Source organism: Puerhibacterium puerhi (assembly GCF_009846865.1).
GTDB classification, from domain to species: Bacteria; Actinomycetota; Actinomycetes; order Actinomycetales; family Cellulomonadaceae; genus Puerhibacterium; species Puerhibacterium puerhi.
The window spans coordinates 107,591-164,222 of the sequence record NZ_WUWN01000004.1 but is presented as its reverse complement, the minus strand read 5'-3'; the positions used below and the strand labels follow the sequence as shown (position 1 = coordinate 164,222).

The 56,632-nt window shown below is 74.6% G+C and carries 51 protein-coding genes (1 of these 51 only partly in view); 30 read left to right on the top strand and 21 right to left on the bottom strand.

Annotation, left to right across the window (positions count from 1 at the left end):
* Positions 1-73: 73 nt before the first annotated feature.
* Together GSF02_RS04425 and GSF02_RS04420 are read right to left on the bottom strand one after the other, a co-directional pair.
* On the bottom strand, positions 74-2,374 hold the full coding sequence (locus GSF02_RS04425; RefSeq protein ID WP_159793122.1) for a DUF6049 family protein: 2,301 nt from the start codon (positions 2,372-2,374) through the stop codon (positions 74-76).
* A 4-nt stretch (positions 2,375-2,378) separates the two neighbouring features.
* Positions 2,379-3,005, bottom strand: a complete 627-nt coding sequence (locus GSF02_RS04420; protein WP_159793120.1) for an NUDIX hydrolase — start codon at positions 3,003-3,005, stop codon at positions 2,379-2,381.
* Positions 3,006-3,481: 476 nt separating this feature from the next.
* Between GSF02_RS04420 and GSF02_RS04415 the strand changes: the two genes are divergently transcribed.
* Both GSF02_RS04415 and GSF02_RS04410 read left to right on the top strand, forming a co-directional pair.
* Positions 3,482-4,954 carry a CCA tRNA nucleotidyltransferase gene (locus GSF02_RS04415; RefSeq protein WP_159793118.1) on the top strand — a complete coding sequence of 491 codons (1,473 nt, stop codon included), beginning with the start codon at positions 3,482-3,484 and terminating at the stop codon, positions 4,952-4,954.
* 163 nt (positions 4,955-5,117) lie between these two features.
* Positions 5,118-6,119 carry a type IV toxin-antitoxin system AbiEi family antitoxin domain-containing protein gene (locus GSF02_RS04410; RefSeq protein WP_159793116.1) on the top strand — a complete coding sequence of 334 codons (1,002 nt, stop codon included), beginning with the start codon at positions 5,118-5,120 and terminating at the stop codon, positions 6,117-6,119.
* Between the two features lie 140 nt (positions 6,120-6,259).
* Here the strand turns inward: GSF02_RS04410 and GSF02_RS04405 are convergent, their stop codons facing one another.
* The 4 genes from GSF02_RS04405 to GSF02_RS04390 all read right to left on the bottom strand — a co-directional run bounded on the left by GSF02_RS04405 (position 6,260) and on the right by GSF02_RS04390 (position 11,378).
* Entirely contained in the window at positions 6,260-7,786 is a 1,527-nt protein-coding gene (locus GSF02_RS04405) for an MDR family MFS transporter (protein ID WP_159793114.1), read from the bottom strand.
* A gap of 257 nt (positions 7,787-8,043) precedes the next feature.
* Entirely contained in the window at positions 8,044-9,354 is a 1,311-nt protein-coding gene (locus GSF02_RS04400; protein ID WP_159793112.1) for an MFS transporter, read from the bottom strand.
* A gap of 282 nt (positions 9,355-9,636) precedes the next feature.
* Positions 9,637-10,728, bottom strand: a complete 1,092-nt coding sequence (locus GSF02_RS04395) for an inositol-3-phosphate synthase (RefSeq protein WP_159793110.1) — start codon at positions 10,726-10,728, stop codon at positions 9,637-9,639.
* On the bottom strand, positions 10,725-11,378 hold the full coding sequence (locus tag GSF02_RS04390) for a PadR family transcriptional regulator (RefSeq protein WP_159793108.1): 654 nt from the start codon (positions 11,376-11,378) through the stop codon (positions 10,725-10,727). The genes GSF02_RS04395 and GSF02_RS04390 overlap by 4 nt, the downstream gene beginning before the upstream one ends.
* Before the next feature lie 350 nt (positions 11,379-11,728).
* Here GSF02_RS04390 and GSF02_RS04385 point away from each other — a divergent pair, with 350 nt between their 5' ends.
* The 5 genes from GSF02_RS04385 to rplI all read left to right on the top strand — a co-directional run bounded on the left by GSF02_RS04385 (position 11,729) and on the right by rplI (position 16,247).
* Positions 11,729-14,176 (top strand): penicillin-binding protein, encoded by a 2,448-nt coding sequence (locus tag GSF02_RS04385; protein ID WP_159793106.1) that lies wholly within the window; start codon positions 11,729-11,731, stop codon positions 14,174-14,176.
* Between the two features lie 291 nt (positions 14,177-14,467).
* Positions 14,468-14,758: a 30S ribosomal protein S6 gene (gene rpsF, locus GSF02_RS04380; protein ID WP_159793104.1), complete on the top strand. Its 291-nt coding sequence runs from the start codon at positions 14,468-14,470 to the stop codon at positions 14,756-14,758.
* Positions 14,759-14,860: 102 nt separating this feature from the next.
* A complete protein-coding gene (locus GSF02_RS04375) occupies positions 14,861-15,439 on the top strand; it encodes a single-stranded DNA-binding protein (RefSeq protein WP_159793102.1) in 579 nt (192 codons plus the stop codon).
* A 100-nt stretch (positions 15,440-15,539) separates the two neighbouring features.
* Positions 15,540-15,776 carry a 30S ribosomal protein S18 gene (gene rpsR / locus GSF02_RS04370; protein WP_013840065.1) on the top strand — a complete coding sequence of 79 codons (237 nt, stop codon included), beginning with the start codon at positions 15,540-15,542 and terminating at the stop codon, positions 15,774-15,776.
* A 21-nt stretch (positions 15,777-15,797) separates the two neighbouring features.
* A complete protein-coding gene (gene rplI, locus GSF02_RS04365; RefSeq protein WP_159793100.1) occupies positions 15,798-16,247 on the top strand; it encodes a 50S ribosomal protein L9 in 450 nt (149 codons plus the stop codon).
* A 145-nt stretch (positions 16,248-16,392) separates the two neighbouring features.
* On the opposite strand, the gene GSF02_RS04360 is transcribed toward rplI, so the two are convergent.
* The 3 genes from GSF02_RS04360 to GSF02_RS04350 all read right to left on the bottom strand — a co-directional run bounded on the left by GSF02_RS04360 (position 16,393) and on the right by GSF02_RS04350 (position 20,684).
* The gene (locus tag GSF02_RS04360; protein ID WP_159793098.1) at positions 16,393-18,027 is read right to left on the bottom strand and encodes an MFS transporter; all 1,635 of its coding nucleotides are present in this window, start codon (positions 18,025-18,027) and stop codon (positions 16,393-16,395) included.
* Positions 18,028-18,128: 101 nt separating this feature from the next.
* The gene (locus tag GSF02_RS04355; RefSeq protein ID WP_159793096.1) at positions 18,129-19,217 is read right to left on the bottom strand and encodes a chitinase; all 1,089 of its coding nucleotides are present in this window, start codon (positions 19,215-19,217) and stop codon (positions 18,129-18,131) included.
* 120 nt (positions 19,218-19,337) lie between these two features.
* Positions 19,338-20,684 (bottom strand): MATE family efflux transporter, encoded by a 1,347-nt coding sequence (locus tag GSF02_RS04350; RefSeq protein WP_159793094.1) that lies wholly within the window; start codon positions 20,682-20,684, stop codon positions 19,338-19,340.
* Positions 20,685-20,981: 297 nt separating this feature from the next.
* Here GSF02_RS04350 and dnaB point away from each other — a divergent pair, with 297 nt between their 5' ends.
* Together dnaB and GSF02_RS04340 are read left to right on the top strand one after the other, a co-directional pair.
* On the top strand, positions 20,982-22,346 hold the full coding sequence (dnaB, locus tag GSF02_RS04345; protein ID WP_159793092.1) for a replicative DNA helicase: 1,365 nt from the start codon (positions 20,982-20,984) through the stop codon (positions 22,344-22,346).
* A 104-nt stretch (positions 22,347-22,450) separates the two neighbouring features.
* Positions 22,451-23,326: an NAD-dependent epimerase/dehydratase family protein gene (locus GSF02_RS04340; RefSeq protein WP_159793090.1), complete on the top strand. Its 876-nt coding sequence runs from the start codon at positions 22,451-22,453 to the stop codon at positions 23,324-23,326.
* A 50-nt stretch (positions 23,327-23,376) separates the two neighbouring features.
* On the opposite strand, the gene GSF02_RS04335 is transcribed toward GSF02_RS04340, so the two are convergent.
* Positions 23,377-24,354: an aldo/keto reductase gene (locus GSF02_RS04335; RefSeq protein ID WP_159793088.1), complete on the bottom strand. Its 978-nt coding sequence runs from the start codon at positions 24,352-24,354 to the stop codon at positions 23,377-23,379.
* A gap of 302 nt (positions 24,355-24,656) precedes the next feature.
* Between GSF02_RS04335 and GSF02_RS04330 the strand changes: the two genes are divergently transcribed.
* The 7 genes from GSF02_RS04330 to GSF02_RS18525 all read left to right on the top strand — a co-directional run bounded on the left by GSF02_RS04330 (position 24,657) and on the right by GSF02_RS18525 (position 31,790).
* Positions 24,657-25,673 (top strand): LacI family DNA-binding transcriptional regulator, encoded by a 1,017-nt coding sequence (locus tag GSF02_RS04330; RefSeq protein ID WP_159793086.1) that lies wholly within the window; start codon positions 24,657-24,659, stop codon positions 25,671-25,673.
* 62 nt (positions 25,674-25,735) lie between these two features.
* Positions 25,736-27,367 (top strand): glycoside hydrolase family 13 protein, encoded by a 1,632-nt coding sequence (locus tag GSF02_RS04325; RefSeq protein WP_235915351.1) that lies wholly within the window; start codon positions 25,736-25,738, stop codon positions 27,365-27,367.
* 28 nt (positions 27,368-27,395) lie between these two features.
* Complete coding sequence (locus GSF02_RS04320) at positions 27,396-28,784, top strand: ABC transporter substrate-binding protein (protein WP_159793084.1); 1,389 nt, start codon at positions 27,396-27,398, stop codon at positions 28,782-28,784.
* A gap of 64 nt (positions 28,785-28,848) precedes the next feature.
* Positions 28,849-29,808: a carbohydrate ABC transporter permease gene (locus GSF02_RS04315; RefSeq protein WP_159793081.1), complete on the top strand. Its 960-nt coding sequence runs from the start codon at positions 28,849-28,851 to the stop codon at positions 29,806-29,808.
* A complete protein-coding gene (locus tag GSF02_RS04310) occupies positions 29,808-30,734 on the top strand; it encodes a carbohydrate ABC transporter permease (protein WP_159793079.1) in 927 nt (308 codons plus the stop codon). Before GSF02_RS04315 ends, GSF02_RS04310 begins: the two co-directional genes overlap by 1 nt.
* A gap of 54 nt (positions 30,735-30,788) precedes the next feature.
* On the top strand, positions 30,789-30,998 hold the full coding sequence (locus GSF02_RS04305; RefSeq protein ID WP_159793077.1) for a KTSC domain-containing protein: 210 nt from the start codon (positions 30,789-30,791) through the stop codon (positions 30,996-30,998).
* A 90-nt stretch (positions 30,999-31,088) separates the two neighbouring features.
* The gene (locus GSF02_RS18525) at positions 31,089-31,790 is read left to right on the top strand and encodes a glycerophosphodiester phosphodiesterase (protein WP_201308783.1); all 702 of its coding nucleotides are present in this window, start codon (positions 31,089-31,091) and stop codon (positions 31,788-31,790) included.
* A 17-nt stretch (positions 31,791-31,807) separates the two neighbouring features.
* On the opposite strand, the gene GSF02_RS04295 is transcribed toward GSF02_RS18525, so the two are convergent.
* From GSF02_RS04295 to GSF02_RS04275, 5 genes are all read right to left on the bottom strand, one after another.
* Positions 31,808-32,692, bottom strand: coding sequence for a class II fructose-bisphosphate aldolase (locus tag GSF02_RS04295; RefSeq protein WP_159793075.1), 885 nt, complete (start codon positions 32,690-32,692; stop codon positions 31,808-31,810).
* 105 nt (positions 32,693-32,797) lie between these two features.
* Positions 32,798-34,063 (bottom strand): four-carbon acid sugar kinase family protein, encoded by a 1,266-nt coding sequence (locus GSF02_RS04290; RefSeq protein ID WP_159793073.1) that lies wholly within the window; start codon positions 34,061-34,063, stop codon positions 32,798-32,800.
* Between the two features lie 137 nt (positions 34,064-34,200).
* The gene (locus tag GSF02_RS04285; RefSeq protein ID WP_328798994.1) at positions 34,201-35,538 is read right to left on the bottom strand and encodes an MFS transporter; all 1,338 of its coding nucleotides are present in this window, start codon (positions 35,536-35,538) and stop codon (positions 34,201-34,203) included.
* A gap of 76 nt (positions 35,539-35,614) precedes the next feature.
* Positions 35,615-36,358: a FadR/GntR family transcriptional regulator gene (locus GSF02_RS04280; RefSeq protein ID WP_159793070.1), complete on the bottom strand. Its 744-nt coding sequence runs from the start codon at positions 36,356-36,358 to the stop codon at positions 35,615-35,617.
* A gap of 97 nt (positions 36,359-36,455) precedes the next feature.
* Entirely contained in the window at positions 36,456-37,823 is a 1,368-nt protein-coding gene (locus GSF02_RS04275; protein WP_159793068.1) for an NAD(P)H-dependent oxidoreductase, read from the bottom strand.
* Positions 37,824-38,092: 269 nt separating this feature from the next.
* Between GSF02_RS04275 and GSF02_RS04270 the strand changes: the two genes are divergently transcribed.
* Positions 38,093-38,929, top strand: a complete 837-nt coding sequence (locus tag GSF02_RS04270) for a VOC family protein (RefSeq protein WP_159793154.1) — start codon at positions 38,093-38,095, stop codon at positions 38,927-38,929.
* 68 nt (positions 38,930-38,997) lie between these two features.
* On the top strand, positions 38,998-39,372 hold the full coding sequence (locus GSF02_RS04265; RefSeq protein ID WP_159793066.1) for a gamma-glutamylcyclotransferase family protein: 375 nt from the start codon (positions 38,998-39,000) through the stop codon (positions 39,370-39,372).
* A gap of 46 nt (positions 39,373-39,418) precedes the next feature.
* On the opposite strand, the gene GSF02_RS04260 is transcribed toward GSF02_RS04265, so the two are convergent.
* Together GSF02_RS04260 and GSF02_RS18980 are read right to left on the bottom strand one after the other, a co-directional pair.
* The gene (locus GSF02_RS04260; protein ID WP_159793064.1) at positions 39,419-40,636 is read right to left on the bottom strand and encodes an MFS transporter; all 1,218 of its coding nucleotides are present in this window, start codon (positions 40,634-40,636) and stop codon (positions 39,419-39,421) included.
* A gap of 80 nt (positions 40,637-40,716) precedes the next feature.
* Positions 40,717-41,367, bottom strand: a complete 651-nt coding sequence (locus GSF02_RS18980; RefSeq protein WP_159793062.1) for a hypothetical protein — start codon at positions 41,365-41,367, stop codon at positions 40,717-40,719.
* Between the two features lie 125 nt (positions 41,368-41,492).
* Here GSF02_RS18980 and gdhA point away from each other — a divergent pair, with 125 nt between their 5' ends.
* The gene (gdhA, locus tag GSF02_RS04250; RefSeq protein WP_159793059.1) at positions 41,493-42,842 is read left to right on the top strand and encodes an NADP-specific glutamate dehydrogenase; all 1,350 of its coding nucleotides are present in this window, start codon (positions 41,493-41,495) and stop codon (positions 42,840-42,842) included.
* 110 nt (positions 42,843-42,952) lie between these two features.
* Positions 42,953-44,434 (top strand): aminotransferase class I/II-fold pyridoxal phosphate-dependent enzyme, encoded by a 1,482-nt coding sequence (locus GSF02_RS19070; RefSeq protein WP_159793057.1) that lies wholly within the window; start codon positions 42,953-42,955, stop codon positions 44,432-44,434.
* Here GSF02_RS19070 and GSF02_RS19065 read toward each other — a convergent pair.
* Positions 44,421-45,257, bottom strand: coding sequence for an MmcQ/YjbR family DNA-binding protein (locus GSF02_RS19065; protein ID WP_159793055.1), 837 nt, complete (start codon positions 45,255-45,257; stop codon positions 44,421-44,423). The genes GSF02_RS19070 and GSF02_RS19065 overlap by 14 nt on opposite strands.
* 73 nt (positions 45,258-45,330) lie before the next feature.
* Between GSF02_RS19065 and GSF02_RS04235 the strand changes: the two genes are divergently transcribed.
* The 5 genes from GSF02_RS04235 (at position 45,331) to GSF02_RS04215 (ending at position 49,084) form a co-directional block, all read left to right on the top strand.
* Positions 45,331-45,990: a histidine phosphatase family protein gene (locus GSF02_RS04235; RefSeq protein WP_159793053.1), complete on the top strand. Its 660-nt coding sequence runs from the start codon at positions 45,331-45,333 to the stop codon at positions 45,988-45,990.
* A gap of 518 nt (positions 45,991-46,508) precedes the next feature.
* Positions 46,509-47,012 (top strand): FBP domain-containing protein, encoded by a 504-nt coding sequence (locus GSF02_RS04230; protein WP_159793051.1) that lies wholly within the window; start codon positions 46,509-46,511, stop codon positions 47,010-47,012.
* Complete coding sequence (locus tag GSF02_RS04225; RefSeq protein ID WP_159793049.1) at positions 47,009-47,593, top strand: GNAT family N-acetyltransferase; 585 nt, start codon at positions 47,009-47,011, stop codon at positions 47,591-47,593. Before GSF02_RS04230 ends, GSF02_RS04225 begins: the two co-directional genes overlap by 4 nt.
* Positions 47,594-47,708: 115 nt before the next feature.
* A complete protein-coding gene (locus GSF02_RS04220) occupies positions 47,709-48,455 on the top strand; it encodes an MBL fold metallo-hydrolase (RefSeq protein ID WP_159793047.1) in 747 nt (248 codons plus the stop codon).
* A gap of 104 nt (positions 48,456-48,559) precedes the next feature.
* The gene (locus GSF02_RS04215; protein WP_235915356.1) at positions 48,560-49,084 is read left to right on the top strand and encodes an HXXEE domain-containing protein; all 525 of its coding nucleotides are present in this window, start codon (positions 48,560-48,562) and stop codon (positions 49,082-49,084) included.
* On the opposite strand, the gene GSF02_RS04210 is transcribed toward GSF02_RS04215, so the two are convergent.
* Positions 49,062-50,105: a glucose 1-dehydrogenase gene (locus GSF02_RS04210; protein WP_159793043.1), complete on the bottom strand. Its 1,044-nt coding sequence runs from the start codon at positions 50,103-50,105 to the stop codon at positions 49,062-49,064. The two genes, GSF02_RS04215 and GSF02_RS04210, sit on opposite strands and share 23 nt — an antisense overlap.
* On the bottom strand, positions 50,102-51,958 hold the full coding sequence (locus tag GSF02_RS04205; protein WP_159793041.1) for a glycoside hydrolase family 15 protein: 1,857 nt from the start codon (positions 51,956-51,958) through the stop codon (positions 50,102-50,104). The genes GSF02_RS04210 and GSF02_RS04205 overlap by 4 nt, the downstream gene beginning before the upstream one ends.
* Before the next feature lie 270 nt (positions 51,959-52,228).
* Here GSF02_RS04205 and GSF02_RS04200 point away from each other — a divergent pair, with 270 nt between their 5' ends.
* From GSF02_RS04200 to GSF02_RS04180, 5 genes are all read left to right on the top strand, one after another.
* Positions 52,229-53,095, top strand: coding sequence for a zf-HC2 domain-containing protein (locus GSF02_RS04200; protein ID WP_159793039.1), 867 nt, complete (start codon positions 52,229-52,231; stop codon positions 53,093-53,095).
* A gap of 204 nt (positions 53,096-53,299) precedes the next feature.
* Positions 53,300-54,238 carry an SDR family oxidoreductase gene (locus GSF02_RS04195; protein WP_159793037.1) on the top strand — a complete coding sequence of 313 codons (939 nt, stop codon included), beginning with the start codon at positions 53,300-53,302 and terminating at the stop codon, positions 54,236-54,238.
* Positions 54,239-54,316: 78 nt separating this feature from the next.
* On the top strand, positions 54,317-55,183 hold the full coding sequence (locus GSF02_RS04190) for a helix-turn-helix transcriptional regulator (protein ID WP_159793035.1): 867 nt from the start codon (positions 54,317-54,319) through the stop codon (positions 55,181-55,183).
* 71 nt (positions 55,184-55,254) lie between these two features.
* Entirely contained in the window at positions 55,255-55,779 is a 525-nt protein-coding gene (locus GSF02_RS18730) for a hypothetical protein (protein WP_235915350.1), read from the top strand.
* 65 nt (positions 55,780-55,844) lie between these two features.
* A complete protein-coding gene (locus tag GSF02_RS04180) occupies positions 55,845-56,555 on the top strand; it encodes an SOS response-associated peptidase (RefSeq protein WP_159793031.1) in 711 nt (236 codons plus the stop codon).
* Between the two features lie 27 nt (positions 56,556-56,582).
* On the opposite strand, the gene GSF02_RS04175 is transcribed toward GSF02_RS04180, so the two are convergent.
* Positions 56,583-56,632, bottom strand: the end of a protein-coding gene (locus GSF02_RS04175; protein WP_159793029.1) for a hypothetical protein. The gene runs 88 nt beyond the window's last position; 50 of the gene's 138 nt are visible here — the last part of the coding sequence; its start codon lies beyond the right edge, outside the window; it ends in the stop codon at positions 56,583-56,585.

Here is a 56,632-nt window from a genome sequence, read left to right as displayed (position 1 = left end):
ACGCTCACCGGGGGTGCGCGGGGTGCTCCTGTCGGTCATTCCTGCCTCTCGGGAGACGCGGGGTCGGCGCCGCTCAGGCGGCCGCGTCCGGGGTGGGCACGTGCTCGCCGGTGGTGCGGCGCGGGCTGCGGCCGCGCCGCACGGTACGCCAGATGCCTGCGACGAAGAGCACCCCGACGACGCCGGCGACCACGGCGGTGCCGACGGTCTCCCAGCCGGCCCGGACGCGGATCTGGAAGGACCACGGCTCCGCGGCGACGGTGCCGTCCGGCGTGAGCAGGCGCACCTCGACGTCGACGTCGCCGGACCCGATCGCGCTGACCGGCACGCGGACCTCGCCGGACGCGCCCGCGGGGATCGTCGTCGTCGGCCGTGAGTCGACGGTGAGGCGCCCGTCCTCCGGCTGCAGCACCACGCTGACGGTGACGTCGGTGCTCAGGTCGTTGCGCACGAGCACGGGGATGTCCCCGGCGGCGCTGATGAGCGTCACGTCGGAACGGTGCACCACCGACAGCCCGGCGCGCTGGGTGTCGGCCCGGGCGAGCGCGGCGTCGACCGCCGTCGCGCGGTCGTCGGCCGAGGACCGGTACGCCACGGCGAGCGGCGCGACCACCGCCCCGCGCGCCCCGGCGAGCTCGGACGGGTCCGCCGCCGCGGACGCGAAGTCGGCCAGGGCCTGCCGGGCGCCGTCCAGGCGCTGGACGGCGGCGGCCCCGAGCTCGCCCTCCTGCCGCTCGTCGTCGTCCAGCGCGACCCGGTCGACCGCCGGGGCCTGGTCGGCGAGCAGCTCGCCGAGCGGCGCCACCGTGGCCCAGCCGGAGGCGCGCAGCGCGGCGAGCGCGGAGCGCAGCGCCTGCAGGTCCGGGTCCCACCCGCGCGGCAGCACGGCCACGACGTGCGGGGTCTCCTCGTCGTCGTACTGGTTCGCCACGACGGCGGTCTCGGCGAGCAGCCGCTGCGTCGTCGTGGCGGGGGAGGCGGCCAGCGTGCCGTCGGCCGTGTCCGTGCCCGCGGTCAGGGCGTCCGACAGCGGGCCGTCGGCGACGATCGCGCGCAGGCGGCCGCCCGGCGTCTGCATCGCCGCCAGGCCCGACGCCGTGCCGCGCACCGCCTCGTAGCCGTCGGGGACGACGGCGACGTCGAGGCCCGCCGAGCGGGCGGCGCCCAGGGTCTCGAGGTCGGGGGCGGAGTCGCCGCCCGGCCACGCGAGCGGCTGGGCCCAGTCCTCCGGCACGTCGCCGCCGCCGGGCAGCGGCGTGCTGACGAAGGACGCGAGGGACCCGGGGGACAGGCCGGCGTGGGCGAGCGCGGCCAGGTCGGGGTCGTACGCCGGCAGCGGGTGCACGTCGGTGGCCTCGCCCATCCCGGAGGCCCGGGCGGCCCAGTCGGCGACGGGGGCGTCGGACGAGCCGCTCGCCGCGGCCACGAGCGCCGGGTCGACCGCGAGCGACAGCGCGCCGCGCGTGCCGGACGCCGACTCGGCGGCGTCGACGGCGTCGAGTTCGCGGCTCAGGCGCCCGTCCGGCGCGACCAGCGCGGCGAGGTCCTCGACCGTCGAGCCGTCCTCGGGGTCGACCGCCGGGCCGGTGACGGGGGCCAGCAGGCTGAGGCGCACCGATCCCGCGTCCGCGGCCGCCGCGGAGCTCCCGGCGCCGTCGTCGGCAGTGCCGCGGGCCGGGTCCCAGACGAGGAACGTGCGGGCGGCGGCGACCACCGCGCCGGCGTCCCGGACCGCCACGGACATCTCGCGCGGGCCCCGCGCGGCGCCGTCCAGGCCCAGGCCGTCGACGGCGACCTCGAGGTCGACGTCGACCTGGCCGCCGGCCGGCACGGTCGGCAGGTCGAGCCGCTCCTGCGCCGTGGCGAGGCGGGTGGTGTCGCCGTCGGCCCAGGTGGCCAGCGCGCTGCGGGTGACGAGGGGCCGCCAGCCGACGCCGAGCTCGGCGGTGGCGCCCTCCAGCGGCGTGGCGGTCGGGTTGGTGACCCGGGCCCGGACCCGCACGGTGTCGCCCGGGCCTGCCACCTGCGGGGAGACGGACTGCAGCGTCACCGTGACGTCCTCGTCGTCCACGGCGACCGCGGCGGCGGAGGAACCGGACGTGCCTGCGGAGCCGGCGGGGACCGCGCCGGCGGCGCTGGCGCCGGCCGGGTGCGCGGTGGTGGCGCCGGTGGTGGCGCCGGTGGTGACGGGGGTGGTGACGGGGGTGGCGGTGCGGGTCGGGGCCGCGGCGGGCGCGCCGGCGAGCGCGGGGCCCACCGCGGGCAGCGCGACGGCGGCGACGGTGAGCGCCGCGGCGGCGAGCAGCCGCCCGAGGCCGCGACGGCGTCGCGGGGCGGGGCCGGGCCGGCGGCCCGCAGGGGTGGTCAGGGGCACGTCGTCACTCCCCGGCGCCGTGCGCGAGGCCCGGGTCGCGGGCGAGCAGCTGCTGGGCGACGACGGCGAGCTTCTGCTCGTTCGGGTAGCTCAGGCGCTGGGGCAGCTCGGCCACCGGCACCCAGAAGGCGTCCTCGGCCTCGCCGTCGGGGTCGCCCTCCACGGTGAGGTGGCCGCCGGTCATCGTCAGCAGGTAGTGGTGCACCACCTTGTGGACGCGGCGCGTCTCGCCGCTGAACCAGTAGTCGATGATGCCGAGCGTGGTGCGGATGCGCCCCACGATGCCGGTCTCCTCGCGCACCTCGCGCACCGCGGCCTCGGGCGGCGTCTCGACGCCCTCGAGGTGCCCCTTGGGCAGGCACCACTCGAGGCGGCCCGCGCGGTTGCGGCGCACGATGACCGCCGCGTGCGGCCCGTCGGCCGTGGCGCGCACGACGACGCCGCCGGCGGAGGTCTCCTCGACGACCGGCAGGTGCTGCTGCGGCGGGGTGGTGGGCGGCAGCGGGCCGAGGCCGCCCGAGCCCGGGGGAGCGCCGGGGGCCGGCCGCAGGGTGGAGGGGTCGACGCGCAGCGGGCTGCCGCCCGGCGGCACGGGGCGGCCGCTGTGCGACGGGCGGCGGGCCGGGCGCACGGTCGCGGGGGTGGCCGTGCCAGGGGCGGAGCCGGGGGTGGCGCCGGGGGTGGCCGTGCCGGGGGCGACGGTGCGGGGCGGCGGGGTGGAGCCGCCCGGCCGCGCGCTCGCGGGTCGGGGCGGCCCCGGCTTCGGGCGCCCGTCGGACGGGAGCGCCGCGGGGCGTGCGGTGCCGCCGTCGTCCGGCGCGGGCCGCGGGACGCCGTCGGGCACGGGCCCCGGGACGCGGTCGGGCGACCGGCCGGGGACGCCGTCGGAGACGCCGTCGACCGCGGGGACCGCGACGCCGTCGGCCTGCGTCGACGGCCCGGGCGCGGGCCGCGCGCCGGCGGCGCGCGGGGGTCCCGGACGCGGCGCAGGCCTGGGGGCGGGACGCCCGGTGTGCCCAGGACCTCCGTTCGCCTGCGCCGGGGAAGACATGTGGACAACCCTACCGAGTACGCGACCCGCCCCCGGATCTGGGAGACTCGGAGGTCGTGTCGACCCCTGAGCAGGACCTGTTGCGCCGCGCCCTCGGCGTGCTGACCACGATGGCGCCGGCCGCTCTGGAGCTGGGCGAGCTGTTCCGCGCCGCCGGGCACGAACTGGCGCTCGTCGGCGGACCGGTGCGCGACGCCTTCCTCGGCCGCGCCAGCAACGACCTCGACTTCGCCACGTCGGCCACGCCCGACGAGACCCAGGCGCTGCTCGCACGCTGGGGCGACGCCCACTGGGACATCGGCAAGGAGTTCGGGACCATCGGCGCGCGCCGGTTCGCGCGCGACGGCGCGGGCGACGTCGTCGTGGAGGTGACCACCTACCGCACCGACGAGTACGACCCGGCGTCGCGCAAGCCCGTCGTCGCGTTCGGCGACACCCTCGAGGGCGACCTGTCGCGGCGCGACTTCACCGTCAACGCGATGGCCGTGCGCGTGCCGGACCTCACGTTCGTCGACCCGTTCGACGGCCTGGCGGACCTGGCCCGCGGCGTGCTGCGCACCCCGATCGCCCCGGAGCGCTCGTTCGACGACGACCCGCTGCGCATGATGCGCGCCGCGCGGTTCGCCGGGCAGCTGGGCTTCGCCGTCGAGCCGGGCACGCTGGCGGCCGTCGTCGCGATGGCGCAGCGGATCGAGATCGTCTCGGCCGAGCGGGTGCAGGGCGAGCTGACCAAGCTGCTGCTCAGCGACCGGCCGCGGGCGGGCCTCGAGGTGCTCGTGGACACCGGCCTGGCCGAGCACGTGCTGCCCGAGCTGCCGGCGCTGCAGCTGGAGATCGACGAGCACCACCGGCACAAGGACGTCTACCAGCACTCCCTGACGGTGCTGGAGCAGGCGATCGCGCAGGAGACCGGGCCGGACGGGCCCGTGCCGGCGCCCGACCTCGTGCTGCGGCTCGCGTCGCTGCTGCACGACGTCGGCAAGCCGGCCACCCGGCGGTTCGAGCCGGGCGGCGGCGTGAGCTTCCACCACCACGAGGTGGTCGGGGCCAAGCTCGTGGCCAAGCGGCTCAAGGCGCTGAAGTACGAGAAGCAGGTGGTCAAGGACGTCGCCCGGCTGGTGGAGCTGCACCTGCGGTTCCACGGGTACGGCGACGGCGTGTGGACCGACTCGGCGGTGCGCCGCTACGTGACCGACGCCGGGCCGCTGCTCGAGCGGCTGCACCGGCTCACCCGCGCCGACTCCACGACGCGCAACCGGCGCAAGGCCAAGCGGCTGTCGGACGCGTACACGGACCTGGAGCAGCGGATCGAGGCGCTGCGGGCGCAGGAGGAGATCGACGCGATCCGCCCCGACCTGGACGGCTCGCAGATCATGGCGCTGCTGGGCATCAGGCCGGGCCCGGTGGTGGGGCAGGCGTACAAGCACCTGCTGGCGCTGCGCATGGAGCACGGGCCGCTCGGGCAGGAGCGGGCCGAGGCGGAGCTGCGCGCCTGGTGGGCGGAGCGCCAGGAGGCCTCCCAGGGCTGACGACCGCCGGTCGCCGGGCGGGTGCGGCCGACGGCTAGGGAAACGGGACGAAACTCGCGGGGTTTCGTCCCACTTCCCTAGCCGTCGGCGGCGCAGGGGCGGGTTGTCCACAGGGCGGCCCGCGGTGCAGCGCGTTCTCTGGTGCGCTGGTCCCGTGCGACCCGTGAAGCCGTGGCCCGACGACGTCGTCGCCCTGCTGCGTCAGCAGGAAGGACTCATCACCCGGCGCCAGCTCGGCGGAGCCGGCGTCAACGACCGCAGGATCTCCCGGGCGCTGGCCGACGGGCGCCTGCGCCGGGCGGCGCGCGGCGTCTTCGACACGATCACCGTCCCGGTCGAGGCGCGCCGCCACGACCTGGCCGGGGGAGGCGACGTCCACGCGCACCGGCGTCGTCGTGCGGCGTGGCTCGGGTTGCTGACGCACGGGTCCGACGTCGTCGCCGTCGGGCAGACGGCCCTGGTGCTGCACGGGGTCCAGGGCCTCCCGCCGCAGGTGACCGTCGAGGTGGCCCGGCGCGACCGCCGGGAACGGCGCGCCCAGGACGGCGTGGTCCTGCGCCGGTACACCAGCCCGCGCGGGTTCCACCTGCGCGGCGGGCGGCTCGTCGTCCCGATCGAGACGGCGCTGGCCCAGGCGGTGCCCGAGCTCGACCGCCGGACGGCGCTCGCGGTGCTGGACAGCGCCCTGCACCAGCGGCTGATCACGGTCGCCGGGCTCGAGCGGGCCCACGCGCTGGCTCGAGGGCGCCGCGGCGTCGCCCGGACGCACGACTGGTGGCGGCAGGCCGACGGCCGCGCCGAGTCGCCGGCCGAGTCGTGGGCGCGTGCCGACTGCATCGACGCGGGCGTCGCGCCGGACGTGCTGCAGCTCGAGCTGGTCGACGGCGCCGGGAGAGTCGTGGCGCGCTGCGACCTGGCCTGGCACCTGGGCGGGGGCCGCTGGCTGCTGGTGGAGGTCGACGGTGCCGCCGTGCACTCGACGGCCGAGGCCCTCTATCGCGACCGGGCCCGGCAGAACCCGCTCGTCGCGGCGGGGCACGTCGTCCTCCGCTTCACCGGGGCGGACGCGTGGTCCGGGGCGGTCTCGCGGGCCGTGCGACCGGTGCTGCGCGGCCAGGACTGGGGACCCGGCCGTCCCGCGGCCCGCGGCCGGGTCTCCCTCTGAGCCGCAGCGCCGGACCGCTCGACGACGAGAGACCTCGACGGCTAGGGAAGTGGGACGAAACCCCGCGAGTTTCGTCCCACTTCCCTAGCCGTCGGCGGTCGCGCCGCGCTGGGTCCCCGGGGCGGGCCCGGGGAGCGGCCTCAGTGGGCCGCGTGACCCGCCGGGGCCTCCGCCGGCTTGCGCAGCGTGGTGCCCACGACCAGGGCCAGCACCATCACCGCCGCACCGACGACGAACGCCAGGCGCGCGCCGCCGGTGAGCGCCTCCTCGGGGCCGACGCCGTCGGCCGCCAGCGCCTGCGAGCGGATGCTGAACAGGGCCACGAACATGGCGGTCCCGGCCGCGCCCGCGAGCTGCTGCACGGTGCCGATGGCGGCCGACCCGTGCGAGTAGAACCTCGGCGTCAGCGACCCCAGCGCGGTGGTGAACAGGGGCGTGAACACGAGGCTCAGGCCCAGGCTGAGCACCACGTGCGCGGCGAGCAGGAAGGCCCACGAGGTGTCCGCGTGCACGGTGGCCATGCCCGCCATCGCGACGATCACCAGCAGCGTGCCGGGGATCACCAGGGGCCGCGGGCCGACGCGGTCGTAGAGGTTGCCGACCACGGGCCCGAGCAGGCCCATCGCCAGCCCGCCGGGCAGCACGAGCAGGCCCGTGGCCAGCGGCTCGAGGCCCATGGCGTCCTGCAGGATCAGCGGCAGGAGGATCAGCGCGCCGAACATCGCCAGCATGCTCACCGCCATCGCGGCCAGGCCCGTGGAGAACCCGCGCGAGGCGAACACCCGCAGGTCGAGCAGCGCGTCGTCGACCCGCTGCAGCGCCACCTGGCGCCACGCGAACAGCGCGAGGAATGCCGCGCCGACGACGAGCGGGAGGACCGGCGGCACCGGCGACGCGCCGCCCTCGCCCAGCGCGGACAGCCCGAAGATGAGCGCGCCGAACCCGACGGCGGACAGCAGCAGGGACAGCAGGTCGAGCCGCTTGCGGCTGCGGTCGGAGACGTCGCGCACCTTGAGCGCGCCCAGCACCAGCGCGACCACGGCGATCGGCAGGACGACGCCGAACACGCCGCGCCAGCCCAGCGGCTCCAGGACGGCGCCCGAGAGCGTCGGGCCCATGGCGGGGGCGGCGGCGATGACGAGCGAGACGTTGCCCATGACGCGGCCGCGGTGGTGCGGCGGCACGATGTTCATCACGGTGGTCATGAGCAGCGGCATCATGATCGCGGTGCCGCTGGCCTGCACGACGCGGGCGGTGACCAGCACGCCGAAGCCCGGCGCGAGCGCGGCCAGCAGCGTGCCGGCGGTGAACAGCGACATCGCCAGCAGGTACGACCCGCGCGTGCCGATCCGCTGCAGCAGGAACCCGGTGGTCGGGATGACCACGGCCATGGTGAGCATGAAGACCGTGGTGAGCCACTGCCCGGTGGCGGCGGTGACGCCGAGGTCCGCCATGATCGGCGGCAGCGCGACGCTCATCGTCGTCTCGTTGAGGATGACGACGAAGGCCGCGACGAGCAGCAGGGCGATGACGGTGACGTGCTCGCGGGGCAGCTTGTCCGACGGCGGCGCGCCGGCCGGCAGGTCGGCGCGGGCGGGTGCGGTGGTGCGAGGCTCGGCCGCCGGCTCGGCGGTGGCGGCGGTGGGCGGTGCGGCTGCGGCGTCCATGGGGCCTCCGGGTTCTGGAAGGTGGTGGGGCGACCGCGGCGACGCTGCGCACGACCGATGTCTACGACGTCGCACGAGCCTGCGATATTCCCCGGCGGCAGGTCGACCTGATTTCGGCGCCGGACTCATCGGTGGTCGCCGTGGTCGCCGTGCCGTCGCGGCCGGCGTCCCGCTCCGTCGCGGAAGGCGCGCCGGAGCGCGACGGGGCGGGACGCTCGACGGGGCCCACGCGTCACGCGCGACGGAGACCTCCGGCGTCAGCCGGCGGTGACCCGCGGCAGCTCGACCTCGCGGGGCTCGCGCGCGCCGCGCAGCCACAGCAGCGCGGCGACCAGCACGTACAGCACGGCGAGGACGCCGAACAGCCCGCGGGACCAGCCGGCGTCGGGCACCACGAACGCGGCCAGCGCCGCCGCGCCGACGAACGCCGCGTTGTACAGCACGTCGTAGAAGGCGAAGGCGCGGCCGCGGAAGTCGTCGTGGGTGTCGCGCTGGACGATCGTGTCGACGGCGATCTTGGTGCTCTGGGCGGCCAGGCCGAGCAGCGCCGCGCCGGCGAAGACGACCGGGCGCGCCGGCGTCGTGCACAGCAGCAGCTGCGACGCGGCGGCCAGCAGCAGCATGAGCGCGATCCACACCTGGGGGCCGGTGTACCGCGAGAGCGTCGGCGTGATGAGCACGGCGCCCGCACCGCCCACGCCGGTGAGCCCGATGACGACGGCGAACGTCGCGAGGCCGGCCGACGTGTCGCCCGGGGCGGACAGCAGGTTGCGCGAGATGAGGATCGAGGCGATGAACACGACGCCGTACAGGAACCGGTGCGCCGCCATGACCAGCAGCGCCTGGCCGGGGGTGCGGCGGGCGGCGAGGTAGCGCGCGCCGGAGGCGAGGTTGCGCACGACGGCGGCGAGCTCGCCGCGCAGGTCGCCGCGGGCGGGGTGCTCCGGGCCGAGCTGGTCCGGCGCGAGCCGCAGCGCCAGGGCCGACGCGACGGCGAAGACGACCGCCGCGCACACCAGCGCGGCGGCGTCGTGCACGCGGCCCGGCGCGATCACCAGGCCGAGCACGAACCCGATGCCGCCGCCCACGAACGCCGCGCCGGCCCCGAGCGTCGGGGCCAGGGAGTTGGCGGTGAGCAGCAGCGGGCCGTCGACCACGCGGGGCATGCCGGCCGACAGGCCCGCCAGCAGGAACCGGTTGACGCTCAGGGCCGCGAGCCCGAGCACCGGCACCCACGGGTTGCCGCCGCCGAGCGCGACCATGGCGCCGGACATCGCGAGCGTGACGACGACGCGCACGGCGTTGCCCCACACGAGCACCTGCCGGCGCCGCCAGCGGTCCAGGAACACGCCGGCGAACGGCCCGACGACGGTGAACGGCGCCAGCATGACGGCGAACGCCCCGGCGATGGCGGGGGCGGAACCCTGTGACTCGGGGGAGAAGAAGAGCAGCGAGGCGAGGCCGACCTGGAACATGCCGTCGCCCGCCTGCGAGACGAGACGGACGGCGAAGAGCTTCCGGAAGCCCGGCAGGCGCAGCAGCGCGCGCAGCTCGGAGATGACACCCACGCGCTCACCCTACGGGGCCCGCAGACGCCGACGGGCGGCCCCGTCCCCGCGTGGGGACCGGGCCGCCCGTCGTGGCGGTGGAGCAGCTGCGCTCCAGGTCAGCGCGCTCCGCTCAGGGTCGCGCCGACCTTGCGCTCCGCTGCGGGCGAGTGCCTCGTACCTCGGCCCTCACCCTGCGCTCCGCTCCAGGTCAGCGCGCTCCGCTCAGGGTCGCGCCGACCTTGCGCTCCGCTGCGGGCGAGTGCCTCGTACCTCGGCCCTCACCCTGCGCTCCGCTCCAGGTCAGCGCTCGACCTCGCCGCGGATGAAGGCCTCCAGCTGGGCGCGGCCCTGCTGGTCCTCCATCTGCACCGGCGGGGACTTCATGAAGTACGTCGACGCCGACAGGATCGGGCCGCCGATGCCGCGGTCCTTGGCGATCTTCGCGGCGCGGACGGCGTCGATGATGATGCCGGCCGAGTTGGGGGAGTCCCACACCTCGAGCTTGTACTCCAGGTTCAGCGGCACCTCGCCGAAGGCGCGGCCCTCGAGGCGCACGTAGGCCCACTTGCGGTCGTCCAGCCAGGCGACGTAGTCCGACGGGCCGATGTGGACGTTGCGGTCGTCCTTCTTGCCGGCGAGCGGGCCGGTGAGGTTGGACGTCACGGCCTGGGTCTTGGAGACCTTCTTCGACTCCAGGCGGTCGCGCTGCAGCATGTTCTTGAAGTCCATGTTGCCGCCGACGTTGAGCTGGTAGGTGCGGTCGAGGATGACGCCGCGGTCCTCGAACAGCTTGGCGAGCACGCGGTGCGTGATCGTCGCGCCCACCTGCGACTTGATGTCGTCGCCGACGATCGGCACGCCGGCGTCCTCGAACTTCTTCGCCCACTCCGGGTCGGAGGCGATGAAGACCGGCAGCGCGTTGACGAAGGCCACGCCCGCGTCGATGGCGCACTGCGCGTAGAACTTGTCGGCCTCCTCCGAACCCACCGGCAGGTAGGACACGAGCACGTCGACCTGGGCGTCCTTGAGCGCCTGGACGACGTCGACCGGCTCGGCCGGCGACTCCTCGATGGTGGCCTGGTAGTACGAGCCGAGGCCGTCCATGGTCGGGCCGCGCTGGACGGTCACGCCGGTCGGCGGGACGTCGGCGATCTTGATGGTGTTGTTCTCGGAGGCGTAGATCGCCTCGGCGAGGTCGAAACCGACCTTCTTCGCGTCGACGTCGAACGCCGCCACGAACTCGAGGTCCCGCACGTGGTAGTCGCCGAACTGCACGTGCATGAGACCCGGAACCGTGCTGGCCGGGTCGGCGTCACGGTAGTAGTGCACGCCCTGGACCAGGGACGATGCACAGTTGCCAACGCCGACGATGGCGACGCGGATGGAGGTCATCCTCGCTCCTTCTCGTTGTGGGGCCCGCGCCGGGCGGCGCGGTCCCTCTCGGTGGTGATGAGGCCGTCGAGCCAGCGCACCTCGCGCTCGACCTGCTCGAGCCCGTGGCGCTGCAGCTCGAGCGTGTACTCGTCGAGCCGCTCGAACGTGCGCGCCGCGGACTCGCGGACCGCCTCCAGCCGTTCGGTGAGCCGGGTGCGCCGGCCCTCCAGGATGCGCAGGCGGGTGTCGGCGTCGGTCTGCGCGAACAGCGCGAACCGGACGTCGAAGCTCTCGTCCTCCCAGGCCGCGGGGCCCGAGGAGGCGAGCACGGACTGGAGGTGCTCCTTGCCCTCGGCCGTGAGCTCGTACACGATGCGGCCCCGGCGCCCGGTCACCCGGCCAGGGGGCGCCGCGGCGTCGGACCCGGCGCGGCGCGCGGCGCGCGCCTTGCCGCCCCGTGCGGTCGGGCCGCCCGCCGCCGGCTCGGCGGCGGCGATGAGGCCGCGCGCCTGCAGCGACTTGAGCGCCGGGTACAGCGTGCCGTAGGAGAACGCCCGGAACCGGCCCAGCAGCAGGGACAGCCGCTTGCGCAGCTCGTAGCCGTGCAGCGGGGAGGAGCTGAGGACGCCCAGGACGGCGGTCTCCAGCAGGTCGGAACGACTGCGCACGGCGGTCCTCCTCCCGGCGTCCTCCGGCGCCCCGGGCGCCGGCTGTCGTGTCGATGTCGTGTCGACGTATCGAGTCGATACATCGCGATCACCAGAACTTAGCCCTGCGCACCCCGCCGCGCAATCAGCGACGCCCGGTTTGTGAAGGTTCCGGGGAGCGGCAGGGGCTCCTGGGGGGAGAGGCCGCGCGAATGCGCCCACGACGCGCGGCCCCGCAGGGCCTGCGGGAGAGGCATCCCCTAGTGTTCTTGACTGGCCCCGTGCGCCCGGGCCGCCGCGACGTGCCGGATCCCCGGCGGTCGCGAGCGCCGGCGCCTCGGGCGGACGACCCCCCAGGAGGAAGGCAGGACGTGGCGAGCACGCGGAAACCTGCGCGGCCGGCGCGGCAGCCGGCCCGACGACGCCGGTTCTGGAACTACCCGCGCCCGAACAAGGGCCCGGTGCGGCGCTGGCTGCCCTCGTGGCGGATCGTCCTCGGCGCGGTCCTCGCCGTCGTGGCCCTCGGCGTCGGCGCGTTCGCGATGGCCTGGGCCACGGTGCAGATCCCCCCGAACCTCGAGTCGGTGAACGACCAGGCCACCTCGGTGTACTGGGCGGACGGCTCCGAGATGGGCACGTTCGCGCTGCAGAAGCGCGTCATCGTCAACTACGAGGACCTGCCGGAGTACGTCGGCGACGCCGTCGTCGCGTCGGAGGACCAGACCTTCTGGACCAACATCGGCGTCGACCCCAAGGGCATCGTGCGCTCGGCGTGGAACAACCTCAAGGGCGGGTCGCGCCAGGGCGCCTCGACGCTGACGCAGCAGTACGTCGAGCGCTACTACACGGACACCACCACCTCCTACGTCGGCAAGGCGAAGGAGGCGATCATCGCGCTGAAGGTCGCCCGCTCCCAGCCCAAGGAGCAGGTGCTCGAGAACTACCTCAACACCATCTACTGGGGCCGCGGCGCCTACGGCGTCGAGGCGGCGTCCCAGGCGTACTTCGGCAAGTCCGCCAAGGACCTCAGCTACTCCGAGGCCGCCATGCTGGCGGGCATCATCCCGTCGCCCAGCAACTGGGACCCGGCGGTCAACCCCGAGCAGGCCCAGGCCCGCTGGCAGCGCTCGATCGACCGCATGGCCGCGTCCGGGTACATCACCGACGCCGAGAAGCAGCAGGCGCAGTTCCCGGAGGTCAAGCCCAAGCCGGCGGCCACCAACACCAAGGGCGGGCAGGTCGGCTACCTCCTCGAGGAGGTGAAGAAGGAGCTCGTCCGCACCGGGCAGTTCACCGAGGACCAGCTCTACACCGGCGGCTACAAGATCACGACGACGATCGACCCGAAGCTGCAGCAGGCGGCGGCGGACACCGCGGCGGGGCTGTGGCAGTACGACAGGCCCGCGAGCCCGGACCTGCGCGCGGCGATCGTCTCGATCGACCCGAAGACCGGCGAGATCCGCGCGCTGTACGGCGGGGCCGACTACGTCAAGCAGCAGTTCAACACCGCCACGCAGGACCACTTCCAGGCCGGCTCGACCTTCAAGCCGTTCACCCTCGTCGCCGCGCTGCGCGACGGGCACAAGCTCACCGAGCGGTTCAACGGCAACAGCGGCCTGCGCCTGCCCGGCTGGGAGAACACCGAGTACGGCCTGCGGAACTTCGGCGGCACGAACTACGGCCGGATCAACCTCGTCACGGCCACGGCGCACTCGGTGAACACCGTGTACGCCGCGCTCAACCTCGAGATCGGGCCGGAGAAGACGGTCGAGACGGCGGTGGACCTCGGCATCCCCAAGGACACGCAGGACCTGGACGCGGTCGCGTCGAACGTGCTCGGCACCGCCTCGGTGCGACCCGTGGACCTCGCCGCCGCGTACTCGACGATCGCCGCGCAGGGCCAGCGCACGACCCCGCACCTCGTCGCGTCGGTGACCACGCTCGACGACAAGCCGGTCTACGCCGGGCCGACGAAGCAGACCGAGGTCGTCGACCCCGACGTCATGGCCGCGGCCACGTACGCGATGACCAAGGTGGTCGAGGACGGCTCGGGCAAGGTCGCGCAGGAGGTGCGCGGACCGAACGGCGAGTGGCGCCCGATCGCCGGCAAGACCGGCACGTCGAACGACAACATGTCGGCCTGGTTCGCCGGGTTCACGCCCCAGCTGGCCACCGTCGTCGGCCTGCACCAGGTGCAGGACGTCGACGGCAAGGCGACCACGGTCACGATCGACCCGTTCGGTCCGTACAGCGAGATCACCGGTTCCTCGTGGCCGGTGCGGGCGTGGACCGACTACATGAAGGTGGCGCTCGACGGCGTGCCGGTGGAGGACTTCCCGCCCTACACGCCGCCCCGCGCGACGCCGACGGCGCGGCCGACGCCCACCGAGACGGCCTCGCCGTCGCCGAGCCCGACGCCGTCCGAGACGCCGGAGCAGGAGTTCGTGACCGTGCCCGGCAACCTCGTCGGCCAGCAGGTGGGCCCCGCCCAGCGTGCGCTGTCGAACCTCGGCCTGCAGGTGGCGATGCAGGAGCAGCCCTCCGACCAGCCGAAGGGCACGGTCGTCCAGGTCGGCTCGGCCGGGCAGCAGGTGCCCAAGGGGTCGACGATCGCGCTGATCGTCTCGTCCGGGCCCGCGCAGCCGGAGCCGACGCCGACGCCCACGCCCACGCCGTCCCCGACGCCCACCGAGACCGAGGAGCCCGGCGGCGGCCAGGGCACCGGTCAGGGCGGTGGCCAGGGCGGCGGCCAGGGCGGCGGCGAGGACGGCGGTGGCGGCGGCACGGACAACCGCGCCGAGGGCTGGCCCCTGGGCTGACGCCCCCTTCGGTCCGCGGGACCGTCGTGCCCCCGCCCGGGACGCCCGGGCGGGGGCGCTGCCGCACCTGCGGGGATCTCGGCGGCGACCCCAGCGGCGACCCCAGCGGCGACCCCAGCGGCGACCCCAGCGGCGATCTCGAGCGCGATTTCACGGGAGCCGCCGCGCGGCGGTATCCTGGTCAACTGTCTGTGCCCACGTCCCGTCCCGGGGCAGGGGCACGACGACGCGTTGAACCCTCCTGTCACGGACGGACCGTGACCGCACAGACCAGAGGAGGTGGGTTGACTCATGCGTCAGTACGAGCTGATGGTGATCCTGGACCCGGAGGTCGAGGAGCGCACCGTGGCCCCGTCGCTCGAGAAGTACCTCTCGGTGATCTCGAACGAGGGCGGCAGCGTCGACAAGGTGGACATCTGGGGCCGTCGCCGCATGGCGTACGACATCAAGAAGAAGTCCGAGGGCATCTACGCCGTCGTCGACTTCACGTCCTCCGTGGAGACCGCGAAGGAGCTCGACCGCCAGCTGGGCCTCAACGAGGCCGTGCTGCGGACCAAGATCCTGCGCGCGGACGCTCGCTGAGACCGAGCCGGACTCTCTCCCTTCCCCGCCACGCCGGGCCCTGTGGGCGCCGCGTGATGGGATTTCCCCCAAGCGTGTCCCGGACGAACGAAGGAGCTAGGCATGGCTGGTGAGACCGTCATCACGGTGGTCGGAAACCTGGTTGCGGACCCGGAGCTGCGGTTCACGCCCTCGGGCGCCGCGGTCGCCAACTTCCGCATCGCGTCCACGCCGCGCACCTTCGACCGCCAGACCAACGAGTGGAAGGACGGCGAGTCGCTGTTCCTGTCCTGCTCGGTCTGGCGGGAGGCCGCGGAGAACGTCGCCGAGTCGCTGACGAAGGGCATGCGCGTGATCGTGCAGGGCCGTCTGACGCAGCGCTCGTACGAGACCCGTGAGGGGGAGAAGCGCACCGTCGTCGAGCTGCAGGTCGACGAGGTGGGCCCGTCGCTGAGGAACGCCACGGCGAAGGTGACCCGCACGCAGCGCTCTGGCGGCGGCGGTGGCTTCGGTGGCGGCGGCGGTAGCTACGGCGGCGGCGGCCAGGGGGGCTTCGGCTCCTCCGGCGGCAGCGGCGGTGGCTACGGCGGCGGCCAGGGCGGAGGGTTCGGTTCCTCCGGTGGCGGTCAGCAGAACGACCCGTGGGCCACGGCCGGCCCCGCGTCGTCGGGCGGCGCGTTCAGCGACGAGCCCCCGTTCTGATCGACCGGCACCTCACCCCGGACCATCACGTCCCGCACGACGCCGGCCGCTCCCGCGGCCCGGCGTCCGGCCGGGACAGCACCTGAGAAGGAGCAACACCATGGCGAAGCCTGTGGTGCGCAAGCCCAAGAAGAAGGCGAACCCGCTCAAGACGGCCAAGATCGAGACCGTCGACTACAAGGACACCGCGCTGCTGCGCAAGTTCATCTCCGACCGCGGCAAGATCCGCGCGCGTCGCGTGACCGGCGTCTCCGTCCAGGAGCAGCGCCAGATCGCCCGTGCCGTGAAGAACGCCCGCGAGATGGCGCTGCTGCCGTACTCGTCCTCGGCCCGCTGACCGGAAAGGATCACAGACACCATGGCCAAGCTGATCCTGACCCACGAGGTCACCGGTCTCGGCGAGCCCGGCGACGTCGTCGAGGTGAAGGACGGGTACGCCCGTAACTACCTCCTGCCCCGCAACCTCGCGACCCCGTGGACCAAGGGCTACGAGTCGCAGGTCGCCGCCATCCGCAAGGCCCGCAAGGCCCGCGAGATCGCGACGCTGGACGAGGCGAAGGCCGCTGCTGAGCGGCTGTCGCAGACGAACGTCGTCGTCAAGGCGAAGTCGGGCGAGTCCGGCCGCCTGTTCGGCGCCGTGACGACCGGTGACATCGCCACCGCGGTGACCGAGGCCGGCGGCCCGTCCGTCGACAAGCGCAAGATCGAGATCGGCCAGCCGATCAAGTCGACCGGCGCGTACACCGTCTCGGTCCGCCTGCACCCCGAGGTGTCGGCGAAGATCGACGTCAAGGTCGTCGCCGCCTGAGCTGACGTCGGCACGCCCGACGTCGGTCGATGACCGGCTGATCGACACCGAGGGCCCCGGCTCCCCGCGAGGGAGCCGGGGCCCTCGTGCGTCCGGGCTGTGCGTCCGGGCCGTGCGGATCGACGGTGCGCCTCGAGGGTGCGCCTCAGTCCGCCGGCGCACCCCGGGAGGGCGACCGCGGCGCGCCCGCGCGGTCGTCGGCGGCCTGGTAGGCCGCCAGCAGCTCGTCCTCGCGCCAGCGCCGGGGGAACGCGACCGCGACGAGCACCGCCCCGAGGAGGACCGCGACCGCGCCGGCGGCGTACGCCCAGTCGTCCCCCTGCAGGAACGACTGCTTCGCCGCCTGGGTGATCTGGGCGGCGTACGCCGGGTACTGCTCGGCCGCCTGCTGCGCGCTCGAGAAGGACTTGGTGAGCGTCGACCGCACCGCGGCGGAGACGGTCCCGCCCTCGGCGCTGCTCGCGATCGTCGCGCCGAAGGCGCTGGCGTACCCGGCCGTGAGCAGCGCGCCGAAGACCGACTGCATGATCGCGCCGCCGAGGTCGCGCTGCAGGTCGGCGGTGCCGGACGCCATCCCGGCGCGGTCGACCGGGACGGCTCCGGTCAGGGAGTGCGACGCCGGCGTGCCGGCGAAGCCGACGCCGGTGCCGACGAGGACGTAGGCCACGGCGACCTGCCAGTAGCTGCTGCCCTCGCTCCAGAGGAAGAACATCCAGGCGAACGCTGCCAGCAGGAAGGCGTACCCGACCAGGAGCGTGAAGCGCGCGCCGCGGGCCTCCACCAGCCGCGCGGAGCGCGGCGCGACCAGGACCATGAGCACGATGGCCGGCAGGAACGCGGTCCCGGCCCCGAGGGTGCTGTAGCCGAGCACGTTCTGCAGGTACTGCTGGCTGACGAACATCGCGCCCATGAGGGACCCGAAGACGATGATGCCGGCGCAGGCGGCCACCCAGAAGATCCGGCGCCCCGCGACCGCCAGGTCGTACAGCGGGTTGGGCGCGCGGCGCTGCCGCAGCACGAACGCGACGACGGCGGCCAGGGCCACGACGGCGAGCCCCGCGACGAGCGCCCCCTGCCCGGGGACCGGGGCGAAGTCGATCGCCAGCACCAGGCTCGCGACGAGCACCACGGACAGCACCCCGCCGAGGTTGTCCACGGCGTCGGTGGACTCGTGGACGTGCGCGGGCAGGACGAACCAGGCCAGGGTCAGCGCGACGACGGCCAGCGGCAGGGTGAGGAGGAAGACCGACCCCCACCAGAAGCGCTCCAGGAGGAAGCCGGACGCCATCGGGCCGAGCGCGGCGATCGCGCCGCCGAGCGCCGACCACAGCGCGATGGCGCGCGTGCGCCCCGGGCCCGACCAGAGGGCGGTGACGAGCGCCAGCGTGGTCGGGTAGACCATGCCGGCCGCCACGCCCCCGAAGATCCGGGCGACCACCAGGACGACGTCGCTGGGCGCGTACGCGGCCAGCAGGCTCGCCGGGACCGACAGCAGGAGGCCGACGACCACCATCAGCTTGCGGCCGTGCCGGTCGCCCACCGCGCTGAGGTAGAGCACCGAGGCGGCGAGCCCCAGGGAGAAGCCGACGGCGACCAGGTTGAGGACCGTCTGGGACGAGTCGAAGGCCCGGCCGATCGTCGGGAGGGCGACGTTCGCCACCGACAGGTTCAGGTTCGCCACCGCCGCCACCACGATGAGGGCGAGCAGCACGAGCGCCGGGCGCGCCGGCGCGGTGCCGGTCCCGGCGGACGCCTCGGTCCGGGTGGGGCTGTCGGCCATGGCCACCTCCGGTCGGCTCAGCGGCGCTGGGGCCCACGAGCACGACACCGCGGCCCGTGGACGGCGCGCATCATCCGCAACGGGTGAGAGCGCGGCGCCGATCAGCCACCGGGGCGGCCGGTGAACCCGGCCGCCAGCAGCGAGGCGAAGCGCTCGTCGCCCTGGTCGACGCCGCTGCACGCGGCGGAGGCGGCGGACGTCGCGGCATCGTCGCCGCTGCAGGCGCGGTCGCGGTTGAGCGACCACATCGACATCCGGCCGAGGCCGCGCTCGCGCGCGTAGGCGTTGAGGGCGCGGGCGTCGGACAGGCCGAAGACGTCGCCGGCGACGTCGTTCTGGCCGATCATCGGCGTCGCGCCGACCTTGCGCCACAGCGCGGCGGGCCCGTGCCGAGGGTCGGCCTGGGCGTAGAGCGTGCCGAGCTGGCGGTGCAGCGACTCGAGCGCGCGGCGCGCGAGGTCGGACATCGCACCCTCGGCGCCGAAGTTCATCGTCATGGCGTTCACGCCCGCGAGGTCGACCCCCGCGGCGAGGAACGCCGCGACCGCGGCGGTGCCCTCCGGGGTGAGGCCGTCCGGCTCGACGGGCAGGGTGAGCCAGACGGCGAGGTCCTGGCCGGCCGCGCGCCGCGCCGACTGGAGCGCGGCGACCGCCTCGGCCCGGCGCGCCGTCGCTGCGGCGTCCCCGAGGGCGTCGCCCTCCAGGTCGAGGTCGACCGTCGTCAGCCCGTACCGCTCGACGACCGCCGCGTAGGCGTCCTCGAGCTCGCCCGCGCTGGCGCAGGCGTCGCCCAGCTCGGTGCCGGCCTGGCCGCCGAACGAGACGACCGCGTCGTGGCCCTGGGCGCGAAGGCGTGCGATGCGGCGGTCCAGGTCGAGCGACCCGGCCGCCTCGTCGAGCGTGGCTGCCGATCCCCAGCTCGGCTCGCAGCGGTCCGGGGCCGCCGCCACGACGAACGACAGCACGACGTCCTGGCCCGCCCCGTCGGACGCCGCCTCGAAGGCGTACGTCGGGGCCGCGGTGACGTCGACGTACCCGGCGAACCACGGGTCGCCCGGCGCCTCGGGCTGCCCGGCGTCGCGGGCCGAGAGGTACCAGGACGCGCCGACGCCGGCCACGACGGCGCACAGCAGGACGACCGCCCCGAGCCGGAGGCGGGCGGAGCGGCGACCGTCGGATCTCTCGGGCACGGACTGACCCCTCGCTGTCCGGGAAGCCCGCCCCGGGTCGGTGGACGGGAAGACCGCGTGAGGCCGACGATACGCGGGGGCCGACGGCGCCGCCGTCGGCCCAGCCGGGCGCACGGCCGCTCAGGCGCCGGTGACCATCCAGCGGTCGCCGCGGGCGCGCAGCCCGGTGGTCAGCGCGCGGGCCAGCATGAACACGCCCGCGAACGCCGCCCACAGCCACGCCAGGCCGGCCGGCCCGTCGGGCGCCCACGCCCGCACGGCCAGGGCGAACGGCGCGTACACGACGACGGTGACCACGCCGGCCCACGCGAGGTAGCGGCCGTCGCCGGCGCCGATGAGCACGCCGTCGAGCACGAACACGTACCCGGCCATCGGCATCAGCAGCCCCGTGACCACGAGGCCGACGGCGACGGCGACGCGCACGTCGGCGTCAGGCGTGAACAGCGGCGCGATCCACCAGCCGGCCGCGGCGAAGACGACGCCGACCACCGCGCCGGCCCCCACGCCCCACTGCAGCGAGCGGCGCAGCAGGGCGCGCACGCGGGCGGTGTCCGCCGCCCCGAGCGCGTGGCCGACCAGCGCCTGGCCCGCGATCGCCAGGGCGTCCAGGGCGAACGCGGCCAGCCCCCACAGGCTGTTGACCACCTGGTGGCCGGCGAGCGTCACGGCACCGAGCGAGGTGGCCACGTAGACGGTGAGCAGGATCGCCAGGCGCAGCGTCGCCGTGCGGACGAGCAGCGGGGCGCCGGCGCGGGCGTTGGACCAGATGCCGCCGGCGGCGGGGCGCAGCGACGTGCCGTGGCGGCGGGCGCCGCGCACCACGACGACCGTGAGCCACACGGCCATGCCGACCTGCGCGATCGCGGTGCCGAAGCCGGAGCCCGCGATGCCCATGCCGGCGCCGTAGACGAGGGCCACGCTGAGCACGGCGTTGGCCACCGCGCCGGTGGAGGCGACGACCAGCGGGGTGCGGGTGTCGCGCAGGCCGCGCAGCACACCGGTGGTGGCGAGCACGAGCAGCATGCCGGGCAGGCCCGGCAGCGACCAGCGCAGGTAGGTCACGGCGTGGGCGGCGACCTCGCCGTCGCCGCCCATGGCGCCGACCGCCCACGGCGCGACGGCGAACAGCACGGCGGCGAGCAGGACGCCGAGGCCCAGGGCGAGCCACATGCCGTCGACGCCGGACTGCAGCGCCTCGCGCGTGCGGCCGGCGCCGGTGAGCCGGGCGACCGACGCCGTGGTGGCGTAGGCGAGGAAGACGCACAGGCCCACGAGGGTCACGAGCAGCGTGGACGCCAGCGACAGGCCGGCGAGCTCGGCGGTGCCGAGGTGCCCGACGACCGCCGAGTCGACCAGCACGAACAGCGGCTCGGCCACGAGGGCGCCGAGCGCCGGCAGCGCGAGCGCGAGGATCTCCCGGTCGATGGATCGGGGCCCGCCCCGGTCGGTGCGGCGCAACTCACCCAACTTCTTTTCCTCCACAGGCTGAGGGCAACGTCGTCGCAGGTCAGAGACGACTTACACGGCTGTACACAGGAGATTTCCCCAGTTGTGCACAGCCTTGTCCACGGCACGTGCACAACCACGGACCACCCTTCCACAGGTATGTCCACACCTGTGTCCACAGGGCTCCTTGCCCCAGGTGGGGCGGCGCGCCTAGCGTCGGCGCGGGTGTCGGTGGCCCACGGTAGAACGAAGGCCAGAAGCCGGGGCCGAGGCGCGACGCACGCGCCGTCCATGGGGGAGCAGGGAGCGAGGAGCCGCATGTCGATCGAGGAGCTCGAGTCTTCCTACCGGGGGAGCTCGACCGCGTTCGACCGCACCCCGCCGCAGGACATCAACGCGGAGATGAGCGTGCTGGGCGGCATGCTGCTCAGCAAGGACGCCATCGCCGACGTCGTCGAGCAGATCCGCGGGACCGACTTCTACAAGCCGGCCCACGAGCAGATCTACGACGCGATCCTCGACCTGTACGGCCGCGGCGAGCCGGCCGACGCGATCACGGTGGCCGCCGAGCTGCAGAAGCGCGGCGAGCTGGGGCGCGTGGGCGGGGCCCCGTACCTGCACGACCTCATGGCGGGCGTGCCGACGGCGGCGAACGCCGGGTACTACGCGCGGATCGTGCGCGAGCGGGCGGTGCTGCGCCGCCTGGTCGAGGCTGGCACGCGCATCGTGCAGCTCGGCTACGCCTCCGAGGGCGGCGAGGTCGAGGACATCGTCAACAACGCCCAGGCGGAGATCTACGCCGTCACCGAGCGGCGCACCAGCGAGGACTACCTGCCGCTGTCCGAGATCATCGGCGGCACGATGGACGAGATCGAGGCGGCGGGCAACCGCGGCGAGGGCATGACGGGCGTGCCCACCGGGTTCTCCGACCTCGACCGGCTGACCAACGGCCTGCACCCCGGCCAGATGATCGTCATCGCCGCCCGACCGGCCATCGGCAAGTCGACGCTCGCGATCGACATGGCTCGGTCGGCGTCGATCAAGCACGGGATGACCTCGGTCGTCTTCTCGCTCGAGATGAGCCGCAACGAGATCACCATGCGTCTGCTGTCGGCCGAGGCGCGCGTGCACCTGCAGAAGCTGCGCAACGGCAACATGGGCGAGGACGACTGGCAGAAGCTCGCCAAGGTGATGGGCAAGGTGTCCGAGGCGCCGCTGTTCGTGGACGACTCGCCCAACATGTCGCTCACCGAGATCCGCGCCAAGGCGCGCCGCCTCAAGCAGCGGCACGACCTCAAGCTCGTGGTGATCGACTACCTGCAGCTCATGAGCTCGGGCAAGCGCGTCGAGTCCCGCCAGCAGGAGGTCTCGGAGTTCTCCCGCGCGCTCAAGCTGCTGGCCAAGGAGCTCGAGGTGCCGGTCATCGCGCTGTCGCAGCTGAACCGTGGTCCTGAGCAGCGCGGCGACAAGAAGCCGCAGATGTCGGACCTGCGTGAGTCCGGCTCGATCGAGCAGGACGCCGACATGGTGATCCTGCTGCACCGCGAGGACGCCTACGAGAAGGAGTCGCCGCGCGCCGGCGAGGCCGACCTCATCGTGGCCAAGCACCGCAACGGCCCCACCGACACGATCACGGTGGCGTTCCAGGGCCACTACTCGCGGTTCGTCGACATGCAGTCCTGACGCGCCTCACGCGTCCCGGCAGCGGGTGCCGTCCCGCCTCGACGTCCGCCGTGCCCGTAGGTTGTGCGGGTGCGGACGACGCTGTCTGGCTACGGAGGTGGAGCATGAGGTTCTTGGTGACGGGTGCGGCCGGCAAGCTCGGGCGAGCGGTGGTGGACGACCTGGTCGAGCACGGCCACGCGGTGCACGCGGTCGACCGCGCGCCGGTGCCGGCGCGCGACGGGGTGACCAGCACGGTGCTGGACCTGGCCGACTACGGCCAGGTGCTGGAGGCGGTCGCGGGCCAGACCGACGACCGCGGCGGCGCCTTCGACGGCGTCGTCCACCTCGGCGCGATCCCGGCGCCCGGCATGGCCCCCAACGCGGTGATCTTCCGGAACAACACGGCGGCGACGTACAACGTGTTCGCCGCCGCCCGGGCGGCGGGCGTGCGCAAGGTGGTCTGGGCGTCCAGCGAGACGCTGCTCGGCCTGCCGTTCGACGAGCTGCCGCCGTACCTCCCGGTCGACGAGGAGCAGCCGGTGCGGCCGCAGTCGAGCTACTCGCTGGGCAAGGCGGTGGACGAGGAGGTGGCGCGGCACTTCGCCCGGTGGGACCCGCAGGCCTCGCTGATCGGGCTGCGGTTCTCCAACGTCATGACCGACGAGGACTACGCCCGGTTCGACTCCTGGCAGGACGACCCGAGCCTGCGGGCGTGGAACCTGTGGGGGTACATCGACGCCCGCGACGGCGCCCAGGCGGTGCGGCTGGCGCTGCAGGCGGACCGGCGCGGGGCGGAGGTCTTCATCATCGCCGCGGCGGACACGGTGCTGCGCGCGGACAACGTGACGGTGCTCACCGGCCGCTACGCCGACATCCCGGTGCGTGGGGACGTGTCGGGGCGCGTCACGCTGCTCAGCATCGCCAAGGCCCGCCGCGAGCTGGGGTACGAGCCGCAGTACAGCTGGATCGACCGGGTGCAGCGCCCGATGCACGTGTAGCCGGCCGCCTCGGCCCGGGCCCCGCGTGGGCCCGGGCCGGGACGGGACGGTCAGAAGCCCTCGGGCGCCCGCGGGGTGTAGGGCGCCTCGAGCGCGTCCAGCTCCTCGCGGTCGAGCTCGAGGTCCAGGGAGGCGACGGCGTCGGTCAGGTGGTGCGGCTTGGTGACCCCCACGATCGGGGCGGTGACCGCCGTCTGCTGCCGCAGCCACGCCAGCGCGACCTGGGCCCGGGAGACCCCGCGCCGCACGGCGACGGCCGCGACCGCCGCCACGATCTGCCGGTTGGCCTCCTCCTCGTTCCGGTAGAGCGTCCTGCCGAACGCGTCGGTGTCGGACCGGGCGGTGGTCTGGTCCCAGTCGCGCGTGAGGCGGCCGCGGGCGAGGGGCGACCACGGCAGCACGCCGACCCGCTCGTCCAGGCACAGCGGGTGCATCTCGCGCTCCTCCTCGCGCTGCAGGAGGTTGTACTGGTCCTGCATGGACACGAAGGGGGTCCAGCCGTTCGCGCGGGCGACGTGCTGCGCCTTGCTGAACTGCCACGCCCACATGGACGAGGCCCCGATGTACCTGGCCTTGCCGGCCCGCACGACGTCGTGCAGGGCCTCCATCGTCTCCTCGATGGGGGTGTGCGGGTCCCACCGGTGGATCTGGTAGAGGTCGACGTGGTCGGTCCCGAGCCGGCGCAGGCTGTCGTCGATCGCCGACAGGATGTGCGCGCGCGACAGGCCGGCCTGGTTGGCGCCCGGCCCCATGCGCCCGTGGACCTTGGTGGCGATGACCACCTCGTCCCGGCGGGCGAAGTCCTTCAGGGCCCGGCCCACGAACTCCTCGCTGGTTCCGTCGGAGTAGACGTCGGCGGTGTCGAACGTGGTGATGCCGGCCTCGAGCGCGGCCTTGATCAGCGGCCGGCTGTCCTCCTCGGTGAGGCTCCACGGGTGGGCGCCGCGCTGCGGGTCCCCGTAGCTCATGCACCCCAGGACGATGCGCGAGACGCGCAGGCCGGACCGTCCGAGATTGATGTGTTCCATCGCGCACCTTCCGCAGGAGTGTCGTGGGGAGTGTCGTGGGAGTGTCGAGGCGATCCTCCACCCGCCGGGCGCCCGCGCGCGCCGACGTCCAGGACCGCCGTCGGCACAGGTCCGGCCCCGGCGGGTGGTCGCAGGGGGGAGGATCACCCGCCGGGGCCGGCCCTCCCACGTCACCGCAGCACGGGCCGGCCCCGCTCGCCCGGAACGGGTGATCTGCGGGTCGTCGGGCGCGCGGGGGACGGCAGCGCAAGTGCTTGCAAGGAGCTGCGCGATTCTTGCGACGAGCCACTACTGTGGAACCCATGTCGAGACGTCTCGCCGAGGTGGCGAAGAAGGTCGGGGTCAGCGAGGCCACCGTGAGCCGGGTGCTCAACGGCAAGCCGGGGGTCTCCGAGTCCACGCGCGCCGCCGTGCTCACCGCGCTCGACGTGCTGGGCTACGAGCGGCCCGTGAAGCTGCGCGGCGACCGCGGCCGGCTCGTCGGCCTGGTGCTGCCCGAGCTGGCCAACCCGATCTTCCCCGCGTTCGCCGAGGTGGTGGGCGGCGCCCTCGCGCAGCAGGGCTACACGCCCGTGCTGTGCACCCGCAGCGCCGGCGGCGTCTCGGAGGCGGAGTACGTCGAGCTGCTGCTGGGGCAGCAGGTCTCCGGCGTGATCTTCGCCGGCGGCTTCTACGCCGAGCGCGGCAAGGAGCACGGCCACTACCGGCTGCTGGCCGAGCGCGGGCTCCCGGTGGTGCTCGTCAACGCCGCGATCGAGGAGCTGACGTTCCCCCGCGTCTCCTGCGACGACCTCGTGGCGGTGCACCTGGCCCTGGGCCACCTCGTCGCGCTCGGGCACGCGCGCATCGGCTTCCTGCTCGGCCCCGGGGACCACGTGCCCTCCGAGCGCAAGCTCGACGCCGCGCGCGAGTGGTGCGCCCGCCACGGCGTCGCGCTGGACGAGGGCCTCGTGGTGCACTCCCAGTACTCGATCGAGAGCGGCCAGGCGAGCGCCAACCGGCTGCTCGACGCCGGGGCCACGGCGATCGTCTGCGCGAGCGACCCGCTCGCCCTCGGCGCGGTGCGCGCCGCCCGCCGGGCCGGGCTCAGCGTGCCGCGCGACGTCTCGGTCGTCGGGTTCGACGACTCGGCGCTCATGAACCTCACGGACCCGGCCCTCACCACGGTGCGCCAGCCGATCGAGGCGATGGGGCGGGCCGCCGTGGACATCCTGGCGGCGGCGGTGGCCGGCGAGGAGGTGCCCCACGACGAGCTGCTCTTCGAGCCGGAGCTGGTGGTCCGTGGCTCGACGACGACGGCCCCGACCGAGCCGAGGTAGAGATTCGATAACGGCGCTGTTTAATCCTTGCGCTGCGGCTGTCGGCTTCTTACGGTCGAGGTGTGACGGCAACGGAGCCAGGCGCCTGGTGGCGCCACGCGGCGATCTATCAGGTGTACCCCCGGTCGTTCGCCGACGGTGACGGCGACGGGACGGGCGACCTCGCGGGCGTCCGTGCCCGCCTGCCCTACCTGGCGGCGCTCGGCGTCGACGCGGTGTGGTTCACCCCGTGGTACGCCTCGCCCCTCGCGGACGGCGGCTACGACGTCGCCGACTACCGGGCCATCGACCCGCGGTTCGGCACGCTCGAGGACGCCGAGGCGCTCATCCGCGACGCGCTCGCCCTGGGGATCCGCACCATAGTCGACGTCGTCCCCAACCACGTGTCGGTCCAGCACCGGTGGTTCCAGGAGGCGCTCGCGGCGGGGCCCGGCTCGCCCGAGCGTGCGCGGTTCTGGTTCCGCCCGGGCAAGGGCCCGGGCGGGGACACGCCACCCACCCGCTGGGTGTCCGACTTCTCCGGCGGCACGTGGACGCGGACGACGAACCCCGACGGGACGCCGGGGGAGTGGTACCTGCACCTGTTCAGCCCCGAGCAGCCCGACCTCAACTGGGACCACCCGGACGTGCGCCGCGAGCACGAGGAGATCCTGCGCTTCTGGTTCGACCGCGGTGCCGCGGGCATCCGGATCGACTCCGCGGCCCTGCTGGTCAAGGACCCGGCGCTGCCCGAGGTGCCCGCCACGCCCGGGCCGGGCGAGCACCCGCACGTCGACCGCGACGAGCTGCACGACATCTACCGGTCCTGGCGCGCGATCGCCTCCTCCTACCCCGACGAGCGCATCCTCGTCGGCGAGGTGTGGCTGCCCGACGTCGAGCGCTTCACGCGGTTCCTGCGCCCCGACGAGATGCACACGGCCTTCAACTTCGACTTCATGGCCCGCCCGTGGGACGCCAAGGAGCTGCGCGAGTCGATCCGCACGACCCTCGAGGTGCACGCCCCCGTGGGCGCGACACCCACCTGGGTGCTGTCGAACCACGACGTGACCCGCCCGGTCACCCGCTACGGCCGCGCGGACTCGTCCTTCGCGTTCGCCCGCAAGCGGTTCGGCACGCCGACGGACCTCGCGCGCGGCACGCGCCGCGCGCGGGCCGCGGCCCTGCTGGTCGGGGCCCTGCCCGGGGCCATGTACGTCTACCAGGGCGACGAGCTCGGCCTGCCGGAGGTCGAGGACCTGCCCCGCGAGCTCATCGAGGACCCGATGCACTTCCGCTCCGGCGGCGTCGACCCGGGCCGCGACGGCTGCCGGGTGCCGCTGCCGTGGACCCGCACCGGCGTGAGCCTCGGGTTCGGGCCCGACGACGGCGCGGCGCCGTGGCTCCCGCAGCCGGCCGACTGGGGCGAGCGGTCGGTCGAGGCCCAGTCCGAGGACCCGGCCTCGATGCTCACCCTGTACCGCGAGCTGCTGCGCGTGCGGCGCGAGCAGGCCGCCCTCGCCGAGGGCGACCTGCAGTGGCTCGACCTGGGCGACGACGTCGTCGCCTTCCGCCGCGGGTCACGGCTCGCGTGCGTCGTCAACCTCGGCGGCGGCGCCGTCGCCGCCCCCGCGGGTGCGACCGCGCTCCTGGCGAGCGGACCCCTGACCCCGGACGGCGGCGTCCCCACGGACACCGCCGCGTGGTTCCGGCTCTGACCCCTTCCCACCACCTCGAGGAGTGACGATGAAGTCCGCACGCCGTGCCACGGCACTGACCGTGGCAGGGGCCCTGGCCCTCACGCTGACCGCCTGCACCTCGTCCGGCGACGACGGCGCCACCGACGCCGACGCCGACGGCAGGATCACCCTGCGCGTCGTGTCCCTGCTGCCGGGCTCGGAGCAGGCCGCGATCGACGCCTTCGACGCCCAGGTGGCGGAGTTCGAGGAGGCGAACCCCGACATCGACGTCGTGCCCGAGGAGTACGAGTGGAAGGCGACGACGTTCGCCGCCCAGCTCGCCGGCGGCACGCTGCCCGACGTCTTCGAGATCCCGTTCACCGACGCCAAGACGCTCATCGCGAACGGCCAGCTCGCCGACATGGACGCGCAGCTGCGGACGCTGCCGTACGCCGACAGGTTCAACCCCGCGATCCTCGACGCCGGCACCGGCGAGGACGGCAAGGTCTACGCGATCCCGGCCAAGAACGTCTACGGCGTGGGGCTGCACTACCGGCGCGACCTCTTCGAGAAGGCGGGCCTCGACCCCGACCAGCCGCCGACCACCTGGGACGAGGTCCGCGCGGCCGCCAAGAAGATCGCCGACGCCAACCCCGGCGTCGCCGGCTACATGCAGATGTCGCAGAACAACACCGGCGGCTGGCAGCTCACCGTGAACAGCTACGCGCGCGGCGGTCGCGTCCAGGAGGTCGACGGCGACGGCCGGGCGACCTCGACGCTCGACGACCCGGCGACCGTCGAGGCGCTGCAGTGGCTGCACGACATGCGGTGGGAGGACGACTCCCTGGGGTCGAACTACCTGCTGGACTGGGGCACCATCAACGAGGCCTTCGCGGCCGGGCAGGTCGCGATGTTCACCTCGGGCTCCGACGTGTACACGTCGATGGTGCAGACGAACGGCCTGGACCCCGAGGTCTACGGCCTCGCCGCGCTGCCGCTGGAGGGCGACGACGCCGGCGTGCTCACCGGCGGCACCCTGGCCGCCGTCCCCGCCGGGGCGAGCGAGGAGATCAAGGACGCCGCCATCAGGTGGATCGACTTCTTCTACACCGGCAAGCTCGTCGACGAGGACCGCGCCGTCGCCGACGCGAAGACCCTGACGGCGAACGACCAGCCCGTCGGCACGCCCGTGCTGCCCATGTTCGACCAGGCGCAGTACGAGCAGAACCAGGAGTGGATCAAGGACTACATCAACGTCCCGCTGGACCAGATGACGTCCTACACCGACTCGATGTTCGACCTGCCGCTCGTCGGCGAGCCGTCGGTCAAGACCCAGGAGGTCTACGCGCTGCTGGACCCGGTGGTCCAGGCGGTGCTCACGGACGAGGGCGCCGACATCCCGGCGCTGCTCGAGACGGCGAACACGCAGGCGCAGGCCCTGCTCGACCAGGAGTGACGCGCGGCGGCCGGGCGCCCGACGGTGCCCGGCCGCCGGCCGTCGCGCACGTGAAGGGGCTCGCATGACCACCGTCTCCACCCGACCCGCACCGCCGGCCGCCCGCGCCGCGGTCGTCCGCCGTCGTGCCCGCCGCACCCCCGCGACCTGGTGGCGCGGCGGCGGCGCGCACACCCTGGTGTTCCTCCTGCCGGTCCTCGTGATCTTCGGGCTGTTCTCCTGGTGGCCGATCGTCCGGTCGCTGGTGATGAGCTTCCAGAAGACCAACCTCGTCACCCCCGCGCAGTGGGTCGGGCTCGCCAACTTCGAGTACGTGCTCCACGACCCGCTGCTCGCCGTGGCGGTGAAGAACACCCTGTGGTTCGCGCTCCTGGCGCTGGTCATCGGGTACCCGGTGCCGCTGCTGGCCGCCGTGCTCATGAGCGAGGTCCGCCGGCTCAAGGGGCTGTACTCGGCGCTGGCCTACCTGCCCGTCGTCGTGCCCCCGGTGGTCGCGGTGCTGCTGTGGAAGGTGTTCTACGACGCGAGCCCGACAGGCGTGTTCAACACCGTCCTCGGCTGGGTGGGCCTCGGCCCGTTCCCGTGGCTGCAGGACCAGTCGACGGCGATGCCGTCCCTCGTGCTCGCGGCCACCTGGGCGGGAGCCGGCGGGACCGTGATCATCTACCTGGCGGCGCTGCTGTCGGTGCCGCCCGAGCTGTACGACGCCGCCGAGGTCGACGGCGCCGGCATCTGGCGCAAGGTCTGGCACGTCACCCTGCCGCAGCTGCGCGGCGTCCTGTTCATCACGCTGATCCTGCAGGTCATCGGCACCGCCCAGGTGTTCCTCGAGCCGTACCTGTTCACCGGCGGCGGCCCCGCCAACTCGACGGTGACCGTGCTGCTGCTCATCTACCGCTACGCCTTCGAGAACTCGCTCGGCGGCAACTACGGCGCCGCCACCGCGCTGTCGCTGATGCTCGCCGTCGTCCTCGCGCTGTTCTCCGCCCTCTACTTCCGTCTCACCCGCTCCTGGAGCGCCTGATGGCCGAGCGCCTCGCACCCCCGACCCGCCGGCGCCGCCCCGCCGCCGCGCCCGACCGCGGCGCGGTGTCCGCGGCGGACTGGCGCCGCCCCGGAGTCCGGATCACCCTGTCCGTCACGCACGTGCTCCTGCTCGTGGTCCTCGTCGTCGCCGGCCTCGGCCCGATGCTGCTGCTCGCCAAGTTCGCGGTGACGCCGACGCAGGACATCCTGAGCAGCCCCATGGCGGTGTTCCCGAACGGCGTGCGCTGGGAGAACCTCGGCCAGGCCTGGAACGAGGTCCAGGTCAGCCGGTACTTCCTCAACACCGTGTGGCTGGCGCTCGGGTCGTGGGCGTCGCAGATGGTGGTCGCCACGAGCGGCGGGTACGTGCTGTCCGTGCTGCGGCCCCGCTACGGCAAGGTCGTCGAGGGGATGGTCCTGGCGACCATGTTCATCCCCGCCGTCGTGCTGCTGGTGCCGCTCTACCTGACGATCCTGGACCCGCCGCTGCTGGGCCGGTCGCTGATCAACAGCTTCTGGTCGGTGTGGCTGCCCGCGGGGGCGAGCGCGTTCAACGTGCTGCTGGTGCGGCGCTTCTTCGACAACCTGCCCCGGGAGGTCTTCGAGGCCGCCCGCGTCGACGGCGCCGGGCCGTACCGGCTGTTCTGGTCGGTGGTGCTGCCGATGTCCAAGCCGATCCTCGGCGTGGTGTCGGTGTTCGCGGTCATCGCGAGCTGGAAGGACTTCCTCTGGCCGCTGCTGGTGCTCAAGGACCCGGCGATCCAGCCCCTGTCGGTGCGCCTGCCGGCGATCGCCGGCTCCACCGACCTGGGCGTGTTCCTCGCGGCGCTCGCGATCGCGACGCTCATCCCGCTGGCGCTCTTCCTGCTGTTCCAGCGCACCTTCCTGTCCAGCGCCGGGCTCGGCGGGGCGGTCAAGGGCTGAGGCCGCCCGCTGCGGGGGTTGCCGCCCGGGGCCGGGCCGCCCAGGCTCGACGGGATGAGGATGACGCGCATCGTCTCGGACGCCGTCCGCGCCGTCGGCTACGACCCGGCCCGCCGGGTGCTGCGCGTGCAGTTCCACAGCGGCGACAGCTACGACTACTTCGACGTCGACCCCGACCTGTACGCCCGGATGCTCCAGCCCCACCCGTGGCGGGAGGTCGGCCAGCAGGTGCTGCACCACCGCTTCCGGCAGCACTACGACTGACGGTCACCCGCCGTCCACCCCCCGGTCACCGGCGCCCGGTAGGCATGCCCCGACCGCGGTCGGCGCGGTCCACGACCCGAGGGGTGACGGATGGGGTTCCTGGTCGCGGGGCACCGCGGGGCCATGGCGCACGCGCCGGAGAACACGATGCGCTCGTTCCGCCTGGCCGCCGACGTCGGCGCGGACGAGATCGAGCTCGACGTGCACCTGTCGCGCGACGGGGAGCTCGTGGTCATCCACGACGAGACGCTCGAGCGCACCACGGACGGCCGCGGCGCCGTCGCCGACCACGACTGGGCCGACCTCGCCGCCCTCGACGCCGGGCGGGGCGAGCGCATCCCGCGCCTGGCCGAGGTGCTCGACGCGCTGCCCGCGATGAGCTTCCAGGTCGAGGTGAAGGCGCCCGCCGCCACCACGGGCGTGCTGGCGGCGCTCGCGGAGCGGCGCGGCCGGCCGGGCGCCGTCGTCGTGACCAGCTTCCGGCCCGAGGCGCTCGTGCCCGCGCTGCTGCCGGGGCGGTGGTGGCACGTCGGCCTCATCTGCGCCCGCGGCGACGCCGAGGCCGTCGCGACGGCGTCGCGCCTCGGCGTCGACCGGCTCTACCTGCCGTGGGACCTGGCGGGCACGCCCGCCGCGGCGGCGTTCGCCGCCGCGGGCGGGCTGGCGTTCGTCGGGCCGTGCGACGACGCGGAGGCAGTGCGCCGCGCGATCGACGCCGGCTTCCGCGGCACGACGGCGGACGACCCGGCCGCGACGCTCGCGGTCCGCGACGCGGTGCTGGCCGCCGGCTGAGCCGGCGCGGTCGCCGGTCAGGCTCGAGCGTCTGCGGTGTGAGCGGCTGCTTCCTCCGACGCGGTGAACGCCTCCATCACCTGCAGGACCGGGCGGCGCGTGGCGGCAACCCACGAGCCCAGGAGGGACTCGATGTTGGCTCCGTGCTCGAGGGCGCCGGGCGCCTCCGCGGTGAGGCACTCGAGGACCGCCCGGCGCAGCTCCGTGTTGACGTTGATCTTGCCCACCCCCGCAGCGACGCAGCGACGCACCGTCTCGGTGGGCAGGCCCGACGCACCGTGCAGCACCAGCGGGACGTCGACGGCCGCTGCGATCGCGGAGAGCCGCGCATGGTCGAGGACAGGCTCTCCCAGGTACCTGCCGTGCACGTTGCCGATCGACACGGCCAGGAGGTCGACCTCGGTGTCACGGACGAACTGGGCTGCCTCACCGGGGTCGGTGAGCTCGCCGGCGCCCGACGCGATGAGGGCGGCGACGTCCTCGTTGCCCTCGATGCGGCCGAGCTCGGCCTCGAGGACGACGTGCCTCCCGCTCAGCCGCTCGCGTGCCCGCCGGAGCAGGGCCACGTTCCCCGTATAACCCGCCTTGGACCCGTCCACCAGGACCGCGTCGGCACCGGCGTCCACGGTTCGCACGATCAGGTCGAGGTCGGCGGCGTGGTCGAGCTGCACCGACACCGGGACCGCAGCATCGTCGGCGAGCGCCCGCAGGGCCCGCACGAGGTGCGGCCCGTAGGGCTTCGCGGCGGTCGAGGGGGAGACGAGCAGCACGACGCCCTCGCCCAGCTCGGTGGCCACGTCGACGACGCCGGTCGCCGTCGTCAGGTCGTAGCAGGTGAAGGCGGCCGCTGCGCGCCCGCGGTCGAGGGCGGATCGGACGATGGCGCTGAGGTTCGCGCGCATGATGCTCCTTCGCGATGGTGGTGGCCGGATGTGACGGCGCTCGCCGTGAGCGGCCGGTCAGGGGGGTGCGGGGTCGAGGCGGGTGACCGCCTCGGTGGGAGAGCCCTAGGCCACGACTGCGGTTGCAGCGGGCAGGCCGACGGCGTCGAGCACCCGCTCGAGGGTGTCGGGGCCACCGACGTTGCCCGGCACGACCACGTAGAGGATCTCGCGGCCGTCGTGGGCGGACATCTGCCACACCGAGACGCCCGGCAGGACCTGGCCGAGCACGAGCGCGGACGTCGCGCCGATGCCCGTGCGCGCGACCTCGGCCGAGGTGATCCCGCCCTTGGACACGATGACGGATACCTGTGGCAGGAGCTCCCGCACGCTCGTGGTCAGCGCGGTCATCACGCGCTCGCCGTGGTCGAGCGTGCCGTGCTCGGCAGCGCGCCTCCGCTCCGTGGTCACGATGGCCAGCGGCCGCGCGGCGAGCTGAACTCGAGCGTCGTCCGCGGCTGCGACGCCCGCGGCGTGCGGAGCGTCGAGCGCGGCGGCGGTCGACACGACGGAGGCGGCGCCCCAGGTCGCCAGGACCGGCTCGAGCTGCGCCGTGGCGCCCGCCGTGTGCGACCCGCACACGAGGAGCGTGGGCGCCGCCGCGTCGACGAGCGGCGAGGGGAGCAGGCCCTCGCTCTGCACGCCGGCGAGAGCCGCCGCGAGCGGGGCGGCGCTGCGCACGACGACGTGCGCGCCGGCGGTGGTCGCGACCTCGACAGCACGCGCAATCGCCCGCACGTCGTCGTCCGTCTCGACGTCCGGGAGCACCACGCTGCCGGGCTCCGCCTGCTCGAGGACCCCGGCGAGCGTGTCGCCGCGGACGCCGACCAGGGGCACGTGCACCGCGGGCCGGCCGGACTTCTCGGCGACGTAGTCGACCAGCACGCCCGTCGAGAAGGGGAACACCGGGTCGTCCGCGTACTCGGTCTCGTGGGCCGGCAGCAGGCGGTCACCGATGCGCACCAGGTGCGTGCCGTCGATCGTCGTGCGACCGCCGGCGGGGAACGCCGGCACGAAGAGCATGACGGCGTCGCCGTCGAGGAGTGCCTCCGTCTCGGCGAAGACGTGGCCGCGCAGGGTCGAGTCGCCCCGCAGCACGAACCGCACCTGCGTGCCCAGGCGGCGAGCCGCCTCCTCGCCGTCCTCGCGGATGCGGCGCACGAGCGCGACGGCATCGGCCTCGTGCAGAGCTCGGCTGTTCGTCTGCACGTACACGCTGTCGGCGTCGCGCAGCGCGGCAGTGAGCAGGTCCGAGTCGCTCTCGAGCAGGACCCGCACCCCCGTGGCCGACTGCGTACCCGTGGGGTCGTCGTCCAGGACGATCGTCTTCATGCGTGCCTTCCATGCGTCGTGGTGGTGATCGTGGTGGTGATCGTGGTGGGGGCGGCGATGGCCGTGGTGCCCGGCGTCGTCGGCTCGGCGGTGCGGGGCGGGCGCGTGGGTGCGCACCCGCCCCGCACCGCGAGCGGTCAGCGGGACCGCGCGACGAACGCCTCGACCTCGGCGCGCTGGCCGGGGCCCCACGTCTCACGGGTCATGAGCGTGGCGATCAGACCGATCACACCGACAGCCATGTAGACGAGGGCCACCCCGGACCACCCGAGCGGGATCGCGACAGCGGTGGCGATCATCGGGATGAAGCCGGAGATCGCCGCCGAGAACTGGTAGCCGATGGAGGCCCCCGAGGAACGGGTGTTGGTGCTGAACAGCTCGGCGAACCACGGCCCCTGGGTGCCCGCGAGGGCGTCGTGGATGAGCGACATGCCGACGATGTAGACGAACACGATGAGGAACGGGACTCCCGTGTTCACCAGCAGGAACATGGGGAAGGCGAACACGATCAGCATGACCGTGCCGAGCAGGTAGACGGGTCGGCGGCCGACCTTGTCGGTGAGCGCGCCGAACAGGATCGTCGTCACGACGCCGAGGGCCGCGGCCGTCACGAGACCCGTGAGCGCCGTCGCTCGCTCGGTGATCGGGTCGTCCCCACCGGTCAGGTAGGAGAGCATGTACGTCACGATGACGTAGAAGCCGCCGGACTCTGCCAGGCGCAGGCCGATCACGCGGAGGATGGTGCGCCAGTCGTTCCGGATCACCTCGCGCAGCGGGTTCTTGACGACCAGCCCCTTCTCCTTGGTCTCCTCGAACTCCGGGCTCTCGGAGACCTTGAGGCGGATGATCATGCCGGCGATGATCAGGACGGTGCTGAGCAGGAACGGCAGCCGCCAGGCCAGCTCGGAGTCCAGCGTGGACGAGAAGAGGAACACCACGTTCGCGAGCAGCACGCCCAGCGGCACGCCGGCCTGGGGGATGCCGGTGTACTTGCCCCGGGAGCGCCACGGGGCGTGCTCGTAGGTCATCAGGATGGCGCCGCCCCACTCCGCGCCGAACGCCAGGCCCTGGATCACGCGGATGAGCGACAGCAGCAGCGGTGCCGCGACGCCGACCTGCGCGTACGTCGGCAGCAGCCCGATGAGCACGGTCGCGACGCCCATGACGATGAGCGCACCGACGAGCACGGGCTTGCGACCGATGCGGTCGCCCAGGTAGCCGCCGATGAGACCGCCGACCGGTCGCACCGCAAATCCGACGCCGAACGTGAGGAAGCCCAGGAGGACGCCCACCACGGGGTCGTCCTGGTGGAAGAAGGCATCGTTGAAGTACAGCGCGGCAGCGGTGCCGTACGCGAGGAAGTCGTAGTTCTCGATCGTCGTCCCGACCGCGCTGCCGATGGCGGTGCGCAGCTTGTCGGGTGATCCGTCCTTCGCCCGGGCGGCGAGCGCGGGCGTCATGGTGGTGGTGGTCACTGGGTCATATCTCCCTTGATACGGGGAGTCGTGGCCGGCGCCGCGCTCCCACGACGGGAGCGGCGCCGGCTGGGCGTCAGCCCTGACCCAGCGTCGACTCCCCGCCGAAGTGTCCGATGTTGTAGAAGTCCGTGATGTGCTCGCGCACGAGACGGGTGGCCCGCTCGGCGTCTCGTGCGGCGATGGCCGCCAAGATGTCGCGGTGCTCGGCCCGGACGACCTTGGCGGTCTCGCGCCAGTCCTCGAGCTGCGCGTACATCTCGATCATCTGGCGGTGGATCGCCACGCGGAGCGACCCCATGAGGTGCGCCAGGAGCGCGTTGCCGGTCGATTCCGCGATGCGCAGGTGGAAGGCCGCATCGAGCCGGTTGAACTCCGGCGTCTCGATCTCGGGAGCCTCCATGCGGTCCAAGATCGCGGCGAGCTCCTGGAAGTCCTCGTCCCGAGCACGCTGGGCAGCCTCGGTGACCGCCCACGACTCGAGCGCCAACCGCGTGCCGAGGACGTCGTTCCAGCTGAAGTGGCCGAGCGAGAGCTGCAGCTTGAGCAGGTTGACGAGCCCGCCGCCAGGGGCGTCCAGCAGGATCGCGCCGCCCTCGCCGCCGCGCCGGATGTCCACGACGCCGAGCGCCTCGAGGACCCGCAGCGACTCCCGCAGCGAGGGCCGGGAGACCCCGAGGAGAGCCGCGAGCTCTCGCTCGCTCGGCAGATGGTCGCCCGCCTTCAGACGCCCGTCGAGGATCCGCTCCTCGATCTGCGCCATCACCTGCTCGTACGTGCGGACCCGCTGCACGGGCTCCCAGCCACCGCCTGCCGTCACGCCGCGTCAACTCCCCGAGTCGCTCGTCGACGCGGCCCCCGCGCCTGACGCCGTTCATCGTAGTTTCCCGGCTCGAGCGCTCGGCCGCTGGATCCGGTCAGCCGACCATCGCCGCCTCGGCATGCTCAGCCCGGAACTCGGCCTCGAGCTCGCGGCGGATGCGTGTGGCGAACTGCGTCTCGTCGAGCTCCACGTCGTCCCAGGAGACCGTCTGGTCCTTCGGGACGTCGCGGATCAGCTTGGCGCCGTGCGCCAGGCCCAGCGGGAGGGCGCGGCGCTCGAGCGAGGTCGCCGCAGGAGCGAGCTTCCCGAAAACCGTGTAACCGCCCTCACCGTCGAGGGTCTCGCCGGCGCGGAGGTCCTTCTTTGCTGTCGTGACGACGTCGCCGCGGAAGCCGGTCGGGGCACCCGTGGGCTCTCCGCGCAGGACTGCCGAAGCGATCGAGACCGGGAGCTCCAGGCCGATCATGTGGTACGGGCGGTACAGCTCGCCGAAACGGCCGGAGGGGTCGGTCTTGACGCCATACTCGGCGAAGCACTGCACGGCGTAGTCGGTCACGGCCTCGAACGTCACGTAGACGCCCCAGCGCAGGTCGCGGAAGACGTCCGAGCCGTCACGGTTGAGGCTGGAGACGATCTCCACCGTGCCCTTGCGGCTGAGGGTGCCGCCGTTGGCCGCGGGGATGATCAGCGACGACAGGTCGTCGACACCTGCCGGCGTGAAGTTGAGGCCTTCGTCCTGCGGGATCAGCCCGGTGCCGTTCGCGACGGCCGCCATCTCGATCGCCGACTTCGTGCCGTCCAGGAACGAGTTGAACATCTTCGGGTTGTAGTCGCCGGAAGCGAGCTGCTCGTCGGTGAAGCCGTAGTAGTTCCACACGGTGTCGGGGGTCGAGTAGTTGTACTCGGGCAGGTACTTCGTGCCCTTGCCGGCGGCGACGACGTCGAAGCCGACGGTGCGGCACCAGTCCACGAGCTCCGAGATGAGTGCTGGTTGGTCGCCGTAGGCCATCGAGTAGACGACCCCCGCCTGCTGGGCGCGGCGCTGCAGCAGCGGACCGACCATGCAGTCCGCCTCGACGTTGACCATGACGACGTGCTTGCCGTTGTCGATCGCCGTGACTGCGTGGTACGTCCCCACGATGGGATTGCCGGTGATCTCGAGGATGACCTCGACCGCGGGGTGCACCAGCAGCGCGTCGGCCGAGTCGATCACGGCGGTGCCACCGGTGCGCGCTGCCTCGTCGAGAGAGGCGGCGGCGTAGCGCTCGGCCGGCCAGCCCGTGCGCGCGAGAGCGGCCTTCGCCTTCGCCACGTCGATGTCGGCGACCCCGACGACGTGGATCCCGGCCGAGCCGACGGCCTGGGTGAGGAACATCGAGGCGAACTTGCCGGCCCCGATGACGCCGACCCGGATGGGGCCCGACTCCGCGGTGCGCTGCTGCATCAGCGAGTACAGGTTCATGCAGTCCTACTCCTTCGTAGACATGAGTGCGCTGACAGGGGCGACCCTGGGATGAAGGTCTGACCATCTGTCCGCAGGTAGGGTGACCGCATCGCAGAGTCCCTGTCAAGCCAGGAGAAGGAATTCCCCTCACGGTCGCTCGGCGACTCGTTGTCCGGGTGGCCGGCGCCTGTTACGGTGATAGTTGTACCTACAAGTGAGCAGCCGTGCCGTCGTCAGGAGCACCCGTGACCGCCCCGTCCCTGGACCGCCTCGCCGCCGACACGGCGATGGGCGCCGTCACCCTGCGGGTCGCGGACCTGGACCGGATGACCGCCTACTACCGCGACGCCGTGACCCTCACGGTGCTGGCCGCCGACGGCTCGCAGGCCGTGCTGGGGCGGGGGAGCACCCCGATCGTCGTGCTCGAGCACGCGCCGGAGCTGCGGCACGCCGGCCCGCGGGACGCCGGGCTCTACCACACGGCGATCCTCTTCGACACGCAGGCCGACCTGGCCGCTGCGGTCTACTCGGTCGCCCGCGCCCACCCGCAGTCCTTCACCGGCAGCGCCGACCACCTCGTCTCGCAGGCGTTCTACTTCGACGACCCGGAGGGCAACGGCGTCGAGCTGTACTGGGACCGCGACCGCAGCCGGTGGAGCTGGGTGCACGGGCAGGTCGAGATGGACTCGCTGATGCTCGACCCGAACGCGTTCCTGCGCGAGCACCTCACGCAGGAGGCCGCCGCGGCGGCGCCGGCCCGGCCGGGCCGCGTCGGGCACGTGCACCTCAGCGTCGGCGACGTCGCCACGGCGCGAGAGTTCTACGTCGACCGGCTCGGCTTCGAGACCACGGCGACCTTCGGCCCGCAGGCGCTGTTCGTCAGCGCCGGCGGCTACCACCACCACATGGCGATGAACACCTGGCGCAGCCGCGGCGCGGGGCGCCGGCAGCTCACGCTCGGCCTGGGCCAGGTGCGCATCCTGCTGCCCGGCGACGACGACCTCGGAGCCCTGGACGAGCGGCTGCGCCACCACGGCGTCGCGACCCGGCACGACGGGCGCACGCTGGGCTTCGCCGACCCGTGGGGCAACGCCATCGAGGTCGCCACGCCCGACGCCGGCTGAGGCGCTGCGGGAGCAACCACGGCGCCGGACGCTGGCGCCGGCGCCCGCCGGGCTGCCACGCTCGGCCCGTGCACCTGCTCTTCTCCTATGGCACCCTCCGCCTGCCCGACGTCCAGCGCGCGCTCTTCGGGCGCGAGGTGCCGACGACGCCGGACGCCCTGGTCGGCTACCGGCTGGGCACGGTGCGGATCACCGACCCGCGGGTGATCGCGACCAGCGGCAGCGACGAGCACCCGATCCTGGTGCGCGCCGGCGTCGCCGACCAGGTCCCGGGCGCGTGCCTGCGGCTCGACGACGCCGAGCTGGCCGCGGCGGACGCGTACGAGGTGGCCGACTACGCCCGGGCGCTGCGGCCGCTGGCCTCGGGCGCGCAGGCGTGGGTGTACCTCGCGGCGACCGAGGTCACCGAGGCGGCGGGGGAGCCGCCGCGCACGTCGGCCTGACGCGCCGGGGCCGCACCCGCGCTCACCGGCGGGCCCGCACCCGCGCTCACCGCCGGGCCCGCACCCGCCCCTCGCGCAGCGCGACCCCGGCCACCACGAGCAGCACCGCGGCGGTGAGCGGCACCGCGAAGGCGCTCGCCGTGCCGCCGCTCTCCGCCAGGCGGCCGGCGACCGAGGCGCCGAGCGCGACGCCCAGCACGTTCGCGCTGGCCAGCATCGTCATCGCGGCGGACGCGCGGGAGCCCGGCGCCCGCTCGCCACCCACGGTGAAGACGGTGACCATGACCGGCCCGACGAACAGGCCGGTCAGCGCCACGGCGGCGATCAGCAGGGGCACCGAGCCGCTCGTCGCCGCGCCGAGCACGAGCGTCGTCCCGACGGTGAGGCCGGCGGCGAACGAGATCCACCGGCCGCGCTGCGCCCAGGCGGCGGGCAGCGCGGCGACGGACAGCGCGGTGATCGCCGAGCCCACGCCCATCACGGCGTAGACCAGCCCCGCCGAGCCCTCGTGGCCGGCGTCGCCCATGAACGCCGTGATCGCCGTCTGGGTGCCGCCGAACAGCAGCCCCATGGCGACCATCCCGCCGGCGGGCAGGGCGACGCTGCGCACCAGCGCCGCCAGCGGCGCGTGGGCGCGGTGGTCGACGGCGGCGCGCAGCGCCGCGGTGGGGTGCAGCGCCACGGCGGTGCCGAGCACGGCGCAGCACACGGCGGCGACCACCAGCGTCGTCGCGGGGGATCCGGCGGTGGCCAGGACGCCGACGAGCGCCGGGCCGAGCACGAAGCTCACCTCGTCGGCGGTGCTCTCGTAGCTCATGGCAGCGCGCAGCGTGCGCGGGTCGCCGGCCGTGAGCGCGAGCCAGCGCACACGGATCAGCGGGCCGACCTGCGGGGCGGCGAGCCCGACGAGCGCCGCGGCGCCCAGCACGGCTGGTGCGGGGGCGCCGGCGGTCGCCAGGCGCACGAGCGCGAGCAGCGCCGCGGTCTCCAGGAGGGTGGCGACCAGGAGCACGGGCCGCTGGCCCGTGCGGTCGGCGAGCACGCCCTGGGTCGGGCCGCCGACGGCGGTGCCGAGCGCGACCGCGGCGGAGGCGAGGCCGCCGAGGGCGACGGAGCCGGACGTGGCGGTGACCAGCAGCAGCGCGCCGATGGTCACCATGGAGAAGGGCAGCCGGGCGCCGAAGGCGATCGGCAGGAACCACGCGCCGGCGCGGCGGGGGAGCTCCGCGTAGGCGGCGCGGGCGGTGGTGGGGTCGACGGTCAACGGGACCTCTCGGGGTGCACGACGCCGCGCGCCGACCCACCCGTACTCCGGCGCGCAGGAATTCCCTGAGTGGCTCCAGCCTAGCGGGCCGCCGGGCCGCTCTCCCGGCCGCTCGTGGTGCCGGCCGCCGGTGTGCCGACGTCGTCCGGCAGCAGCGCGACGGCGGCGGCGAGGGCCCCGTACAGCACCGCGGGGGCCGTGTGCGGCCACCGCTTGCCCGCCGCGGCGCGCGCCTCGCCCCTGCGGAAGACCCACCGCTCCGCCGCGACCGTCAGCGCGACGCTGCCGAGGAGCGCGCCGGCGCCGAGCCCCGCGATCACCGCCTTCGCGCGGCCGGGGAGCTCGTCGGCCTGCTCGGCCATCCGGGCGAGCGCGTCGTCGGCCGTGGGGGCGAGCGTGTTGTCGGGCAGGTCGTCGGCCGGGTCGGCGTCGAGGTCGACGAGCGAGCCCTCGGACGCCTCCACCTCGGCGTCCTGCGCGGGCCCGGCGCCCCAGGCGGCCACGCGGGCCTGCGCCTCGGCCCTCGTCGCGGCGCGGGCGGCCACGAAGTCGGGCACGGACGCGGCCAGGATCGCCACCGACAGGCCGGCCTTGGCCCAGCCGCGCGCCGTGCGGCCGGCGATGAAGTCGGGCGTCGCGTAGTAGGCGGTGGTGGCCACGCCGGCGACGGCGGCCGCCAGCGCCCGGGGGAGCGCGCGCGGGTAGGCGGGGGCGGGGGACGGGACGGACATCGGGCTCCTCGGGACGTGGGGTCCGGTCATGGTGGTCCAACGGACGGTGGCGGTGGTCGGTTCCGGCCCGTGCCACGGACCGGACGGCCGGCGGGCCCGGGGGCGGGCGTGGCTAGGGTCGGCGCATGACTGAGCTCCACGACCTTCTGCGGCCGGTCTTCGACGACGTCGTCGCGAGGAATCCCGGCGAGCGCGAGTTCCACCAGGCGGTGCACGAGGTGCTCGAGAGCCTCGGCCCGGTCGTCGCCAAGCGGCCCGAGTACGTCGACGCCGCCGTGATCCAGCGCCTCTGCGAGCCGGAGCGGCAGATCATCTTCCGCGTGCCGTGGCTCGACGACCGCGGCCGCACGCAGGTCAACCGCGGGTTCCGGGTGGAGTTCAACTCGGCGCTCGGGCCGTACAAGGGCGGGCTGCGGTTCCACCCGTCCGTCTACCTGGGCATCGTGAAGTTCCTGGGCTTCGAGCAGATCTTCAAGAACGCGCTGACCGGGCTCCCGATCGGCGGCGGCAAGGGCGGCTCCGACTTCGACCCCAAGGGCCGCTCCGACGCCGAGGTCATGCGCTTCTGCCAGTCGTTCATGACCGAGCTGTACCGCCACCTCGGCGAGCACACCGACGTGCCCGCCGGCGACATCGGCGTCGGCGGCCGGGAGATCGGCTACCTGTTCGGCCAGTACAAGCGGATCACCAACCGGTACGAGTCCGGCGTGCTCACCGGCAAGGGGCTGGCGTGGGGCGGCTCGCAGGTGCGCACGGAGGCGACCGGCTACGGCGTCGTGTTCTTCGTCGACCGGATGCTCGCCGCGGCCGGCGACTCGCTGGAGGGCAAGCGCGTCGTCGTCTCCGGCTCCGGGAACGTGGCCATCTACGCCATCGAGAAGGTGCACCAGCTCGGCGGGCGCGTCGTGGCCTGCTCGGACTCCAGCGGCTACGTCGTCGACGACGCCGGGATCGACCTCGAGCTGCTCAAGGTCGTCAAGAACGAGCAGCGCGGGCGGATCGCCGACTACGTGGAGGCGCGGGGCGGCGGCGCCGTCCTGGGCGCGTCCGGCTCCGTGTGGGACGTCGCGTGCGACGTCGCGCTGCCGTGCGCCACGCAGAACGAGCTCGACGAGGCGGCGGCCAAGGCGCTGGTGGGCGGCGGCGTCCGCGTGGTCGCCGAGGGCGCCAACATGCCGACGACGCCGGGCGCCGTGCGCCTGTTCGCCGAGGCGGGCGTGCAGTTCGCGCCGGGCAAGGCGGCCAACGCCGGCGGCGTGGCCACCAGCGCGCTGGAGATGCAGCAGAACGCCTCGCGCGACTCCTGGAGCTTCGAGTACACCGAGGGCCGGCTCGCCGGGATCATGTCGGACATCCACGACCGGTGCCTCGCCACGGCCGAGGAGTACGGCCAGCCGGGCAGCTACGCGGCGGGCGCGAACATCGCCGGGTTCACCCAGGTCGCCGACGCGATGGTGGCCCTCGGCGTGGTCTGAGCCGGGGTCGCGGTCGCAGCGGCCGGCCGGGACGCCGGCCGCCCGTGCGGGCGGCGGGGGACGGGGCCACGATCGAGGCGGCCCGTCCCCCACCACCGGAGGTGTCATCCGTGGACCACAGCCGCGTTCCCGTCATCGAGGCGCTGGAGGAGTTCCGCCGCCGCGACGACGTCGTGTTCGGGCCGCCGGGCCACAAGCAGGGCCGGGGGGTCGACCCGCGGGTGCTGGAGGTGCTCGGCGCGGGGCTGTTCACGTCCGACGTGCTGTCGCTCAACGGCCTGGACGACCGGCGGCAGTCGCAGGGCGTGCTCGAGCAGGCGCAGGAGCTCATGGCCGACGCCGTCGGCGCCGAGACCTGCTTCTTCTCCACCTGCGGCAGCTCGCTGTCGGTCAAGACGGCGATGCTGGCCGTCGCCGGGCCGGGGGAGAGGCTGCTGGTCTCGCGCAACGCCCACAAGTCGGTGATCGCCGGCGTGATCCTCAGCGGCATCCAGCCGGTGTGGGTGCACCCGAAGTGGGACCCCGACCTGCACCTGGCGCACCCGCCGGAGCCCGACGACGTCGAGCGCGCGCTGCGGGACAACCCCGACGCCAAGGGCATGCTGCTGATCTCGCCCACGGACTGGGGCACCTGTGCCGACATCCGCGGCGTGGCCGAGGTGTGCCACCGCCACGGCGTGCCGCTGATCGTCGACGAGGCGTGGGGCGCGCACCTGCCGTTCCACGAGGGCCTGCCCGAGTGGGGCATGAACGTCGGCGCCGACCTCGTCGTCACCAGCGTGCACAAGATGGGCGCGGCCGTCGAGCAGAGCTCGACCTTCCACCTCCAGGGCGACCTGGTGAACCCGCAGGTGCTCAAGCAGCGCGAGGACCTGCTGGGCACCACGAGCTCCTCCAGCCTCGTGTACGCCACGCTCGACGGCTGGCGCCGCCACATGGTGGAGCAGGGCACCGAGCTGCTGGGCGCGGCGATCGCCCGGGCCGACCGTGTCCGTGCCGCCGTCGAGGAGCTCGACGGCGTCGCGCTCATGGGCCGCGAGACCCTCCACCCCGGCGGCGCGTTCGACCTCGACCCGCTGGCGCTGACGATCGACGTGCGCGGCCTGGGCATCACCGGCTACCAGGCGGTGGAGTGGCTGCGAGGCAACCGGCACGTGGACCTGGGCTCGGGCGACACGTGCCGGGTCAACGGCCGGATCACGCACGCCGACGACGACGGGACCGAGCAGCGGCTGGTCGAGTCGCTGCGGGCGCTGGTGGAGCACGCCGGCGAGATCGAGAAGTCCCCGCAGGTGGCGCTCCCGTCGCCCGGCGGGCTGGAGCTGGAGGCCGTCATGTCGCCGCGCGACGCGTTCTTCGGCCCCGCGGAGCAGGTGCCCGTGGCCGAGGCGGTCGGGCGCATCGCCGCGGAGATGGCCAGCCCCTACCCGCCGGGCGTGCCCGTCCTCGCGCCGGGCGAGCGGATCACCCAGGAGGCGATCGACTACCTCACCACCGGGGTGCAGGCGGGCATGCTCGTGCCCGACGTCGCCGACCCCGAGCTGACCAGCATCCGGGTGGTGGAGCGGCAGGCGGAGCTCACCGCTCCGTGAGCCGGCGCAGGTGGTCCGGCAGCACCGGCCGGCGGTGGCGCGGGAGCCCCTCGACGACCAGCAGATAGGCGTCGACGACGAGCTCGGCGACGAGCTCCCGCGTCACCCCGGCCCCGCCGCGGACCGAGACCCAGTGCCGCTTGTTCATGTGGTAGCCGGGCGTCACGGTTTCCAGCTCCTGGCACAGCGCCCGTGCCTGCTCCGGGTCGCACTTGAGCGTCACCAGCGGCTCGCCCCGCACCTCGGTGGCCATGAGGAACACCTTGTCGACGGCCTTGAACACGTCGTGGTCGGGGCCGAACGGGTGCCCGAGCGTGACCTCGGGCAGCTCCAGCGCGGCTCGTGCCGCGACCTGCTGCACGGTGGTGCCGTCCAGGTCGTCTCCTCTCGTCGTCGAGCCGTGCGCCGTGAGCAGCCGCAGACCTTCGAGCAGCAGCGGGCTGCACTCCGCCGTCGGCAGTGTGGCGAGGTCGTGCAGCTCGACGTCGGCGACGTCCTCGACCCCGCGGCGGCGCGTCGGCACCTGGTCGACGTCGAGCAGGGCGATCTCGCCGCGGTGACGGAAGTCGATGGGCTGGCCGCGCGAGTCCCGGTCGACCTCGAGGTCGACGGCGTGCCACGACCGGACCCTGAACGCGTCGATGCCGCACTCCTCGGCGAGCTCACGCCGAAGTGTCGCCTCGCGCGGTTCGCCCAGCTCCGGGCTGCCGCCGGGCAGGTCGAGCAGTCCCGTGTACGGGCCGCGGGCCTTGCGCACCACGACGATGGCACCCCGTTGATCGGTCCAGATGCCGTACACGCCGTGGTGCTCCACGGCGACCATGCTGCCACCCGGCGGCGACCTGCCGCCGCGACACCCGGACGGCGGCGCCCGGTGGCGCTGCGAGGATGGCCGTATGCGCCTCTACCTCGTCCGCCACGGCCAGACCCCGTCCAACGTCGGTTACTTCCTCGACACCCTCGAGCCCGGACCGGGTCTCACGGAGCTCGGGCACCGCCAGGCGGCGGCCCTGCCGGGCGTGCTCGGCGACGCCGGGATCGAGGCGATCTGGGTCTCGACGCTGGTGCGCACCCACCTGACGGCCGCCCCGCTGGCGCAGCACCTGGGCATGACCCCGCACGTGCACGCCGGGCTGCGGGAGATCTCCGCCGGCTCGCTGGAGATGGCCAACGACGACGCCTCCGCGCAGAAGTACCTCTCCGTGGCGATGGCCTGGGCCGAGGGCCAGGTCGAGGTGCGCATGCCGGGCGGGGAGGACGGCACGGAGGCGCTCGGCCGGTTCGACGCCGCCATCGAGGAGGTCGCGGCGTCCGGGGTGGGAACGGCAGCGGTCTTCTCGCACGGCGCGATGATCCGCGTGTGGGCGGGGGCCCGGACCGGCCAGGCCGGCCTCGACCTCGCGGCGCGCGCGCCGCTGTCGAACACCGGCGCCGTCGTGCTCGACGGCGAGCCGGGCGCGTGGCGGCTCGAGGCCTGGCACGCCGAGGCGCTCGGTGGCGCGCTCCTGGACGACGCCGCGACCGACGGCGTCGCCGGCGAGCCCGTCGAGGACTGAGCCTCGGTCCTCGGGCGGCGGGCGTCCCGGGTCGTCGTCTTCTGCGGCCGGATGGACGACGGGGCGGGACGCTGGCGATCGGTGGGCGGCGAGCGTCCCGGGTCGTCGTCTTCGGGCGGCGCTGGGGGGTGACGGAAATCCGGGTGACGCCTCGGGTGCCCCGGCGTACCATCGACGGCGGGCCGCGGCGCGAGAGCGCGCCGGACGGCGGCCTGGACCCCAGCACGAGCGAGGAGAGGCGATGCGTCAGGGCACCGCGGGACGCGAGGTGGCCGCTGCGGCCTGCTCGGCGACCCGGTCGACCCGCGCCACCCTCTGACCTGCGCGCACCGGCGGCCACCGCCGTCGTGCGCCCGGCACGGTGAGGGAGGGCGCGGCTGTGCCCTGCCCTGCCGCCGGACCGCACGCACCCCGGCGCGCCGACGTCGACCCGTCGCGCGCCCCGTGCGTCCCGGGCGCCCGCCGAGGCGCCCCGCGGCCGCCGGCGGCTCCGAACGACCGGAAGCCGAGAACCCCGCATGACCCCGCTGACCGAGAAGCAGATCCGCGCGTCCTTCGTGAACGCCTCCAAGCGCGAGGCGGCGCAGGCCACCCTGCCCGACCTCGACGCCGTCGACTGGGACCGCATCGACTACCTGGGCTGGCGCGACCGCAAGGCGCCGCTGGCCGCGTACGCGGTGCTGGAGATCGACGGCGAGCCCGTCGGCGTGCTGCTGCGCGCCGCCGACCCGTCCGGCCGCACCCGGCGCAAGTCGCTGTGCGCTTGGTGCGAGGACGTCGTCGCCACCGACGACGTCACGCTGTACGTCGCCCGCCGCGGCGGCGCGTCCGGCCGTCAGGGCAACACCATCGGCACGCTGATCTGCACCGACTTCGTGTGCTCGGCGAACGTGCGCCGCACGCCCACGAGCGCCGAGGCGGGCAACGACGCCACGATGCGCGAGCTGATCGTCGAGCGGCGGGTCGCCGGGCTGCGCGAGCGCTCCCGGCGGTTCGTCGACGAGGTGCTGCGCACCCGATGACGTCCTCGATCCGTGCCGCCGACGACGCCGGCCGCCCCGCGGGGCGGCCGGCGTCGCGGCCCGTGCGCGTCCGCCCCGCCCGCGCGTCCGACCTGCCGCACCTGACGCGGATCGAGGGCGCGGCCGACGCCCTGTTCGTGGAGCTGTTCCGGGATTCCGGCTGGGCGCCGCCGACGCCGGGGGAGGAGCGCGCCCGCACGGCGGGGTTCCTGCTTGTGGCCGACGACGGCGCGCCCGGTGCGGGCGGTGCCCCGGTCGGCTTCGCCCACGTGCTCGAGGAGGCCGGCGAGGCCCACCTGGAGCAGCTGGCCGTGCACCCGGACCACGGCCGTCGCGGGGTCGGCAGCGCGCTCACGCGCGCCGCCCTCGCCGAGGCGGCCCGGCGCGGGTACGCCGTGCTGTCCCTGTGCACCTACGCCGACGTGCCGTGGAACGCGCCGTTCTACCGGCGGCTCGGGTTCGCCGAGGTCCCCGACGCGCGGCTCACGCCGTTCCTGCGCGGCCTGCGCGACCACGAGCGCGCCCTGGGCCTGGAGGAGCACGGGCGCCGGGTCGTCATGGCGCGCCGCACGGCCGGCTGACCCGGGCGCGCGGGGCCGCGAGCGCCGTCGGACGCCCGAGGACCACCCGTCCCAGGCGTCGCGAGCGCCGCGCGGCCCGCCTAGCGTGAAGCGATCCCGAACCGCAGGAGGTCGCATGCCGCCGATCGAGGTCGCCGCCAACGTGCACCGCATCGAGCACGCCTACGTCAACGTCTACCTGGTCAGCGACGACGACGGCCGCGTGCTGATCGTCGACACCGGCCTGCCCGGCGCGTGGCCGCACATCGGCCGCGCGCTGCGCGAGCTCGGCCGCACCCCGGACGACGTCGCCGCCGTCGTGCTCACCCACGCGCACTTCGACCACACCGGCAACGCCGCGCGCCTGGTCGACCGGCTCGGCGTGCCCGTGTGGCTGCACCCCGACGACGCGCGCATCGCGGCGCACCCGTACCGGTACGCGCACGAGAACGTCCGCGCGCTGTACCCGGTGCGGTACCCGGCGGGCGCCAGGATCCTCGCGGCGATGATGCGCGCCGGGGCGTGGAAGGTGCCCGGCGTGCACGGCCTCAAGCCCGTGGTGCCCGACGCCGTGCTGCCGGTGCCCGGCTCGCCGCGCGTGGTGTTCTCCCCCGGGCACACCGACGGGCACTGCGCGCTGCACCTGCCCGACCGGGACGTGCTGATCACCGGCGACGCCCTGGTCACCCTCGACCCCTACACCGGCGTGCGCGGCCCGCAGATCGTCGCCGGGGCGGCCACCGCCGACAGCGCCGAGGCGCTGCGCTCGCTCGACGCGCTCGCCTCCACCGGCGCCCGCACCGTGCTGCCCGGCCACGGCGACCCGTGGCTGCACGGCATCGGCGCCGCGGTGGAGAAGGCGCGCGAGACCGGGGCGCACTGACCGGTCCGTTCTGTACCGGGCGACTCTGTACCGGGCGACTCTGTACCGGGCGACGTCGCTGTGGTCGGCCGGCCAGCAGCCCGCCTAGGGTGGCGCCCGTGGTGATGAAGCGGTGGCAGGCGGCCGGGCTGCTGGCGTCCTGGCTGGTGCACGACGCCGAGGAGTGGTTCGCCGTCGGGCCCTGGGCGCGCGCCCGGGCCGCCGACCCGCGGACCCCGGCGGTCCTGCGCCGCGCCGTCGGCGACCGGCAGCAGCGCAGCGCGATCGTGGCGATGGGCGTGCTGGTCGCCGTCGCCACGGTCGACGGCGTGCGCACCCGCGGGCGCTCGCGGCTGTTCCACGACGCCGTGCTGGCCTACGGGCTGCACGGCCTGGGGCACCTCGGGGCCGCCGTCGCCGTGCGCGGGTACGCGCCCGGCGTCGCGACGACGCCGGTCGTCGTGCTGCCCTACGCCGCGTGGGCCCTGCGGCGCACCCGGTCGCTGCACGGGCGCGCGCGGCCGAAGGACGTGCTCGCCGCGGCCGCCCTGGTGCCGCTGACGATCGGCGCGGCCCACGGCGTCGGCGCGCTGCTCGGCCGGCGCGCCGACGCCCCGCCCGCGCCGGTCAGAGCTCGACCACGACCTTGACGTCGTCGTCCTGCCGCTCGAACGCCTCGGTGGCGCGCTCCAGCGGCACCCGGCGGGTGATCATGCGCCCCAGCCAGTCGCGGTCGGCCTTGGCCAGCACCTCGGCGGCGCCGCGGAAGTGCTCGAGGTTGGCGTTGACCGTGCCCACCACGGCGTCGTTCTCCAGCACCAGGTCACGGTTCACCGCGCCGGCGTCGATGCGCAGGCGCCGGCTGGACGTGACGCCGGTGAGGCAGGTGACGCCGTAGGCCCCGGTGGCCCCGATGGCGTCGAAGACCACCTCGGCCGCGCCGGTCGCCTCGATGACGACGTCGGGCCGGACCGCGGCGGCCACCTCGCGCACGGGGTCGGTGTGGTAGCTCGCGCCGAGGTCGCGCACCAGGTCCGGCTTGGGGCCGTCGGTGCTGCGGTCCAGCACGTGCACCTCCAGGCCGCGCTGCACGCCGATCATCGCCGCGAGCAGGCCGATCGGCCCAGCCCCGGTGACCAGCGCCTTCTGCGGCTCGAACCACGAGCGGCCGCCCACGGCGTCCACCTGCTGCCACGCCTTGTAGACGACGGTGGTCGGCTCCAGCAGCACCCCGACGCGCTCGAGCGACGGGTCCAGCCGCACGGCGTAGTCCGCCTCGACCGTCCAGCGCTCGCTGGCGTACCCGTGCAGGTCCTTGATGCCGCGCTCGGTGAACCGGCCGTTGCGGCACATGTCGAACTGGCCGCGGGCGCAGGCGCCGCACGGCACGGGGTCGGGGCGGCGCACCACGCCGACGACGAGGTCGCCGGGGGAGAAGCCGCTGCCCTCGGGCGCCTCGCGCACCCGGCCGAGGGACTCGTGGCCGATCACGAGACGCTCGTCGCCGGCCGGGGCGGAGCCGTAGTCGCCCTGGGCGATCTCGTGGTCGGTGCCGCAGACGCCGACGGCGACGCCTTCGACCAGCAGCTCGCCGTCGCGCGGCTCCGGGTCGGGCACCTCGGTGACGGCGAGCGAGCCGGCCTGCTCCGGCACCACGGTCAGGGCTCTCATCGGTGCTCCTTCGCTCGGGGGGCGTGCGGGTCGCCGTCGCTGCGCGGGGCGCGCTCTGCGGGCGGCGGGACGTCGGCGGCGGGCTCGCTGCCGCTGAGGTGGCGCGCGGTGTTCACCAGGCCCACGTGGCTGAAGGCCTGCGGGAAGTTGCCCACCTGGCGGCGGGAGGCGGAGTCGTACTCCTCGGCGAGCAGGCCGAGGTCGTTGCGCAGCCCGAGCAGCCGCTCGAACAGCTCCTCGGCCTCCTTGGTGCGCCCGATGCCGTGCAGGGCGTCCGCGAGCCAGAAGCTGCAGGCGATGAAGGCCCCCTCGGTGCCCGGCAGGCCGTCGACCCGGCCGTCGGCGTAGGGGGCGTAGCGCAGCACGAACCCGTCCTCGCACAGCTCGCGCTGCACCGCCTCGACGGTGCCGACGACCCGCGGGTCGTCCCAGGGCAGGAACCCGACGCGGGGGATCAGGAGCAGCGCCGCGTCCAGCCCCTCCGAGCCGTAGAACTGGGTGAACGTGTTGCGCTCGGGGTCGAAGCCCTGCGCGCAGACGTCCGCGTGGATCCGGTCGGCCAGCGCCCGCCAGCGGCCCACCGCCCCCTCGAGCGCGGCGTTCTGGGCGGCGGTGCGGGTCACCCGGTCGACGCCGACCCACGCCATGACGCGCGAGTGCACGAACGGCCGGCGCGGGCCGCGCACCTCCCACACCCCGTTGTCGACGTCGTCCCAGTGGCCCTCGAGGAAGTCCAGCAGCGCGCGCTGCAGCGTCCACGCGTCGTCGGTCGGCGCGAGGCCCGCCTCGCGCGCGACGTGCAGGCAGTCGAGCACCTCGCCCCACACGTCGAGCTGGAGCTGGCCGGCCGCGGCGTTGCCCACGCGCACGGGCCGCGAGCCCTCGTAGCCGGGCAGCCAGTCGACGGTGGTCTCGGGGATGCGGCGGCGGCCGTCGATGCCGTACATGATCTGCAGGTCGGCCGGGTCGCCGGCCACCGCCCGCAGCAGCCACTCGCGCCAGGCGCGCGCCTCGTCGAGGTAGCCGGTGCCCACCAGCGCCTGCAGGGTGAACGCGGCGTCGCGCAGCCAGCAGAACCGGTAGTCCCAGTTGCGCTCGCCGCCCAGCGCCTCGGGCAGCGACGTGGTCGCGGCCGCCGCGATGCCGCCGCTGGGGGCGTAGCTGAGCGCCTTGAGCGTGATCAGCGAGCGCCGCACGGCGTCGGGCCAGCGGCCGTCGTACCGGGCCTGCGCCGTCCAGTCGGTCCAGAACCTCTCCGTGTCGGCCAGCAGGCGGTCCGCGTCCCGGCGGGCCGGGGCCGGCTCGTAGGACTGGTGCCACGTGAGGACGAACGGCACGCGCTGCCCGGCCGCGACCTCGAACCGGCTGCGCAGCACCCCGCCGCGCTCGCGGGTGGTCGGCACCGGCGCGTCCAGCGTGACGGCGTCGGGGCCGGCGACGGCGGTCACCGGGTCGCCCAGGGTGACCCACGGCTCCACCGAGCCGTAGTCGAACCGCAGGCGCAGGTCGCTCTCGACCGCCACCCGCCCGGACACGCCCTCCACCACGCGCACGACGTCGGCGACCTCGTCGCGCGGCGGCATCAGGTCGGTCACCCGCACCGTGCCGTCCGACGTGGTCCACTCGGTCTCGAGGATCAGCGTGTCCTCGCGGTAGCGGCGGGTGGTGCACGGCCCGCCCGACGCCGGGGCGATCCGCCACGTGCCGTGCTCCGGGGTGCCCAGCAGGGCGGCGAAGCAGGCGGGGGAGTCGAACCGGGGCAGGCTCAGCCAGTCGATCGCGCCGTCGCGGCCCACCAGCGCCACGGAGTGCAGGTCGCCGATGATCCCGTAGTCCTCGATGCGCTGCGCCACGCGTCGAGTCTCGGCCGAGGGCGACGTGCCTGCACGGCCAGCGCCGACGCCGCCGCCCGGACGCGTCCTGCGAGGTCCCTGTTGCACACGGCACGCCGTCGTGGCGTCACGATCGGCCGCGCAGGCGGTCTAGGCGGGTGTGAACCACCTGCTCACCCCCGCCGCGGCGACAGCGGCGACCGCGGCGACAGCGCGCCGCCACGGCCCGCGCACAGCGCCCCGCCCCTCGGGCGGCGTGCTCGCCGCCCCCCGTCTCGGCGGAGCCGTCCGATGATGCTCACCGCCGGGACCGGGCGCGACGACGTCGTCGACACCGCGACGGCGTCGGACGCGGTGCTCGTGCGGCAGGTCGGCCGCGGCGACCGGGTCGCCCACGCGGAGCTGTGGCTGCGGCACGGGGACGCGGCCCGCGACGCCGCGCGCCGGGTGGTGGGCGACCGCGCCGCCGACGAGGTGCTCCGGGAGGTGTACGCCCGGACCGAGGCGGCGCTGCTGGGCGGCCTCGGGGGCGCGCTGCCGTTCCGCCCCTACGTCTACGGGACCGTCCGGGACGTCGTCGCCGGGCGTGCCGGCGGCGCGCGGCGGCTCGTGCACTCCCCGCTCGCCCAGGCGTACCGGTCGCTGCCGGAGGTCTGGCAGTCCACGCTCTGGTACCTCGACGTCGAGGGCCTGCCCGCGACGGCGGTCGCGCCCTGGCTCGGGCTGCCGGCGGGTGCCGTGCCCACCGTGGCACGCACCGCCCGGGCGGCGCTGGGCCGGGCGTGGGCGCACGCCCAGGCGCGCGCCTGGGGCGACACCCCGTGCGCGGCGGCGATGGTCAGGGTCTCGCGCTACCGGCGCGGGCAGCTGGCGCCCGGCGCGCGGGAGGCGCTCGAGGCGCACCTGGCGGCGTGCACCCGCTGCTCCATCGCGGCGTCGGAGTACTTCGACGTCGCGCGGCGCCTGGGGCTGGTCCTCGTGCCCGGGGTGCTGGGCGCCGCGGCGCCGGCCCCGGCCCCGGCGCCGGCGCTGTCCGACGTCGTGGCCACGCCGCTGCCCGTCCCGGCGCACCGCCCCGCGCGGGCCAGGCGGCGGGCCGGCGGGTCGTGGCCCGCCTGCGCGTCCCCGGCCAGGCGACAGCTGTGGCGGCACCACTGACGGCTGCCCGCCCGCGGCGCGCCCCGGGCCGACCCGCCCGGCACGGCAGACCCGCCCGCAGCCCGGCAGACCCACCCGCAGCCCGGGGGCGGATCCGGGGACCGGCGGTCCGGGGGTAGGCCGTCCCTGAATGCCGGGCGCGCGCCGGGCCCAGCATGGGAGCACCGAACGCGGGCCGTGGCTCGCCGACCCGAGGAGGCCTCCGTGCCGAAGAACATCGACATCGCCATGCCGGACCTGACCGGCAGGCTGGCCCTGGTCACCGGCGCCAGCGACGGGATCGGGCTGGAGATCGCGCAGCGGCTCGCCCGGGCCGGCGCCGAGGTGATCATGCCGGTCCGCAACCCCGCCAAGGGGCGGGCCGCCGCGCAGCGCATCCGCGAGCACGTCCCGGGCGCGCGGCTCGACGTGCGCGCCCTCGACCTGTCGTCGCTGGCGTCGGTGGCGGCGCTCGCCGACGACCTGCTGCGCGAGGGCCGCCCCCTGCACGTCCAGGTCAACAACGCGGGCGTGATGACGCCCCCAACCCGCCAGGCCTCGACGGACGGGTTCGAGCTGCAGCTCGCCACGAACCACCTCGGCCACTTCGCGCTGATCGGCCGGCTGCTGCCGCTGCTGCGGGCGGGCCGCGCCCACGTCACGAGCCAGGTCAGCGTCGCGGCCGACCAGCACGCCGTCGCCTGGGACGACATCGGCTGGGAGCGCGGCTACCACCCGATGCGGGCCTACAGCTCCTCCAAGATCGCGCTCGGCCTGTTCGCGATGGAGCTGCACCGCCGCAGCACCCAGGAGGGCTGGGGCATCCGGAGCAACCTCTCGCACCCGGGCGTCTCGCCCACCAACCTGCTGGCCGCGCAGCCGCAGATGGGCCGGCCCCGGGACACCGTCCAGGTGCGGCTCATCCGCGCGCTCTCGCGCCGGGGCATCCTCGTCGGCACCCCGCAGTCCGCGGCGCTGCCGGCCGTCTACGCCGCCACCAGCCCGGAGGCCCACGGCGGCCGTCTGTACGGGCCGCGCGGGCTGGGGCACCTCGGCGGCGCGCCCGCCGAGCAGGCCCTGTACTCCCGCCTGCGCAGCCCGGAGGACGGCCGGCGCATCTGGGAGCTGTCGGAGCGGCTGGTCGGCGTGAGCGTCCCGGCCTGACCCGCCCTGACGGACCCCGTGCAAGGCAGGGATCGCCGGTCCCTGGCCCTCGGGCGGTCGGCGCGCCAGACTCGGGTCGTGGACAGAGACCAGCTCGCCGACTTCCTGCGCCGCCGGCGCGAGGCGCTGCAGCCGGAGGACGTCGGCCTCGGCCGGGGGCCGCGCCGGCGCACCGCGGGGCTGCGCCGCGAGGAGGTCGCCGCGCTGTGCGACATGTCGGTGGACTACTACAGCCGCCTCGAGCAGCGCCGCGGCCCGCAGCCGTCCGAGCAGATGCTCAAGGCGATCGCGCGCGGCCTGCGGCTGTCGCTCGCCGAGCGGGACCACCTGTTCCGGCTCGCGGGCCACAACGCCCCGGCCCGCGCGTCGAGCGGCGACCACGTCTCGCCGGGCCTCATGCGCATCCTCGACCGGCTCTCCGACACCCCCGCGCAGGTGATGACGGAGCTCGGCGAGACGCTGGTGCAGACGCCGGCGGCGCGGGCGCTGTTCGGCGACGAGACGCGCCACGAGGGGTTCATGCGCAGCGTCGGCTACCGCTGGTTCGCCGACCCGGCCAGCCGCGACGTCTACCCGCGGGAGGACCACCCGATCCACGCCCGCGCGTTCACGGCCGACCTGCGGGCGGTCTACGCCAAGCAGGGTCCTCGCTCGCGCGCGGCCGCGCTGGTCGAGGCGACCCGCGCCGCGAGCCCCGAGTTCGCGCAGTACTGGGACGCGCACGAGGTCACCACCACCCACGCGCGCGAGAAGCGGCTGCAGCACCCCGAGGTCGGCGTCATGGACCTGCAGTGCCAGCTGCTGCACGACCCGGACCAGGGGCACTCGCTCCTCGTGCTCACCGCCACGCCCGGCACGGAGAGCTACGAGAAGCTGCAGCTGCTGTCCGTCATCGGGGCCCAGCACGTCGCCCCGGCCGCCGAGCGCACCCGGACCTCCCCGTGACGGTGACGGCGCCCGCCGACCTCTCGCCGGCGGGCTGGATCGCGGCGAGCGGCCGCCCCTGGGAGCGGCTGATGACCCTCGGGCCGCCGGGGTTCGCGGCGTACGCGCGGCTGCGGTTCATCCCGGACCCGGCCTACGCTGGCCAGTCGGAGGGCGACGTCGACGTCGCCGCCGACCATCTCTCGGACGCCGCGCAGATCCGCGCCGCGGTCGAGACCCTGCTGCGGCACACCGGCACCCCCGACGACGGCTACCTCCTGGTGTGGGAGGGCTGGGGCCACGAGGTCTTCCCGCGCCGGGCGCTGCTGCGCCCGCGCCTGACGCTCCCGGGCCGGGCGTACCACCTGTTCCGCGTCCCGCTGCCGGACCTCGTCTCCGGCGCCGCCGAGGCCGCGTGGGAGCGGGAGGGCGGGAGCTGGATGCCGGAGCCGGCGTTCGTGTGGCCGGCCGACCGCGCGTGGTGCGTCACCGCCGACGTCGACCCGCACTGGGCCGGCATCGGCGCGGCCCCGGCGGCCGTCGACGCGCTGCTGGCCGACCCGCGGCTCGACGTCGTGCGCACGGACCCGGACGCGCAGCAGCCGTTCTACCACTGAGCCGTGCGGCGCGTGCTCGGGCGCCGCGCTCGCCAGCCGCCCGCGAGGCGGCCAGACTGGCGCCCATGTGCGGCAGGTACGCCAACGCCCGGCGCGACCAGGAGATCGCCGACCAGTTCCGCATCGCGGAGCTGGTCGGCGAGGAGCTGGGCCCGTCCTGGAACGTGGCCCCCACCCAGGACGTGCGCGCGGTGCTCGAGCGCGAGGAGTCCGGTCACGTGGCCCGCCAGCTGCGCACGCTGCACTGGGGCCTCGTGCCGTCGTGGGCCAAGGACACCAAGATCGGCGCGCGGATGATCAACGCGCGGGTCGAGACCATCACCGAGAAGCCGGCGTTCCGCCGGGCGGCCACCCGCAGGCGCCTGATCGTGCCGATGGACGGCTACTACGAGTGGCAGGCGCCGGAGTCCGGCAAGGGCCGCAAGCAGCCGTACTACCTGACCGACCCCGACGGCGCGCCGCTGGCCGCCGCGGGGCTGTACGAGCTGTGGCGCGACCCGGCCAAGGCCGACGACGCCCCGGACCGGTGGCTGTGGTCGTTCACCGTGATCACCACCGACGCCACCGACACGCTCGGGCACATCCACGACCGCTCGCCGCTGCTGCTGCCCGAGGACCTGTGGGACGCCTGGCTCGACCCGGGGCTCACCGACGCCGAGCAGGTCGACGCTCTCCTGGCCCAGGTCCCCGAGCCGCACCTGGCGCCGATCAAGGTCGGCACCGCCGTCGGGAACGTGCGCAACAACGGCCCCGACCTGCTGCGCCCCGTCGACTGACCGCGGCGGCGGGTCAGCGGCCTGCGGTCACAGGTCGGCGCCGAGCGACGTCAGGAACGGCATCGCGATCACCACCG

What these genes read in the sequence shown, in the direction of transcription:
- GSF02_RS04405 (WP_159793114.1), bottom strand. Translation starts at nt 7,786, where the DNA reads ATGGACGCCGCAGCCGCACCGCCCACCGCCGCCACCGCCGAGCCGGCG.
- GSF02_RS04395 (WP_159793110.1), bottom strand. Translation starts at nt 10,728, where the DNA reads ATGACCTCCATCCGCGTCGCCATCGTCGGCGTTGGCAACTGTGCATCG.
- rpsF (WP_159793104.1), top strand. Translation starts at nt 14,468, where the DNA reads ATGCGTCAGTACGAGCTGATGGTGATCCTGGACCCGGAGGTCGAGGAG.
- GSF02_RS04375 (WP_159793102.1), top strand. Translation starts at nt 14,861, where the DNA reads ATGGCTGGTGAGACCGTCATCACGGTGGTCGGAAACCTGGTTGCGGAC.
- rpsR (WP_013840065.1), top strand. Translation starts at nt 15,540, where the DNA reads ATGGCGAAGCCTGTGGTGCGCAAGCCCAAGAAGAAGGCGAACCCGCTC.
- rplI (WP_159793100.1), top strand. Translation starts at nt 15,798, where the DNA reads ATGGCCAAGCTGATCCTGACCCACGAGGTCACCGGTCTCGGCGAGCCC.
- GSF02_RS04360 (WP_159793098.1), bottom strand. Translation starts at nt 18,027, where the DNA reads ATGGCCGACAGCCCCACCCGGACCGAGGCGTCCGCCGGGACCGGCACC.
- dnaB (WP_159793092.1), top strand. Translation starts at nt 20,982, where the DNA reads ATGTCGATCGAGGAGCTCGAGTCTTCCTACCGGGGGAGCTCGACCGCG.
- GSF02_RS04340 (WP_159793090.1), top strand. Translation starts at nt 22,451, where the DNA reads ATGAGGTTCTTGGTGACGGGTGCGGCCGGCAAGCTCGGGCGAGCGGTG.
- GSF02_RS04335 (WP_159793088.1), bottom strand. Translation starts at nt 24,354, where the DNA reads ATGGAACACATCAATCTCGGACGGTCCGGCCTGCGCGTCTCGCGCATC.
- GSF02_RS04330 (WP_159793086.1), top strand. Translation starts at nt 24,657, where the DNA reads ATGTCGAGACGTCTCGCCGAGGTGGCGAAGAAGGTCGGGGTCAGCGAG.
- GSF02_RS04320 (WP_159793084.1), top strand. Translation starts at nt 27,396, where the DNA reads ATGAAGTCCGCACGCCGTGCCACGGCACTGACCGTGGCAGGGGCCCTG.
- GSF02_RS04315 (WP_159793081.1), top strand. Translation starts at nt 28,849, where the DNA reads ATGACCACCGTCTCCACCCGACCCGCACCGCCGGCCGCCCGCGCCGCG.
- GSF02_RS04310 (WP_159793079.1), top strand. Translation starts at nt 29,808, where the DNA reads ATGGCCGAGCGCCTCGCACCCCCGACCCGCCGGCGCCGCCCCGCCGCC.
- GSF02_RS04305 (WP_159793077.1), top strand. Translation starts at nt 30,789, where the DNA reads ATGAGGATGACGCGCATCGTCTCGGACGCCGTCCGCGCCGTCGGCTAC.
- GSF02_RS18525 (WP_201308783.1), top strand. Translation starts at nt 31,089, where the DNA reads ATGGGGTTCCTGGTCGCGGGGCACCGCGGGGCCATGGCGCACGCGCCG.
- GSF02_RS04295 (WP_159793075.1), bottom strand. Translation starts at nt 32,692, where the DNA reads ATGCGCGCGAACCTCAGCGCCATCGTCCGATCCGCCCTCGACCGCGGG.
- GSF02_RS04290 (WP_159793073.1), bottom strand. Translation starts at nt 34,063, where the DNA reads ATGAAGACGATCGTCCTGGACGACGACCCCACGGGTACGCAGTCGGCC.
- GSF02_RS04275 (WP_159793068.1), bottom strand. Translation starts at nt 37,823, where the DNA reads ATGAACCTGTACTCGCTGATGCAGCAGCGCACCGCGGAGTCGGGCCCC.
- GSF02_RS04270 (WP_159793154.1), top strand. Translation starts at nt 38,093, where the DNA reads ATGGGCGCCGTCACCCTGCGGGTCGCGGACCTGGACCGGATGACCGCC.
- GSF02_RS18980 (WP_159793062.1), bottom strand. Translation starts at nt 41,367, where the DNA reads ATGTCCGTCCCGTCCCCCGCCCCCGCCTACCCGCGCGCGCTCCCCCGG.
- gdhA (WP_159793059.1), top strand. Translation starts at nt 41,493, where the DNA reads ATGACTGAGCTCCACGACCTTCTGCGGCCGGTCTTCGACGACGTCGTC.
- GSF02_RS19065 (WP_159793055.1), bottom strand. Translation starts at nt 45,257, where the DNA reads ATGGTCGCCGTGGAGCACCACGGCGTGTACGGCATCTGGACCGATCAA.
- GSF02_RS04235 (WP_159793053.1), top strand. Translation starts at nt 45,331, where the DNA reads ATGCGCCTCTACCTCGTCCGCCACGGCCAGACCCCGTCCAACGTCGGT.
- GSF02_RS04230 (WP_159793051.1), top strand. Translation starts at nt 46,509, where the DNA reads ATGACCCCGCTGACCGAGAAGCAGATCCGCGCGTCCTTCGTGAACGCC.
- GSF02_RS04225 (WP_159793049.1), top strand. Translation starts at nt 47,009, where the DNA reads ATGACGTCCTCGATCCGTGCCGCCGACGACGCCGGCCGCCCCGCGGGG.
- GSF02_RS04220 (WP_159793047.1), top strand. Translation starts at nt 47,709, where the DNA reads ATGCCGCCGATCGAGGTCGCCGCCAACGTGCACCGCATCGAGCACGCC.
- GSF02_RS04215 (WP_235915356.1), top strand. Translation starts at nt 48,560, where the DNA reads ATGAAGCGGTGGCAGGCGGCCGGGCTGCTGGCGTCCTGGCTGGTGCAC.
- GSF02_RS04210 (WP_159793043.1), bottom strand. Translation starts at nt 50,105, where the DNA reads ATGAGAGCCCTGACCGTGGTGCCGGAGCAGGCCGGCTCGCTCGCCGTC.
- GSF02_RS04200 (WP_159793039.1), top strand. Translation starts at nt 52,229, where the DNA reads ATGATGCTCACCGCCGGGACCGGGCGCGACGACGTCGTCGACACCGCG.
- GSF02_RS18730 (WP_235915350.1), top strand. Translation starts at nt 55,255, where the DNA reads ATGACCCTCGGGCCGCCGGGGTTCGCGGCGTACGCGCGGCTGCGGTTC.
- GSF02_RS04180 (WP_159793031.1), top strand. Translation starts at nt 55,845, where the DNA reads ATGTGCGGCAGGTACGCCAACGCCCGGCGCGACCAGGAGATCGCCGAC.